This window comes from Mammaliicoccus sp. FSL K6-3158, assembly GCF_038005105.1.
In the GTDB taxonomy this organism is placed as follows: Bacteria; Bacillota; Bacilli; order Staphylococcales; family Staphylococcaceae; genus Mammaliicoccus; species Mammaliicoccus sciuri.
This window is the reverse complement of the sequence record NZ_JBBOSL010000001.1, coordinates 57,672-115,342: the sequence shown is the minus strand read 5'-3', so window position 1 is coordinate 115,342 and position 57,671 is coordinate 57,672. Positions and strand designations below refer to the sequence as shown.

At 31.5% G+C, this 57,671-nt stretch carries 55 protein-coding genes and 1 tRNA gene (2 of these 56 cut by a window edge); 18 read left to right on the top strand and 38 right to left on the bottom strand.

Going from position 1 to position 57,671, the window contains the following annotated elements:
* Both MHH94_RS00565 and MHH94_RS00560 read left to right on the top strand, forming a co-directional pair.
* Nucleotides 1–526, top strand: the 3' portion of a protein-coding gene (locus MHH94_RS00565; RefSeq protein ID WP_119649964.1) for an ABC transporter permease subunit. It extends 329 nt beyond the left edge of the window; only the last 526 of its 855 coding nucleotides appear in the window; the start codon falls outside the window, past its left edge; the stop codon is at nt 524–526.
* Nucleotides 523–1,419, top strand: coding sequence for an ABC transporter permease subunit (locus MHH94_RS00560; RefSeq protein WP_340839295.1), 897 nt, complete (start codon nt 523–525; stop codon nt 1,417–1,419). The genes MHH94_RS00565 and MHH94_RS00560 overlap by 4 nt, the downstream gene beginning before the upstream one ends.
* A gap of 97 nt (nt 1,420–1,516) precedes the next feature.
* On the opposite strand, the gene MHH94_RS00555 is transcribed toward MHH94_RS00560, so the two are convergent.
* Genes MHH94_RS00555 through MHH94_RS00530 form a run of 6 tightly spaced genes read right to left on the bottom strand, consistent with a single transcriptional unit; the run spans nt 1,517 to nt 5,474 of the window.
* Nucleotides 1,517–1,870: a hypothetical protein gene (locus MHH94_RS00555; protein WP_325889000.1), complete on the bottom strand. Its 354-nt coding sequence runs from the start codon at nt 1,868–1,870 to the stop codon at nt 1,517–1,519.
* A 38-nt stretch (nt 1,871–1,908) separates the two neighbouring features.
* Nucleotides 1,909–2,691, bottom strand: a complete 783-nt coding sequence (locus MHH94_RS00550; RefSeq protein ID WP_340839294.1) for an amino acid ABC transporter ATP-binding protein — start codon at nt 2,689–2,691, stop codon at nt 1,909–1,911.
* Nucleotides 2,692–3,396 carry an amino acid ABC transporter permease gene (locus MHH94_RS00545; protein ID WP_340839293.1) on the bottom strand — a complete coding sequence of 235 codons (705 nt, stop codon included), beginning with the start codon at nt 3,394–3,396 and terminating at the stop codon, nt 2,692–2,694. It lies immediately after the preceding gene.
* An 11-nt stretch (nt 3,397–3,407) separates the two neighbouring features.
* Nucleotides 3,408–4,121 carry an amino acid ABC transporter permease gene (locus tag MHH94_RS00540; protein WP_340839292.1) on the bottom strand — a complete coding sequence of 238 codons (714 nt, stop codon included), beginning with the start codon at nt 4,119–4,121 and terminating at the stop codon, nt 3,408–3,410.
* Between the two features lie 18 nt (nt 4,122–4,139).
* Complete coding sequence (locus tag MHH94_RS00535; protein ID WP_058590948.1) at nt 4,140–4,931, bottom strand: amino acid ABC transporter substrate-binding protein; 792 nt, start codon at nt 4,929–4,931, stop codon at nt 4,140–4,142.
* A 15-nt stretch (nt 4,932–4,946) separates the two neighbouring features.
* Nucleotides 4,947–5,474 carry a GNAT family N-acetyltransferase gene (locus tag MHH94_RS00530; RefSeq protein ID WP_058590949.1) on the bottom strand — a complete coding sequence of 176 codons (528 nt, stop codon included), beginning with the start codon at nt 5,472–5,474 and terminating at the stop codon, nt 4,947–4,949.
* A 339-nt stretch (nt 5,475–5,813) separates the two neighbouring features.
* Here MHH94_RS00530 and MHH94_RS00525 point away from each other — a divergent pair, with 339 nt between their 5' ends.
* Together MHH94_RS00525 and MHH94_RS00520 are read left to right on the top strand one after the other, a co-directional pair.
* A complete protein-coding gene (locus MHH94_RS00525) occupies nt 5,814–6,830 on the top strand; it encodes an MsnO8 family LLM class oxidoreductase (RefSeq protein WP_325889002.1) in 1,017 nt (338 codons plus the stop codon).
* On the top strand, nt 6,827–8,152 hold the full coding sequence (locus MHH94_RS00520; RefSeq protein ID WP_058590951.1) for an LLM class flavin-dependent oxidoreductase: 1,326 nt from the start codon (nt 6,827–6,829) through the stop codon (nt 8,150–8,152). Before MHH94_RS00525 ends, MHH94_RS00520 begins: the two co-directional genes overlap by 4 nt.
* Nucleotides 8,153–8,161: 9 nt before the next feature.
* Here the strand turns inward: MHH94_RS00520 and MHH94_RS00515 are convergent, their stop codons facing one another.
* The 4 genes from MHH94_RS00515 to MHH94_RS00500 form a co-directional block, all read right to left on the bottom strand.
* Nucleotides 8,162–8,539: a hypothetical protein gene (locus tag MHH94_RS00515; RefSeq protein ID WP_340839291.1), complete on the bottom strand. Its 378-nt coding sequence runs from the start codon at nt 8,537–8,539 to the stop codon at nt 8,162–8,164.
* 38 nt (nt 8,540–8,577) lie between these two features.
* A complete protein-coding gene (locus MHH94_RS00510) occupies nt 8,578–9,273 on the bottom strand; it encodes a type 1 glutamine amidotransferase domain-containing protein (protein ID WP_106417364.1) in 696 nt (231 codons plus the stop codon).
* A 1-nt stretch (nt 9,274) separates the two neighbouring features.
* Nucleotides 9,275–10,198, bottom strand: coding sequence for an NAD-dependent epimerase/dehydratase family protein (locus tag MHH94_RS00505; RefSeq protein ID WP_106417363.1), 924 nt, complete (start codon nt 10,196–10,198; stop codon nt 9,275–9,277).
* A 63-nt stretch (nt 10,199–10,261) separates the two neighbouring features.
* Nucleotides 10,262–10,579, bottom strand: a complete 318-nt coding sequence (locus MHH94_RS00500) for an ArsR/SmtB family transcription factor (RefSeq protein WP_232182786.1) — start codon at nt 10,577–10,579, stop codon at nt 10,262–10,264.
* A 137-nt stretch (nt 10,580–10,716) separates the two neighbouring features.
* Here MHH94_RS00500 and bla point away from each other — a divergent pair, with 137 nt between their 5' ends.
* Entirely contained in the window at nt 10,717–11,571 is an 855-nt protein-coding gene (bla, locus tag MHH94_RS00495) for a BlaZ-like penicillin-hydrolyzing class A beta-lactamase (protein WP_252572290.1), read from the top strand.
* An 88-nt stretch (nt 11,572–11,659) separates the two neighbouring features.
* Here bla and MHH94_RS00490 read toward each other — a convergent pair whose 3' ends face one another.
* The 8 genes from MHH94_RS00490 to MHH94_RS00455 form a co-directional block, all read right to left on the bottom strand.
* Nucleotides 11,660–13,066, bottom strand: coding sequence for a sugar porter family MFS transporter (locus MHH94_RS00490; RefSeq protein WP_048540362.1), 1,407 nt, complete (start codon nt 13,064–13,066; stop codon nt 11,660–11,662).
* A gap of 55 nt (nt 13,067–13,121) precedes the next feature.
* Nucleotides 13,122–14,543 carry an L-arabinose isomerase gene (araA, locus tag MHH94_RS00485; protein WP_107609258.1) on the bottom strand — a complete coding sequence of 474 codons (1,422 nt, stop codon included), beginning with the start codon at nt 14,541–14,543 and terminating at the stop codon, nt 13,122–13,124.
* Between the two features lie 13 nt (nt 14,544–14,556).
* Complete coding sequence (locus tag MHH94_RS00480) at nt 14,557–15,252, bottom strand: L-ribulose-5-phosphate 4-epimerase (protein WP_078355394.1); 696 nt, start codon at nt 15,250–15,252, stop codon at nt 14,557–14,559.
* Nucleotides 15,221–16,852: a xylulokinase gene (locus MHH94_RS00475; RefSeq protein ID WP_107609259.1), complete on the bottom strand. Its 1,632-nt coding sequence runs from the start codon at nt 16,850–16,852 to the stop codon at nt 15,221–15,223. Before MHH94_RS00475 ends, MHH94_RS00480 begins: the two co-directional genes overlap by 32 nt.
* Nucleotides 16,853–17,055: 203 nt before the next feature.
* Nucleotides 17,056–18,129 (bottom strand): GntR family transcriptional regulator, encoded by a 1,074-nt coding sequence (locus MHH94_RS00470; RefSeq protein WP_048540358.1) that lies wholly within the window; start codon nt 18,127–18,129, stop codon nt 17,056–17,058.
* A 138-nt stretch (nt 18,130–18,267) separates the two neighbouring features.
* Nucleotides 18,268–18,744 carry a hypothetical protein gene (locus MHH94_RS00465; RefSeq protein ID WP_232157002.1) on the bottom strand — a complete coding sequence of 159 codons (477 nt, stop codon included), beginning with the start codon at nt 18,742–18,744 and terminating at the stop codon, nt 18,268–18,270.
* 243 nt (nt 18,745–18,987) lie between these two features.
* On the bottom strand, nt 18,988–19,326 hold the full coding sequence (locus tag MHH94_RS00460; RefSeq protein ID WP_058590960.1) for a nucleotide pyrophosphohydrolase: 339 nt from the start codon (nt 19,324–19,326) through the stop codon (nt 18,988–18,990).
* A complete protein-coding gene (locus MHH94_RS00455; protein WP_058590961.1) occupies nt 19,319–21,049 on the bottom strand; it encodes a DUF2075 domain-containing protein in 1,731 nt (576 codons plus the stop codon). Before MHH94_RS00455 ends, MHH94_RS00460 begins: the two co-directional genes overlap by 8 nt.
* Nucleotides 21,050–21,391: 342 nt before the next feature.
* On the opposite strand from MHH94_RS00455, the gene MHH94_RS00450 reads away from it, so the two are divergent.
* Nucleotides 21,392–21,886: a hypothetical protein gene (locus MHH94_RS00450; protein ID WP_232157003.1), complete on the top strand. Its 495-nt coding sequence runs from the start codon at nt 21,392–21,394 to the stop codon at nt 21,884–21,886.
* Nucleotides 21,887–22,111: 225 nt separating this feature from the next.
* Here MHH94_RS00450 and MHH94_RS00445 read toward each other — a convergent pair whose 3' ends face one another.
* The gene (locus MHH94_RS00445) at nt 22,112–22,975 is read right to left on the bottom strand and encodes an alpha/beta hydrolase (protein WP_058590962.1); all 864 of its coding nucleotides are present in this window, start codon (nt 22,973–22,975) and stop codon (nt 22,112–22,114) included.
* A gap of 188 nt (nt 22,976–23,163) precedes the next feature.
* Nucleotides 23,164–24,561, bottom strand: coding sequence for an MDR family MFS transporter (locus MHH94_RS00440; RefSeq protein ID WP_081047133.1), 1,398 nt, complete (start codon nt 24,559–24,561; stop codon nt 23,164–23,166).
* 220 nt (nt 24,562–24,781) lie between these two features.
* On the opposite strand from MHH94_RS00440, the gene MHH94_RS00435 reads away from it, so the two are divergent.
* Nucleotides 24,782–25,762 (top strand): tRNA dihydrouridine synthase, encoded by a 981-nt coding sequence (locus MHH94_RS00435; RefSeq protein WP_025904672.1) that lies wholly within the window; start codon nt 24,782–24,784, stop codon nt 25,760–25,762.
* Between the two features lie 205 nt (nt 25,763–25,967).
* Here the strand turns inward: MHH94_RS00435 and MHH94_RS00430 are convergent, their stop codons facing one another.
* From MHH94_RS00430 to MHH94_RS00390, 9 genes are all read right to left on the bottom strand, one after another.
* Nucleotides 25,968–27,008, bottom strand: coding sequence for an NAD(P)-dependent alcohol dehydrogenase (locus MHH94_RS00430; protein WP_058590963.1), 1,041 nt, complete (start codon nt 27,006–27,008; stop codon nt 25,968–25,970).
* Between the two features lie 159 nt (nt 27,009–27,167).
* Nucleotides 27,168–27,602 (bottom strand): antibiotic biosynthesis monooxygenase family protein, encoded by a 435-nt coding sequence (locus MHH94_RS00425; RefSeq protein ID WP_058590964.1) that lies wholly within the window; start codon nt 27,600–27,602, stop codon nt 27,168–27,170.
* 30 nt (nt 27,603–27,632) lie between these two features.
* Nucleotides 27,633–29,006, bottom strand: coding sequence for a cryptochrome/photolyase family protein (locus tag MHH94_RS00420; RefSeq protein WP_058590965.1), 1,374 nt, complete (start codon nt 29,004–29,006; stop codon nt 27,633–27,635).
* Nucleotides 29,007–29,391: 385 nt separating this feature from the next.
* Nucleotides 29,392–29,462, bottom strand: a tRNA-Gly gene (locus tag MHH94_RS00415).
* 207 nt (nt 29,463–29,669) lie between these two features.
* Nucleotides 29,670–31,145 carry a Mur ligase family protein gene (locus tag MHH94_RS00410; RefSeq protein ID WP_084756315.1) on the bottom strand — a complete coding sequence of 492 codons (1,476 nt, stop codon included), beginning with the start codon at nt 31,143–31,145 and terminating at the stop codon, nt 29,670–29,672.
* A gap of 95 nt (nt 31,146–31,240) precedes the next feature.
* The gene (locus MHH94_RS00405; RefSeq protein WP_058590967.1) at nt 31,241–32,497 is read right to left on the bottom strand and encodes a hypothetical protein; all 1,257 of its coding nucleotides are present in this window, start codon (nt 32,495–32,497) and stop codon (nt 31,241–31,243) included.
* 88 nt (nt 32,498–32,585) lie between these two features.
* On the bottom strand, nt 32,586–33,332 hold the full coding sequence (locus MHH94_RS00400; RefSeq protein ID WP_107609463.1) for an anti-sigma factor: 747 nt from the start codon (nt 33,330–33,332) through the stop codon (nt 32,586–32,588).
* Between the two features lies 1 nt (nt 33,333).
* Nucleotides 33,334–33,891 carry an RNA polymerase sigma factor gene (locus MHH94_RS00395; RefSeq protein ID WP_025905379.1) on the bottom strand — a complete coding sequence of 186 codons (558 nt, stop codon included), beginning with the start codon at nt 33,889–33,891 and terminating at the stop codon, nt 33,334–33,336.
* Nucleotides 33,892–33,946: 55 nt separating this feature from the next.
* Nucleotides 33,947–34,534, bottom strand: a complete 588-nt coding sequence (locus MHH94_RS00390; RefSeq protein ID WP_058590969.1) for a class F sortase — start codon at nt 34,532–34,534, stop codon at nt 33,947–33,949.
* A 165-nt stretch (nt 34,535–34,699) separates the two neighbouring features.
* On the opposite strand from MHH94_RS00390, the gene MHH94_RS00385 reads away from it, so the two are divergent.
* On the top strand, nt 34,700–35,011 hold the full coding sequence (locus MHH94_RS00385; protein ID WP_078355405.1) for a hypothetical protein: 312 nt from the start codon (nt 34,700–34,702) through the stop codon (nt 35,009–35,011).
* Nucleotides 35,012–35,189: 178 nt separating this feature from the next.
* Here the strand turns inward: MHH94_RS00385 and MHH94_RS00380 are convergent, their stop codons facing one another.
* Entirely contained in the window at nt 35,190–35,876 is a 687-nt protein-coding gene (locus tag MHH94_RS00380) for a hypothetical protein (protein ID WP_078355406.1), read from the bottom strand.
* Nucleotides 35,877–36,199: 323 nt separating this feature from the next.
* Between MHH94_RS00380 and MHH94_RS00375 the strand changes: the two genes are divergently transcribed.
* The 3 genes from MHH94_RS00375 (at nt 36,200) to MHH94_RS00365 (ending at nt 40,377) form a co-directional block, all read left to right on the top strand.
* Nucleotides 36,200–37,237 (top strand): 2,3-butanediol dehydrogenase, encoded by a 1,038-nt coding sequence (locus MHH94_RS00375; protein ID WP_048540342.1) that lies wholly within the window; start codon nt 36,200–36,202, stop codon nt 37,235–37,237.
* A gap of 293 nt (nt 37,238–37,530) precedes the next feature.
* Entirely contained in the window at nt 37,531–37,845 is a 315-nt protein-coding gene (locus MHH94_RS00370; protein ID WP_058590973.1) for an ArsR/SmtB family transcription factor, read from the top strand.
* Between the two features lie 18 nt (nt 37,846–37,863).
* Entirely contained in the window at nt 37,864–40,377 is a 2,514-nt protein-coding gene (locus MHH94_RS00365; RefSeq protein WP_058590974.1) for a heavy metal translocating P-type ATPase, read from the top strand.
* 125 nt (nt 40,378–40,502) lie between these two features.
* Here MHH94_RS00365 and MHH94_RS00360 read toward each other — a convergent pair whose 3' ends face one another.
* Both MHH94_RS00360 and MHH94_RS00355 read right to left on the bottom strand, forming a co-directional pair.
* Complete coding sequence (locus tag MHH94_RS00360) at nt 40,503–41,753, bottom strand: FAD-dependent monooxygenase (RefSeq protein WP_058590975.1); 1,251 nt, start codon at nt 41,751–41,753, stop codon at nt 40,503–40,505.
* Between the two features lie 122 nt (nt 41,754–41,875).
* Nucleotides 41,876–42,481, bottom strand: coding sequence for a TetR/AcrR family transcriptional regulator (locus MHH94_RS00355; RefSeq protein WP_340839290.1), 606 nt, complete (start codon nt 42,479–42,481; stop codon nt 41,876–41,878).
* Nucleotides 42,482–42,643: 162 nt separating this feature from the next.
* Between MHH94_RS00355 and MHH94_RS00350 the strand changes: the two genes are divergently transcribed.
* The 3 genes from MHH94_RS00350 (at nt 42,644) to MHH94_RS00340 (ending at nt 48,741) form a co-directional block, all read left to right on the top strand.
* Nucleotides 42,644–43,903, top strand: coding sequence for a YhgE/Pip domain-containing protein (locus tag MHH94_RS00350; RefSeq protein WP_340839289.1), 1,260 nt, complete (start codon nt 42,644–42,646; stop codon nt 43,901–43,903).
* Between the two features lie 250 nt (nt 43,904–44,153).
* A complete protein-coding gene (locus MHH94_RS00345) occupies nt 44,154–47,174 on the top strand; it encodes a YhgE/Pip domain-containing protein (protein WP_107609445.1) in 3,021 nt (1,006 codons plus the stop codon).
* Nucleotides 47,175–47,436: 262 nt separating this feature from the next.
* A complete protein-coding gene (locus tag MHH94_RS00340; RefSeq protein ID WP_058590979.1) occupies nt 47,437–48,741 on the top strand; it encodes a TrkH family potassium uptake protein in 1,305 nt (434 codons plus the stop codon).
* A gap of 67 nt (nt 48,742–48,808) precedes the next feature.
* On the opposite strand, the gene MHH94_RS00335 is transcribed toward MHH94_RS00340, so the two are convergent.
* Together MHH94_RS00335 and MHH94_RS00330 are read right to left on the bottom strand one after the other, a co-directional pair.
* Nucleotides 48,809–49,225 (bottom strand): carboxymuconolactone decarboxylase family protein, encoded by a 417-nt coding sequence (locus MHH94_RS00335; protein ID WP_058590980.1) that lies wholly within the window; start codon nt 49,223–49,225, stop codon nt 48,809–48,811.
* 131 nt (nt 49,226–49,356) lie between these two features.
* Nucleotides 49,357–50,238: a LysR family transcriptional regulator gene (locus MHH94_RS00330; RefSeq protein ID WP_088592642.1), complete on the bottom strand. Its 882-nt coding sequence runs from the start codon at nt 50,236–50,238 to the stop codon at nt 49,357–49,359.
* Between the two features lie 115 nt (nt 50,239–50,353).
* Here MHH94_RS00330 and MHH94_RS00325 point away from each other — a divergent pair, with 115 nt between their 5' ends.
* Entirely contained in the window at nt 50,354–51,130 is a 777-nt protein-coding gene (locus MHH94_RS00325) for a 3-hydroxybutyrate dehydrogenase (RefSeq protein WP_058590982.1), read from the top strand.
* Between the two features lie 296 nt (nt 51,131–51,426).
* Here MHH94_RS00325 and MHH94_RS00320 read toward each other — a convergent pair whose 3' ends face one another.
* The 4 genes from MHH94_RS00320 to MHH94_RS00305 form a co-directional block, all read right to left on the bottom strand.
* Nucleotides 51,427–53,016 carry a hypothetical protein gene (locus MHH94_RS00320; RefSeq protein ID WP_142390947.1) on the bottom strand — a complete coding sequence of 530 codons (1,590 nt, stop codon included), beginning with the start codon at nt 53,014–53,016 and terminating at the stop codon, nt 51,427–51,429.
* 140 nt (nt 53,017–53,156) lie between these two features.
* Nucleotides 53,157–53,960: a hypothetical protein gene (locus tag MHH94_RS00315; RefSeq protein ID WP_058590984.1), complete on the bottom strand. Its 804-nt coding sequence runs from the start codon at nt 53,958–53,960 to the stop codon at nt 53,157–53,159.
* 246 nt (nt 53,961–54,206) lie between these two features.
* Nucleotides 54,207–54,830, bottom strand: coding sequence for a hypothetical protein (locus MHH94_RS00310; RefSeq protein WP_058590985.1), 624 nt, complete (start codon nt 54,828–54,830; stop codon nt 54,207–54,209).
* A 171-nt stretch (nt 54,831–55,001) separates the two neighbouring features.
* Entirely contained in the window at nt 55,002–55,880 is an 879-nt protein-coding gene (locus tag MHH94_RS00305; protein WP_081047135.1) for a LysR family transcriptional regulator, read from the bottom strand.
* A 123-nt stretch (nt 55,881–56,003) separates the two neighbouring features.
* Between MHH94_RS00305 and MHH94_RS00300 the strand changes: the two genes are divergently transcribed.
* The 3 genes in view from MHH94_RS00300 to MHH94_RS00290 are tightly spaced (at most 33 nt apart) and all read left to right on the top strand, a layout consistent with a single transcriptional unit that may run on beyond the window.
* Nucleotides 56,004–56,573: a sugar O-acetyltransferase gene (locus MHH94_RS00300; RefSeq protein WP_199189700.1), complete on the top strand. Its 570-nt coding sequence runs from the start codon at nt 56,004–56,006 to the stop codon at nt 56,571–56,573.
* 33 nt (nt 56,574–56,606) lie between these two features.
* Nucleotides 56,607–57,350 carry an SDR family oxidoreductase gene (locus tag MHH94_RS00295; protein WP_107609484.1) on the top strand — a complete coding sequence of 248 codons (744 nt, stop codon included), beginning with the start codon at nt 56,607–56,609 and terminating at the stop codon, nt 57,348–57,350.
* Between the two features lie 28 nt (nt 57,351–57,378).
* A protein-coding gene (locus tag MHH94_RS00290) for an SDR family oxidoreductase (protein ID WP_058590987.1) crosses the window boundary here: on the top strand, nt 57,379–57,671 show its 5' portion. It continues 454 nt past the right edge of the window; 293 of the gene's 747 nt are visible here — the first part of the coding sequence; it begins with the start codon at nt 57,379–57,381; the stop codon falls past the right edge of the window.

Here is a 57,671-nt window from a genome sequence, read left to right as displayed (position 1 = left end):
TAATACAGTTCTATCTATTATTCCCGATATTTTTTATATACCTTTTTCTATTTCATTGATGATATTATTTTATCGATATACAGATATTCTATTGTTTAATGTAGCGAATAGTTCCGAGGATAAAGCTTTAATATTCCCTATTTTGGTGCTATCCATTATACCTTTAGTGAGTAGTGTGACATTTTTAAGTAGTATTCTAGATGATGTATCTCGTGCAGATTTTGTTGAATTTTCTAGAGCGAAGGGTTTATCAAATATAGAGCTATACTTTAAACACATATTAAGGAATTTGTTTGCATCATATTTAATCAACTTTAAACATATTATTTGGATCACGCTTTCAAGTTTATTACTTTTGGAAAGAATCTTTAACATGCACGGTTTGTCATCATTTATATTTGATTATGGATCTCCAGAAGTATTATTTGTCACGTTTATATTGATTTATGTACCTATATCTCTCGCCATATTTATGAGTCATAAAGTATTATTTACCATCACTGGCGTACGGGGAGGGTTATCATGAAGAAATTTTATATACTATTAACGTTACTTATCTTACCCGCCCTAGTTGGTGTGATTTATTTTGATTTACTAAACATCACGCCTAAATCTATGAATTTTCTATACAATTCTAATGGGGATATTATGAAAAGCTCGCCATTTGCACCTAGCTTCAAAGCATTGTTTGGTGTGGATACCGCTTCTAAAAACATGTTATTTGAAGTGTTATCAGGATATCGTATCACTATACTGATTATCATCGTCATATCAAGTTTATCTGTTCTTTGTTCAGTAGTAATTGGAACTTATTTAGCATTTAATCGCAAGACAACAAGTATTTACAGTATCTTCTCTAATGCTTTATTTTATATTCCTCAATCTATATTGGCGTATATCTTATTACAACCTTTACTATATGAAACAATAGATGGATTTACGACTAATATGCAATTTAGAATGACTTACAATATCATCATTCTTACAATCTTAATGATCCCTACGACTACTATGCTGATAAAAGAATCAACCCAGCACATATTAAATCAAGACTATATCGAAGCTGCTTATACCATTAGTCCTCATGATAAACATATTTTTATCAAACATGTATTACCTAACATACAAACTCAATATTTAATCATATTTTTGAGAATATGTTTTCAAACTTTGCTCGTCATGACACACCTAGCCTTCTTCAAAATATTCTTAGGAGGTACAAAGGTTTGCTATGGACCCGCATGTGAAATTATAGAACGACCAAGTATCAATGACTTAAGCAGTTTATTAGGCTTTCACTCTAACGAGCTAACAACAAACTGGTGGACATTCTACGCACCATTAGTTGGCATATTATATATATTTATCATTATTAATTTGATGTCTCAGGAATTGAAGAGATCAATACTTAAATATTAAAAAGCCGAGACGAAGGATGTCTCGGCTTTTTTTGTATTGAGGGTTGAGGGGCGCACGATATCTTTGGAGTCTTCGTGCGATACGACCTGATTTCACACTATAACGCACGATATCTCTCAGTCTTCGTGCGATACGGCCCTATTTTAGCCCCAACTGCACGATATCTCGTAGTCTTCGTGCGATACGGCCCTATTTTAGCCCCAACTGCACGATATCTCGTAGTCTTCGTGCGATACGGCCTGATTTGACCCCTAACTGCACGATATCTCTCAGTCTTCGTGCGATACGGCCCTATTTTAGCCCCAACTGCACGATATCTCTCAGTCTTCGTGCGATACGGCCTGATTTGACCCCTAACTGCACAATATCCCTCAGTCTTCGTGCGATACGGCCCTATTTTAGCCCCAACTGCACGATATCTCGTAGTCTTCGGGCGCTCAAGTCCGAACAAAAAAAGACTCGACACATAGCATGCCAAGTCTATTTTCATTAAAGTGTATGTTGTAATTGCCGTTGTTCTTTTAATTTGAATATATAATCTGGCGAAACTTTTTGTAAGAATTTTTTTGTGCGTTCTTGTTTAGGATAATTGAAAATTTCATGAGGTGTGCCCTCTTCAATGACATTGCCTTGGTCCATAAAGACAACTTTATCAGCGACATGTTTTGCAAATTCCATTTCGTGTGTGACAATAACCATAGTGACACCTTGATTTGCAATTTTAAGCATGACTTCTAATACTTCTCCTACGAGTTCGGGATCTAATGAGGCAGTTGGTTCGTCGAATAGAATAATTTCAGGATTAATCGCGAGTGCTCTAGCTATACCTGCTCTTTGCTGTTGACCGCCTGATAATTGACTTGGATATTGGTCGAGTTTATCACCTAATCCTACTTTTTCTAGTTCTGAAATTGCAATTTCTACTGCTTCTTTTTTTGTTTTTTTCTGTACGACAATAAGCGCTTCTGTTACATTTTGAAGAATTGTTTTATGTTTAAATAAGTTGTAATGCTGGAAGACCATTGAAGTTCTTTTTCTCAGTTCTAGAATATCTTGTTGATTGGTTTTATTTACATTAATAAGCTTGTTACCAACAATAATTTCACCTTGTTCTGGTTTTTCAAGTAGATTTAAGGATCGTAATAATGTTGTCTTTCCAGAACCACTTGGCCCTAGAATAGCAATAACTTCTCCTGTTTTTACCGATAAATCAACGCCTTTAAGTACTTCTATACCATTGAAACTTTTAACTATATTTTTAGCTTGAAACATTTAGAATTCCTCCTTATATACGGATCGTCTTTTTTCAGCGATACTTTGAATGTATTCAATGATTAAACTTAATATCCAGTAAATAATACCTGCAGCGATAAATGCTTCTAAAAATGAATAATTGTCTGCTGCCACAATATTAGCTGTGCCTGTAATTTCAGGTACGGCTATGATTGATGCTATTGAAGTTGTATGTAAGAATCCAATTAGCAAATTAGTGAAGTTAGGGAAAGCAATATCAATAGCTTGAGGCAACAATATTCTTTGAAACACTTCTTTATGTGTCATTCCGGTTGAATAAGCTGCTTCTATTTGACCGTGGTCAACAGATATGATGCCTGACCTTATAATTTCAGTTAAATATGCACCGGCAGTTAATGATAATGCCATAATGACAAATACTACGACAGGTATTTTGTTAGGATCAACTGAAATATACATTAAATCGGCAACTAATTTTATAAGAGCTGGTAAACCTAAATATATAAGCATAATGTGCAATATAACAGGTGTACTTCTGAAAAATGATGTGTAAAAATGCGATAGTGGTTCCATAAATTTAATGTGTCTTATTTGAATAAAGGATATTACAATTGCAATTAATAAACCGAATATTATTGGTAAGATGGTCATTAAAATAGTTAAAGGAATGACTTTAACCATCGCTTGTAACGCTACACCTATAAAGGGAATATCAAGATTCATCTCATCACTCCTTAAATTTTCAAATCATATACAGTAGTAAGTGAATCTCCTTTTCGAGTCAACTGACTTACTTTAGAGAATAATTTTTCTAATAATATTGCAGTTAAATAATAAATGATAGCCAGAGAAACATAGACTTCTAAAGAGTGATTACTTGAAGAAATTAATGTTTCCCCACGGCCAGACATATCCATGACACCAATCGTAAATGCCAATGATGTATCTTTTAAAAATCCAATAATCGTATTACCGAAATTGGGTAATGCTTGGTACATCGCTTGTGGAAAAATGACTCTCACAAAAGTTTGACGTTTTGTCAGTGCAATACTATAAGCAGCATCAGATTGATCTTTTCCAACGCTATTGACTGCACCTCTAATAATTTCAGCTATACTTGCGCCACTACCTAGCGCATAAGTGACGATAGCTGCATATAATGGTGGAATATTAGATGTATCAATACCCATTAACATGGTGATGACTGGTATACCATAGAACACAATAAACAATTGAATGATTATTGGTGTACCTCTGAAAAAGGATATATAAATAGTGCTTAACTGATTTAATATAGGTACTTTATATATTTTAGTGAGTGCGATTAAGAGTCCGATAACAAATCCAATAATGAGGGATAATGTCAAAATATATAAAGTAGTAGGTAAGTATTTTATAAGTTTTGGTAAAAAATCTAATATAAGTGTGACATCAAAGTATTTGTCCAATGCAAATCACTTCCTTAATCAATAAGAAGATTTAGCATAGTTTTCACCAAGCCATTTCTTACTTAATTTTTCTAGCGTACCATCTTCTTTAATTTCTTTTAGTGCTTTATCTACATCTTTACTGAGAGGCTTATTTTGCTTGTTGAACATAAAGTAAACTTTAGAGTTAGATAATACTGGTCCTACTGATTTTTGTTTAATTGGGCTCGTTTTATTCTGGAAATCAACTGCAAAAGGTGTTGTGACTGTTGCATCAGCTCTTCCTGTTTTTAATTGATTAGCTGTGTCATTAGAACCTTGTCCAGCATATCCAATATCAAAGTTATCATTTTGTTTCTTAGAAACTTTTTTAATAACAGGTACGGCGTTACTAGATGCAGAAACGACGACTTTTTTCCCTTTTAAGTCTTTAGGATCTTTGATTTCATTGTTATCCTTTAAGACCGAAAGTTTTAAAGGAAACACACTATAAGGCGTTTCATTAAATAAGAATTTTTTTGAGCGTTCATCACTTTTTTCCATTTGATGTGCAACCATATCGACTTTATTTTGCCCTAAACTTACTAATAAATTTGAGAAATTCATTGTTTTGAATTTAAATTTATAATTAGGTAATCGTTTATCAATTTCTTTAACAAGTTCGACGTCATAACCTGTTAATTCACCGTCTTTATCTATAAAGCAAATGTTAGGGAATTGTGTTCCAGTCCCTACATTAATGGTTTCGACTTTGGATTTACTTTTAGCAGAGCATCCTGAAAGTGCTATAAGTAATGCAAATGTTATAACTAAGCTTAATAATTTTTTCATAGAGACCTCCAATAATTATTGTTGTAGTAAGGTTTTATCAAATGAATGAGGTATTAATTCTTTATACATTCGTACAACTAAATCATCGTAATCAGTTTCAATTTCTTCATAAACTTTGTAACCTCTTCCTATGTACATATCCAATAACCATGGATGTTTTTTTGCAGAAGTTCCTAAAGTTAGTGCCGGTGACTTTAGTGTATTTTTTAAAATGTCATTTTCAACATAATCTAATAAGGTTCTACCTATGCCTTGTCCTTTAAATTTGGGTTTAGTAGCAAACCACCAAATGAATGGATATCGTGAATCAAATTCTGCAGACTCCCATGGAAATCTAATCGTAACTGTTGATGCAATTTCTCCATCTTTTTCTAATACATATGTAGAATTACTTTCAAGATTCTTTTTTGCTGCATCCAGATCTACTCGAACTGATGGCCAATCAATGCCAAGTTCTTTCAAAGGTAAGTATGCTTCTTTAATAAGAGAAAGATATTCATCCCAGTCTCCATATGTTGCTAACCTAATATTATAATGACTCATTTTATTCACTCCTATTTGTTCGAAATATAGTTTAAAACATTTATTTATACTATTCCGATAGATTTAGTATGTTTTAAACATTACAACTTGCGCAACTTTGTGTCAATAGTTATTTTTTGAATTTTTAAAATTTTAAAAAACAATCTTACTTAAACAACTAGCTAGTCTTGACGTTGCTAGTGTTACGGATAAATAACAATGAGCCTAATACATAATCGTCTTAAATTTAATGTTTTATTAATTCCGAGTAATTAGATATGTATACTTGACATAAAAGCATATTGTATTTAGTATTGCTATCATATTCAATTTTCAGAAAATTAAAAGGGGGTTTATAAGATGGATTTTAGTATCCTTAATCAAGTGCCAATCTCACATAATGGAACTGCACAGCAGGCGCTTAAGCAGGCTATAGAATTAGCAGTAGTTGCAGAAGAAACTGGTTATGCACGTTATTTCGTAGCTGAACATCATAATATAAATAATCTTGTAAGTACTGCACCAGAAATAGTTGTTGCCCATTTATTAGCAAAAACAGAAAAAATCAATATTGGTACTGGTGGTATTATGTTACAGCATTACAATCCTTTTAAAGTTGTAGAGGAATTTCACTTACTTAATCAATTGGCACCAAATCGTGTTGATTTAGGTGTGGGTAAAGCACCCGGTGGATTACCATTGTCTACTGAAATACTTCAATATGAATTAGAAAAAGGGAAACAAAATTTTGATGAGAAGTTTAAATTATTGAATCAATTTAATCTTGGAGATTTTGATTCATCACATAAATGGTCAAATATTAAAACAACTCAAAAAGAAAATAATTGGAACCCACCAAATGTATATTTACTTGGAGGCAGTGAACATACGGCATCATTTGCTGCTAGTGAAAAAGTCAATTTCATATTTGCACATTTTATTAATGCTAATCAAGAAAATTTAGATCAAGCTCTTAAAATATATAAGAATCAATACCCTGATGGGAAGATTATTGTAGCCATAGCAACTGTTATTATTGATAATGATGCAGACGAACGCTTTGTAAAAGACTCTATGAAGAATTATAGAATTCATTTTCATAATGGGAAATCCTTAAATTTAGGTTCACTTGAACAGGTAGAAGAGTTTAAAGCACAGACACTTGATTCTTTTGAAGTTGAAGAAGTCGAAACAGAAATTATAAAAGGAAGTACATACGAAGTAAATAAACAAATTGAAGAATTGAACCACTTAGGTTTAATTGATGAAGTTATGTTACATATACCTGTAAATGATCATAAATTAAGAAAACAAACCATTCTTCACTTATCCCCTAAAAACCAATTAAATATTAAAGAGAAAGAGGAGATTATATGAGTAAAAAAATAAAATTTGGTGTAATGCTCCATGGTCCAGGTGGTCACATGCATGCATGGAAATCAGATGAAGTACCAAGTGATGCAAGTGTTAACTTTGACCACTATATTGATATTACTAAACGTGCTGAAAATGCTGGATTCAGTTTCGTTTTTGTCGCAGACGGCTTATTTATTAATGAGAAATCTATTCCACATTTTTTAAATCGATTTGAACCGATTACTTTACTAGCTTCTCTTGCTTCTGTTACGACACGAATTGGTTTGGTTGGAACAATATCTACTACATATAGCGAACCATTTACTATTGCAAGACAGTTGATGACAATAGATAAATTATCTAATGGACGTGCTGGTTGGAATATTGTAACGTCACCTTTAGAAGGTAGTGCCGATAATTATAATAAAGGTGAGCACCCAGAACACGACAAACGATATGATATCGCAAAAGAACATTTAGAAGTTGTGCAAGGACTTTGGGATTCATACGAAGATGATGCATTTACACGTGATGTGAATAAAGGTGAATATGTCGATACAAATAAAATGCACGAACTCAATTACGACGGTGAATATTATAAAGTTAAAGGTCCATTAAATATAAGTAGATCAGAACAAGGTCAACCTCTTATATTCCAAGCGGGATCATCTTCCAAAGGAGTGGAATTTGCTGCTAAATATGCAGATGCAATTTTCACAAATGCTATAGATATTGAAAGTTCTAAAGAAAAGTATAAAAATATTAAATCAAAAGTACAAGCGCTTGGTAGGAACCCAAAAGAAGTAGGTGTATATCCTACACTTTCTCCAATAATAGCACCAACTGAAGCTGAAGCTGAAGAAAGATATAAATATATTCAAAATCTTGTAACTGTAGATGAAGCTTTAGATTATTTAGGTCGATATTATGACCATCATGATTTTAAACAATATCCATTAGATGAACCATTTCCTGAATTAGGTGATGTTGGTAAAAATAGTTTTCGTTCTACGACTGAATCTATCAAAAAAAGAGCACGTGAAAATAATTTAACTTTAAGAGAAGTGGCATTAGAAGAAACAACAAGACGTTCATCATTTTTTGGTACATATGAACAAGTAGCACATCAGATTATAGAATGGATTGATGAAGAAGCGGCAGATGGTTTTATTTTAACACCTCATATACTTGGTACTGTATATAAAGAGTTTGTAGAAAATGTTATACCTATCTTAGTAAAAGAAGGATACTATCAAACAAACTATGATGCTACAACATTAAGAAGCCAATTAGGCGTTCCATTTAAAGACAATAGATATGAACAACAACGTATTAATATATAGTTCAATTTCCTATTCATGTTGAATTTTTCTAAAGCTCATTATATTCATTATATTGAAGTTGTAATGCCCTGTATTATTAAAAAGCCGAGACGGCGAACGTCTCGGCTTTTGTCTATATTGATGGTTGAGGGGCGCACGATATCTCTCAGTCTTCGTGCGATACGGCCCTATTTTAGCCCCAACTGCACGATATCTCGTAGTCTTCGTGCGATACGACCCTATTTTAGTCCCAACTGCACGATATCTTTCAGTCTTCGTGCGTTTGCCCCCGATTTTAACCCCTAACGCACGATATCTCACAGTCTTCGTGCGATACTGCCCGATTTTACCCCCAACTGCACGATATCTCTCAGTCTTCGTGCGCTTTTGCCACAGCACCATGGCCAACAACTACACCCTCTTACACTAACCTCAGTCTTCCTGCGCTACTTCTTTTCTCCACTCAATATGCGTGCAACGGCTTGTGCGACTTGCTTTGGTGATTGTGGGTTTTGCCCTGTAACGAGTCTGTTGTCTACTTGAACATATGATGTGAATGGTACTTTTGCTTTGTTATATTTCGCATCTCGGATTTTAAGTTCACTTTCTAACATAAATGGTACAAGGCGCTTACGGTTAGCTAATATTTCTTCTGCATTTGAAAATCCTGTGATTTGTTTACGTTCGATAAAGTATCTGCCATTTTCATCTTTCACATTCAATAATGCTGCGATGCCATGACACACTGCTGCGACAACGCCACCGTGACGATATACTTCATTAACAGCATCTTGAATATACATATTATCTGGAAAATCAAACATCACACCATGTCCGCCGGTAAAGTAAATGGCATCGTATGTTTCAGGATTCGCTTCACGAATAGATGGACTGTTTTTAAGCTTCTCCATAAAAGTATGATCATTATAATAAGCCTTTGTTAGTTTATCTAGCATTAGTGGATTAAGACTTACCGGATCAATAGGTGTTTCACCACCGTTTATGTTAAACAAATCGATTTGATAATCTTCTGAATTAAAATAATCATAAAAATGAACGAGTTCACCTAGCCACAGTCCTGTTGGTTTACGTGTTCTTTCATAATATTCTGCACTTGTATTAACAATCATGATTTTCTTCATATTACGACTCTCCTTTTAAAATATTTTTAATGCCTTCTTTATAAGTTGTCACTTTAAAATCAGGAAATCTTTCTTTAAATTTATCGGACTTAAAGACGTTATCATATTTATATCTTGGTAATAATTCAGTAAGTTCTTTAACTTGTTGGTTAAATAGACTACCTAATTTAAATACCCACATTGGTACAGTCATATACTTAATTTTCCTATTTAAGATTTTCTCTGCTTTTTTCAAAATATCTTTATAAGACACACTATTGTCTGTTGGTAAATGCCAAGTTTCGCCGTATGCATCTGGTGTATTACCGAGCAATGCTAAGGCACGACTTGCATCAGGTGTCCATATAAGTGTACGTAATAAAGATGCATTAACCGGTACTAATGCACGTTTACCTGCTTTCACACGATTAAATACTAATGAATTGGTAAAACTTTGTGTCAATCCTGGTCCGTAGAATTCAGGAGCGCGACCAATAACAGCATGAATAGATTGATCTTTCATAGCTGATAACAGCATTTCAGCTATATCAGCACGTACTTGTGATTTACGACCTTCTGGTACAAATGGACTGTCTTCAACTTGTACGTTATCGTTTTTCTCATACATATACGTATTATCAAAGAATGCGAGTTTCGTATTTGTTTCTTGGCATGCTTTAATGACATTCTCCATAATCACTGGGAAGCGTTCTTCCCACATTTCTGAATTTGCAGGTAAACCAACAGCAAAATAGACTATTTCACTACCTTCCACTGCTTTAAGTGTATCTTCGTATTTCATTAAATCAGCAGCTACTAACTCGTCTGTATCATGAATTTTCTTTGGCTTTCTACCTACTAAACGTATATCTCTCGTATACTTTCTGTAAATTTCTTTAGCAATTTCTTGCCCAATTTGTCCGTTACTTCCTAAGATTGTTTGCATATCCAATGCTCCTTTTTTATTATTTTGATAGGTTTAAACACATAAACATAAAGGCTAAAAATTTTACGCTTTTTGTTTATTTTTAATATTTTCTTCTAAAGAAGCTGTCAGTTCTTTCAACCAAAGTAACGCATCGTCTAAATCAGAACGGTAATATCTTTCCAATCCAACTTGCTCAACAGTCAACAAGCCCACTTCATACATTAATTTCAAATGATGCGATACAGCAGGACGTGATATCGTAAGTCGTTGAGTAATTTGATTAACCGTTAGTTGTTCTTCTCTACATAATAGAACAAGAATTTGTTGGCGCTTCTCATCTTGAAGAATATTTAATAACTTCGAACCCCTCTTAAATACCTCCATCGTCTTGTCTTCCATGTCGTCTCTCCTTAACAAATCGTTTCAATGATTATTATATACCACGTATAGCATGTGTAAGTCAAAAGGGAAGATTGTTCACACTATCATATTATTAATATGATAGTATATATACCAAGTCTAAGGAGGTATGCTTAATGAAGAAATTGATATTAATGATTGCATCTATTTTATTACTCAGCGCCTGCAGTACTGCTGATGCGACAACGCAAGATTTGAAGAAAGTAGAAGATAAATATGATGCTAATGTAGGTGTTTATGCTTTAAATACTGCAACTGATGAAGAAATTACTTTTAATGAAGATAAGAGATTTGCTTATGCTTCAACTTTCAAAGCCGTAAGTAGTGCCATGTTACTTGAAAAGACACCTCACAATAAATTAAATAAAAAAGTTCATGTTAGTAAAGAAGACATTGTGCCATACTCGCCTGTATTAGAAAAATTTATCAATAAAGATATCACGATCAAAAAATTAATCGAAGCAACGATGTTATACAGTGATAATACTGCTAATAATATGATTATTGAAGAATTAGGTGGCTATAAAGAAGTTAATAAAAGGCTAAAGTCATTAGATGATAAGACTACTAAGCCTTCTAGAATGGAACCTGAATTAAACAATTATAATCCAAAGAATAATAGAGATACATCTACACCACAAGCTTTCGGAAAAACACTCAATAAACTTATCAACGATGGTCGTTTATCAAAAGAAAATAAAACATTCTTAATCGACTTAATGATTAATAATAAAAGTGGAGATACTTTAATTAAAAAAGGTGCACCAAAGAATTTTAAAGTAGCAGATAAGAGTGGACAAGCCATCACTTACGCATCAAGAAATGATGTTGCTTTTGTATACCCTAAAGGTGAATCAAAACCAATTGTACTCGTTATATTCACAAACAAAGAAGGCAAGACAGATAAACCAAACGACAAAGTAGTCAGTGAAACAGCTAAAGTCGTATTAGAAAAATTTAATGATAAGTAGGAATAAAACCTAGTGAAATAAGTCATAAAATATAAAAAGCAGAAGAACATCAGGTTTTACTGAAATTCTTCTGCTTTGTTCTATTAATCTAACTACGTTCGACGTTAACATTTTTCAGGTTAACTTTACTTTCAGGACCAGATAACTTCTCGATTTCTTCTAATGTTTTTCCTCGTGATTCTGGAACACATTTTTTAACGAATACTACACCTAATATACAGATTATGCCGAATATCGCAAATACGATTTCTTGTGGAAAAAATGCAGTCATAATCGGGAATAATAAGCCAACTAAAAATGAGCCTATCCAATTTAGTGAAGAAGCAGCTCCTGAAGCTAAACCTCTAATTGATAATGGGAATATCTCACCAACAATTACCCAAGTTAAGGGTGCCCATGTGAATGAATAGAATGCTACATAAATACTTAGGAATATTACAATGATGATTGGATTAGCATTTGGCATGATAACATTAATAATAGTCGGTAATATGAATGACAATCCCATCACTGTTCCACCTAACATTAATAATGTTCGACGATTAAATTTATCTGCTATCCAAATAAATAATAATGATCCTAGTACTAATATCACACCTTGAATGATTGGCCATAATAATGCAGAACTTGCTGAATTACCTGTCGCTTGCTCTACGATTAATGGAATGTAATAGAAAATAGCATTTGCACCTTGAAATTGTTGAAATGCTGCGACACCTAGACCAGCGACAACCAAATATTTATATTTACTATTGAATAAAGTGCTTAATGTATTATTTGTCGTTACTTTACTTTCTGTTATAATCGTACTTCTAATTTCTTCAAGTTCAACATCAACTTGCTTTGTTTTACGTAAATTCATCAATACATACTTGGCTTCTTCAAACTTGCCATTTTTAATTAGAAATCTTGGTGATTCTGGCAATTTTAATACACCTAAAAATAGAATGATTGCTGGAACTGCAGCTATACTTAACATCAATCTCCAACCTAACTCAATAGGTAAATCTCTTAATAAAAAATCGACAATATAAGATAAGAGCATACCTGAAACGATCATCGTTTGATTCAAACCAGATAACTGACCTCTTAATTTTGCTGGTGCCATCTCAGACATATATGCAGGTACTAAAGCAGAAGCTGCCCCTACAGCTAAACCTAAGATAACCCTAGAAATAATTAAGAAATAGTTACCATTATGTGGTGCAATACCAGATAATATTGATCCAACAACGAATATTATTGCCGAAATTAAGATCATTTTTCTACGACCTAATTTATCAGATAGTCTCCCTGCTAAGATACCACCAAATATGGCACCTAGCATAACTGAAGATGTTATTAGTCCTATAATAAAGCCACTATTTATACCCCAATCTTCTCTAAGAAAAGGCAACGCACCCGTCATAACACCAATATCATAACCAAATAGAATACCACCAAATGCTCCAAAGAAATAAATAAAGCTATTAGACACCTTACTTTTCGTTTTCATAATCCCATCCACCCCTTTTTACTTTCAAATTCATCTATGTTATTTCAGTTAGTCTTTATTTAATCACAACATACTCTGCATCAAACATCTTAATTAACGTCTCAACTTCTTCTGAATTTAAAGTTAGTGATAGTACTGTATGATGCCCGCCTCCTTCTTCAATCCAACGTCTAACGCCCGTTTCTAAAGAAGGTTTCGTCTTCCATAATACTCTCGCAACTGGTAAGTGAGGTGCTGGTTCTGTTAATGATTCAGCTACTATTTCATTAACGATAAATTTATAATGCGTACCTAAATCTAACATTGTCACAACAATACCCTCTCCAGCTTTACCGTCAAATACTAAACGTGCCGGATCATTTTTATCTCCAATACCTAAGAAATCTACAACAATTTTTGGTTTAGTAGCAGCCAATGTAGGATCAACTTCTAACATATGTGAACCAAGTATATTTTGTTTATCGCTTCTCATGTCATACGTATAATCTTCCATAAATCCAGTCGCTTGATTTTGAGTAGCAATCTTCAATAATCTATCAAGTGCAGCAGTCTTCCAATCGCCTTCTCCAGCGAATCCGTATCCTTGTTCATTTAAGCGTTGAACTGCTAAACCTGGTAATTGTTTCATACCATGTAAGTCTTCAAAATTAGTAGTAAAGGCAGTGTAACCTCCATCATCTAAGAAACGTTTAATTGCAATTTCATATTTGATTTGTTCTTCTACTGATTGATTAAAATCCACCTCATTATAATCTCTGTAATCAAAGTCATATTTCTTCTGATATTCTGCAAATAAATCTTGAACTTCTTCTTCTTTCACATCTTCAATATAAGCAACTAAATCACCAATACCAAAGTAATCTACAGTCCATCCAAATTGAATTTGTGCTTCTATTTTATCGCCTTCAGTAACGGCAACGTTTCTCATATTATCACCAAAGCGCGCTACTTTAAGTTTGAAACTTTCATTATAGGCATTTGCTATAAGCATCCAAGATTTAATATCATCTTGTGTCGCTTTATCTTTCCAATGACCGAAAATAATCTTATTCTGTTTATCTAGTCTTTTATTAATAAAACCATACTCTCTATCTCCATGTGCTGATTGATGTAAATTCATATAGTCCATATCAATTTTTTCCCAGGAAATATTGTCATAAAATTGAGTCGCTAAATGTAGTAATGGCTTTTGAAGTAACTTCGTACCTCTAATCCACATTTTTGCTGGAGAAAATGTATGCATCCATGTAATAACACCCGCAATATCATCTCTGTAATTTGCTTCTTTCATAATATCCGTTATCACATCAGCAGTCGTTGCCAACTGTTTTTGTAACTCAATGTCAAAAGGTAAATCGGCATGTTCATTTAAATATGTTGTCATTTCTTGCGCGTCTGATTTTACCTTCTCTAAAGCTTCATCACCATATAGTGCTTGTGATCCAACTACAAACCAAAATTTCTTTTCTGTACTCATCTAGAATTCCTCCTTATTTCTGTCCATAATATGCATTCACGCCATGTTTTCTTTCATAGTGCTTATTCAAAATTTCTTGAGGTAGCACTGAAGCATTTTCATTTAATTGTTGTGTAAATAAGTTCATCTTACATACTTCTTCTAAGACAACTGCATTCATAACAGCATGTTCACAGTCTTTAGCCCAAACAAATGGTGCATGTCCTTGTAGTAATACTGCAGGCACCTCATTTGGATCAATGCCTCTATTCTTAAATGTTTCAACGATAACGTTACCTGTTTCATATTCATAATTCTCATTGATTTCATTAGCCGTTAAAAATCTTGCACACGGTACAGAACCATAAAATGTATCTGCATGTGTTGTTCCCATGGCTGGTACATCCATACCTGCTTGCGCCCAAATCGTTGCCCAAGGAGAATGTGTATGGACTACGCTACCTATATTCGGAAATGATTTATATAATACTGCGTGAGTTGGCATATCTGATGATGGATTTAAATCACCTTCAACAATTTCGCAATCTAAATTACAAACAACCATATCTTCCGGACGCATTTCGTCATAATCAACGCCACTAGGTTTGATAACAAACAAACCTGTTTCTTCATCAAATCCACTAACATTTCCCCATGTGTATTTGATTAATCCTCTTTGAGGTAACTCTAAATTAGCTTTATATACTTCTTGTTTTAATTTTTCTAGCATCTTCTCCACCCTCCATGTAATCTGATATTTGTCGTTCAATCGGTAAACCTTTTGTAGTCTTTTCGATATATGCATCAAAGTTCTCAACTGCTTGTAATGTAGGTTCAAGTGTTGTTTCATCTACATTCGCAAAGACAAATTCGTCGAGATATTGCGATAACGTTATATCATCATGAGCTGTTACATATTTCGCTAATACACTAATGCCCCATGCACCACCTTCACTCGCATGATTCATCACTGTTATTGGCGCATTCATAGCTGCACTCAAAACTTCTTGTGCAATTTTTTCTGTTTTAAAAATGCCACCGTGTGCGATTAATTTATTAATTGCTATATCTTCATTATCTTTTAATAAATCCATTCCTATTTTCAAAGTACTAAATGCACTAAATAACTGTGTTTTCATAAAGTTTGCAAGTGTAAACTGGTTATTCGGTTCTCTAATAAACATTGGATAACCCACTTCGACTTTTGTAATATTCTCACCAGAAACATATCCGTATGAAAGTAGACCACCTAAATCATCATCACTATTCTCTGAAGTTTTTAATATTTGTCCGTACAACTCATCTGATGAAAAAGTAACGCCCATAGAGTTTAATACCTCTTCGAATAAATTCATCCAAGCGTTTATTTCTGAAGTACAATTATTTGTATGAATCATCGCTACTTCATTACTAGAAGGTGTTGCAACGATATCTACTTCTGGGTATACATGATTTAAAGATTTTTCTAATACAATCATGGCAAATGCACTCGTACCGGCTGAAATATTACCAGACCGAGGCGTTATCGCATTGGTCGAAACCATGCCTGTCCCTGCATCCCCTTCAGGTGGACATAATACGCATCCACTTTCCAAGTTACCATCAGGATCCAACAAACGAGCGCCTTCATCTGTTAAATAACCAGCATTCTCACCAGCAACTTTAATTTGTGGTAGTACATCAATAACTGATTTATGGAATCCTTCCTTATTCAGTAACAGATCTGCTTCTTCCAATAAATCTGTTCTATACATTTTTCGATCAACATCAACTGGAAACATACCTGAAGCATCACCAATTCCTAATACTTTCTCACCTGTTAAATACCAATGAATATATCCTGCTAATGTTGTAATATAATTCACTTCATTTATATGAGATTCTTTGTCTATTAGTGCTTGATATAAATGTGCAATACTCCATCTTTCAGGAATATTATAATTAAACTGAGTCCTTAATCTTTTTGCCGCTTCAACTGTATGATTATTACGCCAAGTTCTAAACGGAACTAACAAGTCTTCATGTTTATCAAAAGCCAAATATCCATGCATCATTGCACTTATCCCGAGACTATTGATTTTACGGACAGTCACATTAAAATCTTGTTTTAAATTATTCGCCATATCTTGATAGCTTTTTTGTAAACCTACCCATATATCATTAACTGAATAGGTCCAATAACCGTCTATATTCTGGTTCTCCCATTCAAAACTACCTGTTGCCAACGTGTTAAACTGTGCATCGATAGCTACCGTCTTAATGCGAGTAGATCCTAACTCTATTCCTATAGATAACTCTGAACTATCTGTTAATGTATTAGGATTTTGCATTGTAAACACCTCTTCTGTAATCGTTTTCAAATACATCTTAATTTATTTGTCCGTACATGTCAAATAAATATAATTTTTGTCCGTATATATTAAACTGCATTAATCCATTAATATCAGTTGTTCAGAAGTAAAATAATGATATAAAAAATAGAACTAATCCTTTTACAGATTAGCTCTACTTGCTTGTTAGTTATATAATTTTATTATTTTACGGAACTTCTTTCTATAATATAAGTATCCAGTAATTCTGAAGGTTGTTCCTTACCTGTTTCTATCGTACTCAATACCCAATTCGCAGCTTTCTCTCCTAATAACTCTTGTGGATGAGATGTTGTCGTTAAATCAACGTCTTCCAATTTACTCAATACGGAGTTATCTTCTCCTACAATCGAAATATCTCCAGGAACAGACACACCCATTTTAGTTAATTTCTTCATTATGTAATAAGCTATTTGGTCGTTATAACACACCACGGCAGAAACTTGAATTTGCTTCGATACGACATGCTCAACAAATTGATCTAACACAGTTACTTTACTTTCTGTATCATACGTATAAATATATTCACTCTTAAAGACTTTATTATTATTTTCAAAAGCATTAAAGTAACCTTTCATTCTCAACTTACCTTGGTTATCATCTATCTTTGTGATTAAAGCAATATCTTCATGTCCTTTATCTATAAGATATTTCGTCGCAAGATGACCTGATTTAACATCATCAATCGCAATATAAGGTAAGTTCAATTCTTCATATTGAGCATTAATCGTTAAAATCGGTATATCGCGCTGCTTAAATAAAGAGTAATAAGATAAATTCGGATTATATACATTACTTTTCGTTGGTTCAACAATTAATCCTTTAATACCTTGATCTAACATCATTTCTAAACACTGACGTTCGTCAGCATGATTGTTATTCGTACTTGCTAAGATGAGCGAATATCCATTTTCTCTTAACACAGTCTCAAGACCACGAATAATACTCGGGAATATATAATCTGATAAGTACGTTACAATTACACCAATTTTTTTAGAGTTATTACTCTTTTTAGAATTTAAAAATTCGTAACTTACATACGACCCCGAACCTTTTCTCTTCTTTATATATCCATCCACAACAAGCAATTCCATAGCTTGTCGTATCGTATATCTGCTCACACCATATCGAGTTTGAAAGTCTTTTTCAGTAGGTAATAAAGAACCCACCTGTAATTCCTTGTTAATAATTTTATTTTTAATCTCATCTGCGATTACTTGATATTTAGGCTTATTCATAAAATACAATCTCCTAGTTCTAACGATATATGCTTAATTACTGCTAGTATATCATATAAACATAACATTCAATTTAACTAAAAAACAATATGGGCATGTGAGGTCTATTCATTTAAAAAGACTGAGGATGTTCTATTTTTATAATGCATTTACCAGTCTTTCAAATTCATCTTTATTAATGTTAATACCTTCAAGATCAACATCTGCTAAATTAGGGTGTTGCCCACTTGTTAGGACATATACTTCAATATGTGGACATGTTTCTTTAATAATAGGCATGATTTCTTCATCAAACCGCTTTGGTCCATTGTTTTCACTGTAAATCACGACATGAAATTTAATATCATCAGCTATATTCATAGGAATTCTGTCTTCTCTCTTTCTAGACAATACACACTGTTTTCCTACGATATTTGAAATCCACTCTTCTTTCTTTTGGCAATAATTTATAAAATCTTTCCTTTGATATCCTAAGTCCATTTTAACTTCAAGTATATCCTTAATTACATTATCTTCACAAATTAATAAATCCGGATATCTTGTACTTAAAGATTTATCAATCATAGATAAAGGTTGATCAATAAAGATTTGAACACCTTCCAATCTACTAATCAAATAAGCACCCAGCAAGTCTTCTCCAATACCTGATATACTATGATTACGTCCTCGATATAAATTTTCATGAGGGTAAGTAGGCTTTCATGCTTCTTTATATAACTTTACAAGCTGTTCGATAACTTCTACTTCTGTGAAATACTTATTCATCATTGTAACCACCTTATATCATTCATTTCCCAGGCAATATTTATTAATCAATCTTTTAATTTATATTTACTACAAATTGTCTACCACACCTATTTACAAATCATTATATTTATTATTTCTATTTTTACTTTTCTCTACAGGATATTTTTCAGCGTTCTTTTTTAGTTTTTTTCGAATGATATCATTAATATCAAAGTCTAAGTTGTCTGCTAACATATAGCTGTATATTAATACATCTGCCAATTCTTCTGCTAATCTCTCCTGCTTATTACTTACTACTTCTTCTGACGATTTCCATTGGAATAGCTCAAGTAGTTCTGCCGCTTCTAAACTTATCGACAAGGATAAATCTTTTTCATTATGAAATTGTCTCCAATTACGCTCATCTCTAAACTGATTAATCTCTTTTAATATTTCTTTATTTTCATCCATTATTATCACCTTTAGATGCTTTTTTTAGTGCTTCTCTTAATTGCTCATCTACTGCATAAATATATAAACCATTTACACCACGAGTAAGTAAAACATTCAATTCATTTTTCAGAAGCATTTGTGAGAAATGCTGTTTTGAACCGTCTTCTAACGTTCTACGACGTGTTGCTTTTTTATTGGCACTGCTTTTCTCATCAAAAACAATTTCACCATTTCTGTATTTTACAGAAGGTCCAATTATGACACCTGCATAGTTTAAATCTAAGCCTTGTATTGTATATGTTGATCCTATTTCATCTATTGTTTGATCTTGTTCGACCCATGGTAAATTCTTCTGTTTTCTACTAACCTTTATTTGATAATTCCATGGCATTGACCAGTTACCAACTTTGACTCGCCAAAAGTCTTCATTTTCAGGAGGCTTATTATTATATTGCCAATCAAATGTAGCAAGCATTCTTGAAATACCACTGTCTGTATTTTGAGCTTTTTCTCTTATACAACTTTCTAATTCTTCGGGTGAATCGAAAATTTTAATATCATATCCTTTTTTATCTCTAGGAATGTCATTAATTTTTTTATTATCAATTAAATTTCTAATCCATTTCACTGTCTTTTCATCACTATTAATGCGCATTTGATTTTTCAATGTAACATGATTATTTTTATTCTTTGCACATTCAAAGTAATCATTTAATTTTTCAACATCCCATATTTGTTCAGTTGTAAGTATTTGCTTAATATCAAAAACTATAACGACGACTTTAGCTCTTTCTAGCAAATCTTGTAGATGATTTTTTCCACGGTAACTTTGTTTACCTTGTGTTAACAGAAGGTGTGCTTCGTCTACAATAACAACATCTACTTTTTCATCTGGTGAATGACTATTGATAAAACTGGTAGGTTTATTAATAATACTTTTCTTGTTATTAGATATGCCTAATTTAGTCGCAATTTGATTGTAAATAGTTACATGTTCATTATGATTTACTAATAAATGAATATCTAAATCTTTGTCTAAATTTAAATTATATTTCTTCAACTCATAAAGTAATGTACTCATTAGAACTGTTTTCCCAGATCCAGCTTCACCCTCAACGATTAGCAATTGTCCTTCTTCATCTAAAATAATCGATTCTTTAATTTTATTTAGAATCTCTTCTTTAGCATTAATTTGTTCTTGTGTTAATTTATGAAAAGGCGACGCTTTAAATATTGCCGAATCTTTAATAATACTTTCAATTGGAAACAGGACTTTATTTTTCTTATTTAATGTTCCCCATATATCAGAAAAAATCTCATCAAGTTTTTCTGATGTATAATATTCATTCTGTTGATTCGTTCTACTATTATGAACCCTACTAATATTATCCACACTTAATAAATACTGCATCAGTCTATTTTCAATGTCGAGTGTTAATGATTTATTAAACATTTCATGACCAATAACATACATAGAAGAATTACTAGAAGTAGAGAAATCTTCCCAAAATGGTTTTAACTTTGTATCTACATTAAGATGTTGACGAGTTCTATTTCTAATATCAGCTGTTTCTCCAACATAAACTTCAAAGTTATTTTCATGTTTCTTATCATTTATTATGTATACAGTTGGATAGCGTAATAAATATTTTCCATCTATTGAAGTTTGCCATTTTTGAACTGAATTATTAAGATTTTCTAATGAATATTGTATATTTTCTATCTTTAACGAGTTTCGCATAATTATCACCTATTGAAGTATCATCTATTAGCTTCTATTTTATCAATTTTGTGATAATTTTATCCACTTTTTTAAAATTTTCATAAGGAAGAGTAAATTTTTATAATTTATGCTTATTAAAATGACATAAAAAAGGATAAATGAGTAATGTTTTACTTATTTATCCTTACATAAACGCCTAAATTTTTAGGTATGTTTCTTAATTCAATTATGATTAAACCCTACCTCTCCCACACAAATACTACAATAATTAGCCTAATCTAAATTGCCTGCCTATAAAATAAATAATATTATATAATATTTTTAATGACATGTAATAAATCATTAGGAGTGACGAGTTTTATGAAAAAAATTAGAGGTTTAAAAAGGAAATTTAAAGGTGCTTTAAGAGACTATAATTATACAATTAATAATTTTGATGGTTATGCTGAATTGTACGTTCCACAAATTACTTATAAAGATGAAGTAGTTACAAGTTATACGATTTCAAATTTTCTTATAGAAAATACAATCAACAATATTCCAAATGATGCTTACTATCTTTATGTATTTGATGAGACTTTCCCTTTAAACAATCATTTGATTATAGCAGACGATGAAGAAGATTTAGAATTCGGATTACTTAAATCTACTGACGAAAATAAACCTATGTTTATTAAACAATTAGAAATTAGGTATAACCTTCAATTTGAACGTTATTTGGCAACTTGGGAAATGGATGAGACAACGTACTTTAATCTAGATTATGAAGAAAAAAAGAGCATACTTTATATTGAACATGATGATGATAATGTAATAGCAGTCACAAATACTTTATTGTTATGCAAAGGGGATTAAACTATGCTTTAACAACTTAATAGATATAAAAAACTGTGCAAGTAGAATTCAAACATTTCTACTTACTCTCTAATCAATAACTCTATTGTTATTCGCTTTATCATTATTCTGCTGTAAATATCCTAACAACTCCAGTAACATCTCAATTTTAATTTTTAGTCTATTAAAAAATAGCAAAGCATCCTACTTTCATAGATTGCTCCACTATTTCATTATTATTGAACCCTACCTCCCCCACAAGAACTCTACTATCTCATTCGCGACTTGTTTGTTTTCATGTAGTTCGCTGTGTTGGGCTGTTTTGCCTTCGTATTTGGATTCTTTATAGCTTTTTGGACTATTTCCTAGTAAATATTTCAACGATTTTGATGAGCTGTTGGATACGCGCCCGTCTGAGTTGGTACCGTCTTGTAAGTCACCATATATGTTTAATACTTCTATTTCTTGTCCTTTATAGATATTTTTCAATTGTTGTAGATCTGGATATGGTGGGTTCATGCGACTTGGTTTACCGCTTCTATCCACACTAATTTCATTTACTTGTTCATTCATATTTAATACACCGTTAAACGTACCGGCAATGTTCACTTCTTTATTCAACTGAGGTAATGTTTCATCATCCCCGTATTTCAACATATATTTAGCAAATGATAAATTCCCCATTGAATGTCCGACAAAGTTAAATTTCTTAATGCCGTATTCAGTTTGTAATTTCGTTAATACGTTTTTAAACCACTCTGCATTAAGATCCAAATCACCTTGTTTATTATTTTCAAGTTCTATTTGTACAATAGGATTCGTCGCATCTTTTTTAAGTTTGCCTTTTAATTCAACTTTTCCATCTTCAGATACATATGCTGTGATGACTTCTTTTGTGACACCTTTTTTCTTCGCTTGTTGAACCATATATTTCTCAGAGTTCGCACTTCCTGCATAACCGTGTAGAAATAATGTCGGTATTTGGCTTTTTATATAAGTTGAGTCTGTTGATTTAACTGTTGCTGAATGATGTTCGTTAGATGGTTTCGTCATTATCACAATGATCATCAGCATAATAATACCCATCCCCAAAATCCATAACTTCTTCACTACGATAACCTCAATTCTGTTATTTTGATTTAAGTATAAAATATGTTTACATAAATTTCCTTATGTATTACTTATAAACCCCACAAGAGTCAGTCTGAGGGTTGTCTGATGTCATACTGCTCGCCCTATAAAAACAAGCATATCACTTTCAAACTGAGGTTGTCAGTTTAGTGATATGCTTCATTTCGCTACGCTTCTTTATAGCCTTTTTTAGATGTTGGGTTGATAATTGCTAATATTAAGCCGAGTATTGCTACGATACATATAACAACGTATGCGACGCGTACGCCGTGCACTAATCCTTCTATTCCATATTCATGTGGATTTAAAATTGCTGTGTTCATAACTGTTACTAATATTGCTGAACCCATTGCTGCGCCGACTTGTCTCATTGTATTATTCATCGATGTTCCATGTGGTACTAATTCACGTGATAAATTATTTAATGCTGCTGTTGTTAATGGATTGAAGACCATCGCATTTGCTGCGAGTGAAATGGCAAAGAATATTGTGACATAAGCGAATGATGTGTGTGTATCAAGTTGTGTGAAAGCAAATGATGTAATTACAACGATTGAAACGCCTATGATGGATAATAACTTACCGCCGTATTTATCGAATATTTTACCTGTGAATGGTGAAAGTAAACCTGTTATAATTCCACCTGGCATGAGTGCTAACCCTGACATCAATGGTGAATATCCGTGTAGATTTTGTAAGTAGAATGACAGTACTGTTTGACTACCTATAAATGAAACAAAGACGATACAGACAATAATCATATTGATCGTAAAGGATTTATAGGTGAAGACACGTACGTTAAGAAACGGCTCAGTCATACTTAATTGTTTCACGATAAACATTGTTAAGATGACAATACCTGTAATAATCATTGAATACACTAAAGGATGATGCCAACCTAAATTACCCGCTTCGCTAAAGCCAAATAACAATGCCGCAAAGCCTAATGTAGACAGTGTGACAGATAGTTTATTAAGCTTCGGTTTCGTAACATCTGTTACATTCTTCACGAATTTCAACGCAAATAATAAGTCTATAATGACTACGATTAATAAAATATAAAATATCACTTTCCAACTGTAGTGAGAAACAACCCAACCTGACAATGTTGGACCAATTGCTGGTGCGAAGCTGACAACTAATCCAAACATCCCCATAGCTTGCCCTCTTTTATCAGCTGGATAAACAAGAAATAGGACTGTCTGCATTAAAGGCATCATAATCCCAGCACCCATTGCTTGAACTGCACGTCCTACGAGTATGACACTGAATTGATCCGTTATAACACAAATAATAGAACCTACTATAAAGAATGTTAAAGCTGCAAAGTATAACGTTCTTGTCGTAAATCGCTGTGTTAAATAGGCGGTAATGGGAATCATGATTCCATTCACTAACATAAATATAGACGTCAGCCATTGTACTGTACTGCTCGTTAAATGCATTTCTTTCATAATACTTGGTAAGGCTGTAGTCATGAGTGTCTGGTTCAAAATGGCCACAAATGACCCTACCATCAAAATCGTAATAAGCAAAGTCTTATCCCGGTGTTTCAACTCTTCCACGACGACATCTCCTCGAAATCTTTCTCTAATATCATCATGTTATACAAAGGCACATGATAAAGTCAAAATGCATGCTTTACGTATCAAAACGTTTAGATGTTACGATAGATAATTTGCATTAAAATGAGTAAATATCCTTTTGTATAAGTTGCACTTTTATGGTAATATCATCATGGATAAATATTTAATAAATTAATAAATAAGAAGGTTAAAATATATTATGAAAGAAAATTTTTGGAGTGAATTGCCACGTCCATTTTTTATTTTGGCACCTATGGAAGATGTTACGGATATCGTCTTTCGTCACGTAGTCAGTGAAGCAGCGAGACCGGATGTCTTTTTCACTGAGTTTACAAATACGGAAAGTTTTTGTCACCCTGAAGGTATACACAGTGTTCGCGGACGCTTAACGTTCAGTGAAGATGAACAACCTATCGTCGCACATATATGGGGCGACAAGCCAGATCATTTCCGAGAAATGAGTATCGGAATGGCAGAAATGGGCTTTAAAGGTATTGATTTGAATATGGGCTGTCCTGTGGCAAATGTTGCAGGCAAAGGTAAAGGTTCTGGCTTAATTCTAAGACCTGAACGTGCCGCTGAAATTATTCAAGCAGCTAAAGCTGGTGGTCTACCGGTAAGTGTTAAGACACGACTCGGTTATTATGATATAGAAGAATGGAGGGATTGGTTAAAGCACGTCTTCGAACAAGACATCGCAAACTTATCTATTCACCTTCGTACGCGTAAAGAAATGAGTAAAGTAGATGCACATTGGGAATTAATCGAAGCGATCAAGAATTTGCGTGACGAAATCGCACCAAATACATTGTTAACAATTAACGGTGATATACCTGATAGAAAGACAGGTCTTGAACTTGCTGAAAAATACGGCATCGATGGTGTTATGATCGGTAGAGGTATCTTCAATAATCCATTTGCATTTGAGAAAGAGCCTCGTGAGCATACAAGTAAAGAACTACTAGACCTACTTAGATTACATCTCACATTATTCGATAAATACGCAACAAGTGAAACAAGACAATTCAAAAGCTTACGTAGATTCTTCAAAATATACGTACGTAGCATGAGAGGCGCTAGCGAATTAAGGCATCAATTAATGAGTACAGAAACAACAGATGAAGTACGCGCATTACTAGATGAATTCGAAGCCCAAATGGAAGACGTCGTTGAATCTTAAAGTTAATAAATAAATCATCCCCTGTTAACGTTGGAGTTAGCAGGGGATTTTTTGTTGGGTATTATGGGATTGTTGGGAGAGTTAATTACAAAAGTTAGGGAATCTGTAATTAACGGGCGCCTTAATTACAAAACTCGGCACAAGTGTTACTAACAACTCTCTTAAATCAAAAAAAGTGCCCATCATATGGACACTTTTTTCGTTATTACATTGTGCTTGTATCTATTACGAAACGATATTTAACGTCTGATGATAAGACTCTTTCATATGCTTCGTCTATTTGATCTGCTGAAATCAGTTCGATTTGTGGTCTAATGTTATGTTCTGAACAGAAGTCTAACATTTCTTGTGTTTCTCTTATACCACCAATTGCTGAACCTGCAAATGATCTACGGTGACCTATTAAGTTTGCTACACGTAATGATACGGGTTCTGCTGGTGCACCTACGTTAACAATCGTACCGTCTAATCTTAATAGTTTAAGATAATCATCTATTGGTAAATTAGCACTTACGGTATTAATAATTAAATCAAATGAGTTAGCAAGTTCTTCAAATGTTGACTCATCAGCTGTTGCATAATAATGAGAAGCACCTAATTTTAAGCCATCTTCTTTTTTATTTAATGTACGTGATAATACTGTTACGTCAGCGCCCATTGCATGTGCAATTTGAACGGCCATATGACCAAGTCCACCCATACCGATAACAGCTACATTTTTACCTTCGTATGCTTTCCAGTGATTTAAAGGTGAATACGTTGTAATACCTGCACAAAGTAAAGGTGCCGCTTCATCTAAAGGAATATTATCCGGAATACGTAGTACGAAATCTTCATGTACGACGATATGTGTTGAATAACCACCTTGAGTAGGTTCACCATATCTGTCAGTACCTGCATATGTACCAACCATTCCTTTTAAGCAATATTGTTCTTCGCCATTTTGACAATGTTCACATTCACCGCATGAGTCAACCATACAACCAACACCAACACGGTCATCTACTTGATATTTACTCACATCAGAACCAACTTCTTTAACAATACCCGCAATCTCATGACCCGGTACTAAAGGATAGTTCACTGGTCCCCATTCTCCATGTGCAGTGTGAATATCCGAATGGCATATTCCTGCATATTTAATTTCTATCAAAATATCATGTTTATCAAGATCTCTTCTTGTAATTTCTGTTGCAAAAAAATTAGAATCCGGACTACTTACAGCTCTCGCTTTAGCATTTAGCATCATAAATTCCTCCGTTACTTACTTAATAGAATACAGTAATACGTATTCTTCTTTGCTAATATTAGACCCGTGTGTATGCAAGGTCAATTCAAAAGTCTTGAAGGCTACTTTATAATATTTATACTCTATTTTCCGAATTAGTGACCATCTTTATAATCGTTACTCTTTTAATTCTAAGCTAATATTAAAGGATAGCTTTCTGTTTACGATAGCTTGATCGGCTCCTTTTTTAGTACCTCTTTTTTGATGTGTGTTTTTATATTCTTGAGAATCTTGCCATTGTTTATATGATTCTTCGTTTTTCCAAATAGTTATGATTACATAATGTTCATTCGTACTGCATGGTTTTAAAAACAATAAACTTTCAAATCCTTGAGTATTTGTTAGGTTTATATCTCGATTTAGAAAAACACGCTCAAAATCTTCTTCAAAACCAGGATTTGCATATAAATGGTTAAACACGACATATCCATTTTGAGGTAAATTATTAATCTGTTCTAAAATAACATACTGATAACTTGCATTAAATTTATTGATTGTAACCTCATTGTTATTTTGAGTTAGATAAATACCATGCATTTCATTTTTCAACAAATAAATCACTCCTTTTTAATGAATAACATATCAAAATTGTTTGAACTTATCCATCACATAATCTCTGCTTTTTTTATGATTCACGATAGCCTCTGGATATTCTTTTCCAATTTCGATATGATAAATTTCTTGCAAATTGTCTTTATATTTAGTTGGATCATGAATATATTTACTTGCCACATCATTAAATATTTCTAGCTCTGTTTTAATAAAATACCCTTGGGCATCGAAGCGCTCACTTTGACGTATAGGATTAAACATTCTAAAATAAGGCACTGCATCTGTCCCAGTTGATGCCGACCATTGCCAACCATGTACATTAGATGCATTATCATAATCTATCAAATACTGTCTAAAATAGTCCTCCCCCCAAGTCCAATCGATAAATAAATTTTTAGTCAAAAATTGTGATACGACCATTCTTAAACGATTGTGCATATATCCTGTACGATTTAATTTTATCATTGCAGCATCAACAATTGGATAGCCAGTTTGTCCTTTTTTCCATGCTTCAAAATGTGCTTTATTATAAGACCATTTCATGTTGCGATATTTCTCAGAAAAAGATTTAGTGGAAGCTTCTGGATATTGTGTCATTAATACATAATAAAATTCCCGGAATATAACCTCTCTAATAAAAGATTCATAACTAATTTCATTGCTGTCGTATCCTTCAATTAAGTCATTTATAATTTCATTAATATCAAGCAACCCATATGCTAAATATTTACCTAAACCACTTACAAAATCCAGTGATACATCATCAGTCAATTTATCATAATGAGCTATATCACCATTTAAAAATTCACCCCATGCTTTGCGCGCTAACTGTTCTATATCTTTATTATTCTTAAAATTTAAGTCACTTTGATTTGAACCCTTTTCAGCAATTTGGGCCAAATGCTTAAATTGATAATTTTTTTTAGGTGTATGTACTAAATCTTGACGATTTGCTTTATAGAAACTCGTAAATATTTTATAAGGCTGATTTTGTTTATTAAATGTCTTTGTTGGCTCAAAATAATGATTCACGCGCTGCCCAATTACTGTAATTTGATGATTTTCAAAAGCTTGTTTAACATGAGGATAATCGTATATGTCTTTGTGATAACTCATAATATCTTTTGCTACTAATACGTGAGATAACCCCAATGTATCAGCTAAGTCACCTAGCTTGTCATACGTAACAATATGGGGATGTATATCATACTTTTCTAAAGCATTTAGAAACCCTTTTACTACTTTATAATAATACTCACGCTTTACTGCTGATGCATCATTTAAATCTTCTAATGGTAAGATAAAATATAATTTATTTAGCTCGTTTTGATGCTTCTCTATATAATGAAAAAGTGGATTATCTTGTGTTCTAAAAACTCTGTTGAGTATGACTCCTAAATGCATTTGAACGCCTCCTGGATTATTTTTACATAGTCACTTTATAATTTCGCTAAAAAGAGCGCTAAAATCACTTTCTTATGAGCAGTTTTAAGCGCGGTTTATATCCGTTTATTAATATTTTTCATTTGTGTGACTAATAACTTTATCAGATTGATCCTTATCGCCTGCCTCCTAAAAGATAACCTGTTAAAAATATTTAAATACCTGTATATAATCTTTTTACCAGATTTTAAAAAGCTTGATACAAGTATTTTGGGTTCAGTTATCTACTAACAATATAAAAAATGAGTCTGGGAAATCATATTATGTCCCAGACTCTCGAAAAATTGTATCGCTATGAAATTAATTATTAAATATGAGTCACATTTCATAGTTTTTATAAATTCAAAGCGGGTGACCAGAATCGAACTGGCAACATCAGCTTGGAAGGCTGAGGTTATACCATTTAACTACACCCGCACAAATATTTCATTCGATTTATTACCTTTAAAACAAATGAAATATTTACTATTTAGAATTATATAGTACCAAACCATAAATTTAAAATCAATATATCTAACAGCTAACCCTATATAAAAGCGAGTAAAATCCATTTCACTATCTTTTTATATTAGTTATATTTAAACAACTCATACCAACAAGAATCTTTAAAATAAAAAATACTATTTACACCAATTTATTATTTATACACATCTTAATATATGATTTATCGTCGTGATTGATTAAATCCCCTCTATAATGCTGCGGTTCATTGATACCGGTTAATAAAATAATACTTTCATCACTTTTAGTTTTCTCAACAATTTTTTTGATTGCTTCTTTTCTCGAACTCGCAATTATAATATTATTTAAATCATAATATTCCGGTAAATATTTAATCATCGTTGCAATAATATGGTTTTCATTTTCAAAACCTACTTGCTCAGAAGCTAAAATAATTTGATCAATATTATTAGGAATTAAATTCATTGTATCTCTTATTTTATCTAAACCGCGTAAGCCTATACCTGTAATCATTACTGTAAGATTTTTTCTCTTTTTTGAAGAATATTTTATAGCTTCGCTAATTGATTCATTAATTGCTAATGGTGTATGTGCAAAATCTAATATAAATTCAAATTCTCTTATTTTAAATATTTCAAATCTATTATCAGGTGGTTTGATATACTTAACAACCTCTAAAATATTTTTTATATCAAAATTCAATTTATGTATTGCAAATATACTAATAGCAAGATTTATATAATTATGAATTCCATTCAATGCTATATTGATTTGATAAACATTTCCATCTATCCAAATAGATAACTTATTCTCCTCTATAGAATATTTATAATACATATCATTTTTTTGGTTATTAGAAAAATGATACCTATCATAACCTATTTTTCTGTATTCTTCACTATCATAATTGACAATACTTTTTTTACTTAGCGCATTCAGTTTTAATTTAGCTTCTAAATAATTTTCAAGTGTATGATGATACTCAAGATGTTCAGAGCTAAAATTGGTAAATATTGCTAGTTCGTTATATATAAAATTAACCCTTTTTTGGTCTAACGCAATAGATGTAGCTTCATATACAATGTAGTCATAATTTTTTTCTGCAAAATACTTTATAATTTCAGCAAATTCAATATGCATTGGTGTAGTTGGTGTAGAATGGTTAAAATTCATTTTGTTAAATTTAGAATCATAAACGCCTAATGTACCAACAACAGCTACTCGTTTATCTAGTTTTGATAATATTTTTCCTACCATATGACTTGTAGTTGTTTTACCATTAGTACCCGTTACTGCAATAAATTTTAAGCTTTCGATATATTTATCATAAAATAAATGTACTAATTTATTTATCGCTGATGCATAGTTAGATAAATATATAACTGGAATATCACACTTCATATCATCCAAACTATTTGCTTCCATATTCGTCAATATTAATATTGGATTTTTACTTATAGCTTTTTCTGCATAAATTTTAGAGCGATTAGACGCCTTTAATATAAAAACAGAAGAAGTTTTAATATTTTGGTACATGGTTGTAATATCAGTACACTCTTTATCTATATTGATTTTATAATTATTATTACTAACTAATATTTCTTGTTCAATTTGTGATATTACATCGAGTATTTTCATATTTTCTCCCTTTTAATAAATATAATACCCTTAAAAATTTAAAAGAAAACTAAATTCAAATTTGAATTTAGTTTTCTTTATTCTATATAAAGAGCCTATTTTTGTGCACCTGTGTCTGGCATTTCTTTTGGCATATTCATTTCAAATTTTGATTTATTTTGCATTACGATTGCTTGACTTAAACCTTTAGCTGGCATAAACATATGCGCATATGCTTCTCTTACTTTCATTGTTGATGTTTTATAATCTCCTTTAGTGTAAGCATCAAATGAAGCTAACAACTGATTCACATGCATACCTAATCCTTCAGCTAACTCATCACTCTTTAATTGATTATCTGTAGCTTTAGATAGAAATGCGCCAAACTCTTTACTATAATTATCTAAGTTGCTTTTTGCTTCTTTTTTAGCGTCTTCGTCTTTATTTTTTGAAGCTTCTACGTAATCAACGAAATACCCAATATGCTCTGTCCACATTTTATCGAATTCCATACCCGCTTCTTTACCATACGCACCTTCTATTGCTTTTGATAAATCTTTTGTATTCATTTCTAACGCTTTTACTGAGGCTTTGTAATTTTTAGATCCATCATACCCATTTTGCATCGCATCGGCTGCTAAGATGGCATGTTCACTCATTAAATAATTTAAATCTGATCTTAAGTCGGCTGCTTTTGTTGTTGCACTTGTATGATGATAATCTTCAGGAAATTGTTGTGTTATAGCATTTGATAATCCTTTACTAACCATATACATGTGATGAATGGATTCTCTTTCGTATTTGTAAGCTTTGTCATAGTCCCCATTTACTGAGGCATCAAATGCGCTTACTAATTGATTCACGTGCATTTGTAAACCTTCTGATAAACCTTTCGCTTCTAATTTTTCATCTGTTGCTGATGCTAAAAATTGAGAGAAGTGCTCTCTATAATTATCTAAGTTCTTTAATGCTTCTTGTCGTGCATTTTCATCATTATCATTTGTAGCATTCACATAATCTACAAAGTACCCAATATGTTCTGCCCACATTTTCTCAAACTCTTTACCTGCTTCTTGGCCATATACATCACCGATAGCTTTAGATAAATCTTTAGTATTCATATTTAGTGATTTTACTGATGCATCAAAATCTTTAGACCCTTCTGCACCTTTTCTCATTGTATCAGTAGCTAAATACGCATGTTCACTTAGCAACATATCTAAATTACTTCTTAATTCAACTGCTTTACTATCTGTTTTTGTAACAGATTCATGTGACGCATCATGTGCTTGTGCAATTTGCGATACACTTGTTCCAGCTCCTAACAATGAAACCGATAATGACATGGCTAATACTTTCTGTGAAATATTCATCCAATCACTCCTTTGTTTTTTTGTTCATATGGTATACGCAATAAATAAAAAAAGAGATCACATTAATTAATGTAATCTCTAAAAATATCTAACCTTTTTCACCAGCCATAATAATATCACCTTCAGGAGCCTGATTATTTGGTGATGGTTCTAAAGTAATTGCTATTTTATCTTGCTTATCTAATTCGATATCACTTAAATCAAAGATAACTATTCCAGAATTTTTACTGGAAACAAAAGTACCTGCTCGATATGGCTTTTCTCTTTTAAGAATCCAAACTTGATATGCTTCATTGCCTTTCGTTTCTTGTAAATTTTGTGCTTGTACTACTAATTGTCTTTCTTTTTTATTTTTAGCTATAAACGCTTCGCCTTGAACTTGATCTTTTTCAGTAGATTTTAATTTTATTATTTGTGCACTGCTTTTATTTATTAAATGATGGTCTTTATTCTTACTTCCATGATCTTTTGTATTAAACTGATATAAATTGCCTACTATAGATATTAATAATAATGCGGCCATACTAATGAGAGATACGTTTTTAATGATATTTCGCTTTGTATTTAAAGGTCTATGCTGACTGTTATCATTATATTCTTGAGCTGAAGTATCTTCATTATTTTCATCATTTAGAATATTATTCATTATTCTACTTTTCATATCTTTAGGAGGAACAATATTTTCAACATGGTAAGGAAGAGATTCATTTAATATATTCAGTTCATCTAGTTCTTCTTGACAATTTTTACAAGTTTTTAAATGTTCTTCAAATTTTTGTTTTTCATCTTTACTTAATTGATCATTGAAATAATCATATAATTTTTCACATTCCATATTATTTCCTCTCTCCCTTCTTGTTTATTTTTAATTTGTGCTTTAAATGTTGAATAGATAATCTTAGCCTACTCTTTACAGTTCCTAAAGGTATTTCAAGCGTCTTCGATATTTCTTTATGATTGAAACCTTTAAAATAAAATAAATACACAATAGCTTGTTGCTTTGCGTCTAACTCATCTATACATCCTTTAATCTGTTCAGCTTCTTCTTTAGTTATGAGTTCTGATTCAGGTACATTATCCGTCTTTATATTATCCCTTTCTTCATCATATTCATAAGACGTTGTTTTCCTCTTACGTATATAATCAATTGCTAAGTTTCGTGAAATCGTAATAAGCCATGTCGACATCTTACCTTTACTACTATCAAATTTAGCTTTTTGATTCCAAATTTTCATAAATACATCTTGAAGTACTTCTTCACTCGATTGCTTATCTTGAGTGATTTTATAAATAAAACTGTATAGCAGCGATTCGTAACGGTCATATAATGTTTCTAAGCTATCTGTATCTTTAGATACTATTTTATCGTATAATTCTATATCCGACTCTCGCATTGTTTTACCCCCCGACATTTACTATTATATGTTAGTAAATGTCATATGCATACTTTCAACCATTTATTAATTTTGTATAAACTACTAATCTATTTGGTGTACTTCCTAGTGAAGTATTATATTCTCCTTCACAAGTAATCAAATTTAAATGTCTATTACTAGAATATCCAAATATTTTATCTACTGGCGCTTCTCTTAATTTATATAATTTTTTATCATATACTTTAAATACTAATTTCTTATTATTTCTATCACTAACCTCAACTTTATCACCTTTTTGAAGTTTATGAAGATTTGTAAATACACCTGGATTCACACCATCATCAACATGTCCCGCAATCACAGCATTACCAAGTTCACCAACTTTAAAACCATCTTTAAACCAACTAGGCGTATCAATATCTTTTGGTACTGCCATTTCATTCTTTTGATTAGTTCCAGTGTGATCTAATTCGTGATTTACATTTATTCTTTTAATATTTATTTTCAAAGGTACGATACCTTTTTGATATGTTTCGAATGCCTTTGATTCTACAGTTTGAACATTTTTCTCTTCGCTTGTTTTTTTATCTACATGATTCATTTGATTATGACATCCACTGAGTATTAAAACTGTCATTAATACCGTTATCATTTTACGCATAGCCATCACATCCTTTTATATATATACGTATATTTTTATGAATAAGATCACTCTATGTATCGATATCTAGACATATTTGGATATTCTATTTATTTTTATAAGTTTATATTTTTCTAAAAAAAGGTATATATACTTCATACAGTTAACATAAATAGGAGTGATATGATGGGTAAAGTAGAAAAATTAGAAGAATTTGTTGAAGTCGTCAAAAAAGAAAGTGGTGTAGACTTTAAGAATTTCTACTCTTCAGAAAAACAATTAAAAAGTTTATTAGGTTTTAACAAGAATTTAAGACCACAGTTCTTAAAAGACTTAAATGATGAACATATATCATTTATTTATTCTGTCGTATCTAGTGACAGTTCTGAAAAAGAAAAAGTTGATACTATGAATCATAATATTAAATATGAACTAGAAAATATGTCGGCAAATGATATCATTAATCATTATGAAGCGTTTAAAAGAAATAATAAATAGATAGTTGAAAAGCTCTGATGCAAGTGTATTTTGGGTTTAGCTATCCAATGCATTATACAAAAGAAATCTGGGAATAATATTATATCCCAGATTTAATGACTAATTATTTAACTGATAACTACTTTATAAGTAGTTCTACTATTAATATCTTTATAATATACCTTTCTTTTGATTGATACTATTGACTATTTCCATCCATACTGTGAGTATTACTTAAAATATTTTTTGTTTTCGAAGCATTAGCTTTATATGTAAAAACACGTATTTTTTTTAATCTACTAAAATTTTGCTCAAACGATATATTACTATGAGTTTTAAGCACAGTGGAGAAATCCTTCTTGAATAATAACACCCCTTTAAGATTTAATGATATTAAATGTATTTGATTCCATTTCGGAAATTTTGATTTATGATATATGATATTTCTTGTCTCAAGTGCTATAAATTCATTACACCAGCTTCTCTTATGAATGATTTCTGTCATGGCTGGTATATTATTTTGTATCATAATACTTTGAAATTCTTCTAAATATTTATCTGCAACATCCACATGTTCAACAATATTTAAATTACATTTTAAAGACTTCAAGCTTTTCACATGAGCATTAGGGGTTAATTCCATGCATTCACGACGTATAGTTACATTCTTTGTTAAAGGTATTGTATTTATGATATCTCTATTATATTTAGACAAATCAATTACACATAATAAATTCCATTTATCTCCTCTACTATTAAAAAATAAATTAGATGTATAAAAAGTATATGTTTCTATATTTATATCATTTAATTTTTTTGAGAAGATTCTTTGATATTTCTTTTTTTCAGATTTACTATTAAAAATCAAAGTATCTATAAGATACATAAAAATCACTCCTATATTTTTTAATTAATATATTCAATTATGTTATGTCTTATATATTACACTCACACCTATTTTACTAACCACTTTTATTTAGGTATATATTAATATGCCAATGTCACTTTATTAATCTTTTTAACTTCTCCTACTAATCTAATTTTAGAAACCCTTATCACCATTTATCGTTGCAAACTTTTAACACGTTATCATTATTATAAACTTTATATTCAAACATATATATATATTCTATTTTTAAAAGTTATTTATTTGAAATTAACTTTTAAAAGGCATATTATTAAATTAAATACTATAAGGAGGTTTTATAAATGAAAGCAGCAGTTTGGTATGGTCAAAAGGATGTACGTGTTGAAGAACGAACTACGAAAGAATTACAAAGTAATCAGGTTAAAGTTAAAGTTTCTTGGGCTGGTATATGTGGTACAGACTTACACGAATACTTAGAAGGTCCTATATTTATTTCAACCGATAAACCGGACCCGTTCCTTGGACAAAAAGCGCCTGTAACATTAGGTCATGAATTTGCAGGTGTAGTAGAGGATATTGGTTCAAAAGTTACTAAATTCAATAAAGGCGATCGAGTTGTTGTTAATCCTACAGTTTCTAATCATGAAAAAGAAGAAAATATTGACCTTTATGATGGTTATTCATTTATAGGCCTAGGTTCAGATGGTGGATTTGCAGAATTCACAAATGTCCCAGAAGAGAATGTGTATAAACTGCCAAATAATGTTTCTGATAAAGAAGGTGCCCTTGTTGAACCAACAGCTGTAGCAGTTCAAGCAATTAAAGAAGGAAATGTCCTTTTCGGTGATACTGTTGCTATTTTTGGAGCTGGACCAATCGGATTATTGACAACTATAGCTGCTAAAGCTGCAGGTGCTAGTAAAATATTTGTTTTTGATTTATCTGAAGAAAGATTGAAAAAGGCGAAAGAAGTAGGCGCTACTCATACTATAAATTCTGGTGAATCAAACCCAGTTGATGTTATTAATAAACATACTGATAATGGTGTTAATGTGTCATTTGAGGTAGCAGGTGTAGCACCTACATTTAAATCTGCCATTGATGTTACTAAACCAAGAGGCACTGTTGTTATTGTTTCTATATTTGGACATTCAATTGAATGGAATCCAATGCAGTTAACAAACACTGGCGTAAAACTTACATCGACTATTGCTTATACACCTTCTACATTTCAACAAACAATAGACTTAATTAATGAAGGGAATTTAAAAGTTAAAGACGTCATAACTGATGAAATTGAGTTAAATGATATTGTAGAATCAGGTTTTGAACAACTTGTAAACGATAAATCACAAGCAAAAATTCTCGTTAAATTATAGTACAGTTTATAAAAAATAATGGATGGGTAAAATTTCAATTTATTCTTCCATTATTTTTATTACTTTTATTATTCTATAAAATTTATAATTGCTTATTCATGTTAATTTAGTAACCTCTTCTCCCCCCTCTATTTTTCATCATATAAAACCAAATTAAAAAAATAACATATTCATCTTTCCTCCGACCACTTACATACTTATATCTTTTTTAAATATAAGTGATATATTGACATTCATATTAGAAAATACTAATATGAAAACATATTAACTATAGGTAATATGAGGTGGTTTAAATGAACGACATAGAATTAAAAGCACATTTTATACATGGTCTTTCTAATAAAACAAGATTAACGATATTAGAGTTGCTTAAATTAAAAGAAATGACTGTTAATGAAATTGTTGAAAAATCAAAAATCAGTCAATCTAGTATTTCTCAACATCTAGCCTGTCTTAAAGGGTGTGGTTTGGTTATTTCAAGACAAGAGGGTAAATTTGTTTATTATCAAATTAAGAACGATCAGATTTTAGCATTACTTCAATTAATTGATTCTGTAGTAGAAGATACTGAAGAAGATATAGCATGTTGCCAACATCATACTATTTAAAGAAGGAAGGTAACTTATATGGGCAAGCAATGTTGTAGTAATCAAGAAACAAGTCATACTTGTTGTACTAGTAATAAAGCGCAAGAAAATAATTGCTGTAGCAATGAAATTAAAGCAACACCATCAAATAATAGTTGTTGTACAACTCATGAAGTTTCTAGTCATTCAACTGAGAACAATTCGAATATCACAAATCATAAAATAACTGAGGAAGAAGATGAAGTTGCCACCTCGGCTTCTAATTATAATTTTAAAGTGAGTGGAATGGACTGTAGTTCTTGTGCAGTTACAATTGAAAAAGCTTTAAATAATTTAGATAGTGTGGTCAACCCTAAAGTTAGTTTTTCTACGGGAAAACTATCAGTTGATTTGAAAAATACAAATGACATCAGCCAACTAACTCAAACAGTTGAAAAATTAGGATACGGTATTGAAGAAGTAAATCATAATCGAAAGTATACAACTTTCTCAGTAGAAGGCATGGATTGTGGAAGTTGTGCTAAGAGTATTGAAAATCATTTGAATAATTTATCATACGTGAATGATGTACAGGTTAGTTTCTCTACAGGGAAAATGCAAGTCGATTTTGAGGGTAATCAAATAAAAAACATTGAAAATGAAGTTTCCAAAATTGGTTATGTGGCAACTTTAAATTCAACAGATAACAAAAATGATACCAAATGGCATTTATTTAAAAAGCCTATTTTATCAGCCATATTGCTCTGTCTAGGTCTCGTTCTTACGATAACAAATCTGCCAATTTGGGTTCCTAATCTAATTTATATATTAGCTATTATCGTTAGTGGTGTGAAACCATTGAAAAGTGCATATTATGCCATTAAATCGAAAAGTTTAGATATGAATGTGTTAATGTCTGTAGCTGTCATTGGCGCTATATTAATTGGTGAATTTTTTGAAGGTGCAATTGTGGTCTTGCTATTTACGATTGGAACTTTATTACAAACTATTTCAATAGACAAGACACGTCATTCTATACAATCATTAATGAATATTACGCCATCAACAGCAACTGTAATTGCAGAAAATAGTTTAATTTCAAAAGACTTAAAAAATATTCGTGTAGGAGAAATATTGCTTGTTAAACCGGGTGAACGTGTGCCATTAGATGGAACGATTACTGAAGGTTACTCAAGTTTGAATCAAGCTCCAATAACTGGTGAATCCATACCTGTCGATAAAACGGTTGATCATGAAGTATATGCAGGGTCAATCAATGAAAATGGTACGTTAAAGATTCGTGTATCAAAATTAGTAGAAGACACAACTATTTCTAAAATTATTCATATGGTTGAAGAAGCTCAAGAGAATAAAGCACCAACCCAAGCTTTTATTGATCGATTTTCTGAAATTTACACACCTATCGTCTTTGTATTAGCATTATTAGTCATGGTCATACCACCTATCTTCTCTTTAGGTACATGGGGCGCATGGTTCTATAAAGGGCTCGAGTTGCTTGTTATTGCATGTCCTTGTGCACTCGTTATTTCAACACCTGTAGCCATCGTTACCGCAATCGGAAGTGCTGCAAAAATTGGCGTGCTTATTAAGGGTGGTAATCATTTAGAAGCTTTAGGTACTTTATCTGCTTTAGCTTTTGATAAAACAGGTACTTTGACTGAAGGTCGACCAAAAGTAGATACAATTAAAAGCATCGATTCTGACGAAGAAACATTGTTAAATATTGCGATAAGTTTAGAATCATACTCAACCCACCCTATCAGCAATGCAATCGTAGATTATGCTACTCAGTTTAATGCTAAAGCATCTAATATAACGAATTTTAAAAATATAGTTGGCCAAGGTATTAAAGGCAAAATAAATGAAAGTGACGTTTATGCCGGAAACTTAAAATTAATTACTTCTATCAACAAACAAATTGAAAATTATAAAGACGACATAAACACATATGAGCAAGAAGGATATACTGTTATAATTGTTGCGTCTTCTGATATCATTCATGGTTTAATAACAGTAGCAGATCCATTACGTTCAAATATCAACAAAACATTACAACAAATAAATGGTACACATATTAAAAATACTGTAATGCTTACAGGAGATAACAAAGGCACAGCTCATAAAATCGCACAACTTGTAGGTATTAAAGAAGTGTATGCTGAATTAATGCCTGAAGATAAATTATCTGCTATTAAAGGTTTACAAAATAAAGGGTATCGCGTCGGTATGATTGGTGATGGTATCAATGATGCACCAGCTTTAGCACAAAGTGATGTAGGCATTGCAATGGGCGGTATTGGTTCAGATACAGCAATGGAAACAGCTGATGTCGTACTTATGTCAGATGATATCAATCAATTAACACGTACAATTTCTATAAGTAAGAAAACTAAAAATATCATTAAGCAAAATATATATTTCTCAATACTTATAAAATTAATTGCTTTTATATTAGTGTTTCCAGGATTACTAACACTATGGTTAGCAGTGTTAAGTGATACAGGAGCTGCTATATTAGTTATATTAAACTCATTACGCTTATTAAAAAAATAATAAAATCCATTAAATAAGCGTAAGAAATTAGAAATTGATAAATATTTTAATAAAATGAAGAACTAGGGCACATTGTCCTAGTTCTTTTTTAAGATATTAATCTTTCATTTATGCATAAGTTCAAATTAAAGTTCTTTTGTAAGGTCTGTATTTCGTGCTTTTATAAATGGTGTATATTGAATAACATTACCAAACAACTGACTCTTCATGAACTTCATTCTGACTTTAACATTTTTCTCTCTTTTTTGTAATTCTTTTTCGTTATCCGTAACGAAATTTCTACGTCCAGTAGTCGCACCTTGCTTTTGAAATTGTTTTACTTTTGGTCTTAGTATACTTTCCCATTTATTTAAAGCATATTCGATGTTGTCAGGATATTTCTGTAATGCTTTTCCTAATAAATTAGCTCCACCAAGTCCTAATGTTGCACCCATTCCAGAATAAAGTGTTGGGCACCATGCTGAATCACCAACTAAGACAACTCGTCCTCGATACCATGAAGGCATTTTTACTTGGTCAGTTGTACCGAATATAACATCATCAGCTTTATCTAACTGATCTAAAGCAAATTCCATATATTCCCCATAAGGTTCACCAAACACTTCTTTAATTCTCTTACGTGGGTCTTTTTTTCTTTCTGTTTGTGGATCATCTGTTTTGTACGTAAATAAGATTGTTGCTGGGTGATCTTTAAAAGTAAATACCGTAAAAGATTTTTGAACTTCATGCAAGATAACACCTTGATCGAGTTTTAAATCAGGTGGATTTTCAGTGAGTTGATACGCACAAATCATATAACCTAACTCTTTAATATATTGTTCATGTGGACCAAATGCTAGTTCTCTAACTTGAGAGAATACCCCATCAGCCCCAATTACAAGATCATAAGAACTTTCAGTTTTGATATTAGTTTTGAGATTTTTAGTTGTCACACTTACTTCAGATGCATTTTGCCAAATGGCTTCAGGCACCGTATCATAAAGTATTTCTATATCATTGTGTAATGCTTTATAGACAGCATTCTCTATATCGCCTCTTAACATCATCCATGGTGCGAAAGATTCCGGAATATCGGCAAATCCAAGTGTATAACCTGTAATGCCTGTTCTATCTATTGAGAAATTGATTGAAGTAGGACTACGTCTATCATGTAAATATTGAAGTGCGCCTAAATCTTTAGCAGCAGATCTACCGAGTCCAAATAGTCCTAGGAAATAGCCACCTTTTCTACGCTCTGAAGCTTTTTCTATTATGACAGGATCCCATCCTGCTTGTTTTAAAGCTATTGCTGAAGAAATACCACTAATACCTAAACCGACAATTAAAGCTTTTTTACTTTCTTTATTTGTTTTGTTAATTGAAACATTATTAGACATGTTACATTCCTCCTGTGTGTCTAATAATATTTATAAATAATCTACGATACAATCATCAATAAACATCAATCTGTATGATTCGCAACAAAACTTAAACATGTGTTGTTAAACACGAAGTTATCTTAAGATTTTTTTGATAGTTCGATTACTAATTGTTCTAATGGACCCGTACGCATTAATGTATATAAATGCTGCATAATTTCATCTTCTGGAATTCTTTCTGAATCTAATACCCAATATTTCAGTGTAGTAATGATTGCTCCTGAAACATAACTGTGAAAATACCTAAAAGGAATATGGTTAATAGTCGTTTGATTATTTAATACGGTTAATAAATTCTGTGTAATCGTATCTGATAATTTTTCTTCTAATTTACTTTGTCTCTTTAAGTTGAATAACACTTCGTATAATTCAATATTATTCAAAACAATCTTAATGATACTGTTTGGTACACTATTTATCATTTTGTTCAAATCACTTACTTCATTGATTTGTTGGTTTGCTAATTTATCATAATCAATATTTGCTTTCATGCGTTCAATTTCTTTATCTTCTAAATGACTTAATAAATCGTATTTATCCAAATAATACTTATAAAATGTTGCACGGTTAATATCCGCTTCATCTGCAATTTGCTGGATAGTGATTTCTTCTAAACTATACGTTTTTAAAAGTTGAATAAATCCCTTTTCTATACTCGTAATCGTTCTTTTTACTCTGCGATCCATAAACTCACTCCTTATATATTAAATAACGACAACAATTCTGCTGATATTGTTGTTTAACATTCACATTCGATGTGATTGATGATTGAATATCTTTCACTGCCTATTATAATAACAAATAGAATGATAAGCAACATAGTGTTGTTTAATTAGGAGGAAAATGTAATGAATAAAAAATTAGTATGGGTTATCCCAGTTGCAGTAGTATTAATACTTATGATTTTAGCAACAGCTTTTTATCCGGCTTATAATCCAAAGCCGAAAGATATACCAATGGCAATTTTAAATGAAGATAACGGTATTGAAGTTCAAGGTAACACTACCAATATTGGTAAGAATTTATCAGATAATTTGAAGAAAAGTGATAGCGAAGCGGTAAATTGGAAATCTGTAAAGGATAAGAAAGAACTTGAAAAAGGCCTAAAAGACAACAAATATATTGGCGCCATCGTCTTTGAAAAAGATTTTTCTAAAAATGCTATCAGTAACGCACAAAGTAAAATCATGACTGAAAAACAAAATGAAATAAAAGAAAAAGTAAAATCTGGTGAATTATCACCTGAACAAATTAAAGCAATGCAGGAAAAAATGAGTAACAGTTCACAAGAAGTTCCAGAACCAAAACAAGCTCATATAGAAACAATTATTAATCAAAATAGTAATGCACAAGTATCAAACATCGCACAACAAGCATTAAGTAAAATCACTGATCAACTCAATAAACAAATTAGTAAACAAAATGTTGAGTTATTAGCTAAAAACAAAATAGATTTACCAAGTAATCAATTTGATAACTTTGTTAATCCTGTGAAAGTTGAAACAACTACTTTAAATAAAGTTAAAGACCACCAGGGTAATGGTAATGCAGCTTCTGCAATGTTTACACCTGTATGGTTCTCAGCAATGATTACAGCAGTACTAACATTCTTAACATTTAAGAATAGAGATAAATTAGCATCACAAAAAGATAAACTATGGTTTATCAGTAAAATCATTATATCTGTTACAATTGCAGCTTTTGCTGGTGCATTTGTATATGTTTATTACACAGGCGGCGTGTTGGATTTTGATTTTAATCAACCATTTGATACAGCTATATTCATCGCAATTGCGATCTTAGGATTTGCATCGCTCATATTAGGAGTAATGGTTTGGATAGGATTTGGCGCAATTCCAATATTTATCTTATATCTATTCTTCACTATGCAAGCAGTTATGCTGCCTAAAGTAATGGTACCGGAATTCTATCAAGATTATATTATCCCTTGGAGCCCATTCTATTACTATCTCAACACATTAAAAGATCTACTTTATAATGGTTCAAGCTTAGCTATGAACAGCACAATATGGATGTTCATTGGATTTATCATCTTCGGTTTAGCATCTTTAGTATCAGCTACTTATGTAAAAAAACAAGCTCAATAAAATATTAATTTCATTATTAACAGCCTTCATATTTTTTGTATGAAGGTTTTTTTGTCGATATCCAAAAATAGAAATATTTTCTATTTTAATATATTGATATATATACAACATGCTATTTTACTCATATATTAGACTTTATAAATATACTGATATAACAAAATGGGATTGAATTGATTTTGAACATGGGTTATGATAGCGGTATTGATATTTATAGTACATGTCATGTACTAATGGATAAGGAGTTATGATTTTGAAGAAACCATTTGAAATTTTTATTGAAGATATTAAAAATATCAGACGTGTGCCGTTTGTGATTATATTATTATTAGGTCTTTCTATTTTGCCCTCATTCTATGCGTGGTTTAATTTAAGTTCTACGTGGGATCCTTACAACAATACGCAAGGTATTAAAATTGCGGTAGTGAATGAAGATAAGGGTGCTAAGGTTGAAGGTAAAGATATTAATGTTGGTGACCAATTAGTTGAACAATTGAAGAAGAACGATAAGTTTGGATGGGAATTTGTGAATCGTAAGAAGGCTGACGATGGTGTTGAAAAAGGTGATTATTATGCCTCTATATATTTACATAAGACTTTTTCTGATGAAGTCACAAGTATCTATCATAAGAAACCAAAGAAAGCCGTTATTGATTACAAAGTAAATGAGAAATTAAATGCGATTGCACCTAAAATGACAAACGCTGGTGCATCATCCATTGTAGATTCTTTAAATAAAGAATTTGGCGAGAATGCAACGCAAGCATTATTAAAAGAAGCGAATCAAGTTGGTTTAGATCTTGAAAATGAATTACCTACTTTAAGCAAAATTAAAAATGCTGTATATACTGCTGAAGATAATCTTCCTAAAATAGAAGAATTCAAAGAGAAAGTCATTGAAATTGATGAACATCAAGATGACATTACGAAGTATAAAGATGAATTCGAAGCGCTAGGAAATTACAAAGGCGACATTAATGAAGGCGTAACAAAAATTAATGAAGTAAACAGTAAAATGGGTGACATTAATCAAGCTGCTCAATTAATTACGAAGCTTAATGCCAAAATGCCTGAAATCGAAAGTGCTTTAGCAAAAGCGAATAAAGTACAACAACAATTTCCTAAAATCAATAAAGGCGTGCCTCAAGGTATTGAAGCAACTGAAAAAGCATTAGCAGCTATCAATAAAGCAGAGCAATACTTACCTGAATTAAATCGTAAATTAGATCAGTATGAAGCAGATGCTAAAAAAGCTCAGGAAAAAACTGAAAAAGCGAACGAAAAACTGAAAGCTGATCAAGATAAAGAAAAGAAAGACACTAAGGATAACAAAGCAAAACCTGAACAAAGCACAGAAGAACCTCAACAGTCGTCAGAAGAAGAAAACAAAGCAGACAATCAGACTGACCAAAATGCTGAAGAACAAGAAAGTGATAAAGAACAAGCAGACACTTCTAAAGAAGAAACAGAAGAAAAAGCATCAACTGAAGATCAAGAGAAAGATAATGATATCGTAACAACTCAACAAGCTTACGATGAAGAAGATACTCATAAAGAAGAGAATAACCAAGCTTCTAAAAACGTATTAACTGATCAAGAATTAAATGAAATGAAATCTGCACTGAGCGAATCTTTAACAGCCCTCGCAGACTACAGTAACGAACAAGCAAATATGAACAAAAAAGATTTAGAAAGCATGCAAGCCATCAATCAAAGTATCTTAATGAGCCAAGACAGTAAACAACTTGCAGACACTGTGAAAAACAATCAATCACGATTACAACAAGGTGTCGCTTTTAATAATTCAATGATTGATATTTTAAATGAACTTCAGAAATCTGAAGGTATTGATACTTCATCAGCTATTTCACAATTTGAATCAGCTAACAAAGATTTACAAAGTGTTATAAATGGCCAAAGCAATCTGATTAATGCTTTAAATAATGGTAAATCTGGCAAAGAAGAAGTATTAGCCTTAGATAAATTAATTGATTCTAATCTCATATCTTTAGACAATTTATTGAAATATACAAGCAGTGATTTTAAGACGACTTTAATGGAAGGCGTTAATCAAATTGATCAAGCGTTAACTAAAGGTATAGATGATATCTCGAAGATTAGAAGTTCTATGAACATGATTGATAATGTGATTCAAACTGGGAAAAGTTCCTTACAAAATGGTCATGATTTATTAGTCAGCATCAACAATGAATTACCTGAACTTGAAAGAAAGTTTAATAACATTAATGAAGTAGCTCAAACAAACTTCCCTAAATTTAAAGAGCAAGTTGGTAAAGGTGCTTATTACGTTGAAAATGAACTACCAAATGTTCAATCAGAAGTTAAAAAGCTCGCACAGTTCTCAAATAACGATTTACCAACAATGATTGATAAATATGACCGTGCTGTTCAATTAATAGATGACAACTTACCAGAAGCTCAAAAGGAAATTCATGACTTAGCAGAATTTGCACGAAATGATTTACCAGGTATTGAAGAAGATATTAAGAAAGCAGCGAAGAAAGTTAGAGAAATAGATAAAGATGATACAGTTCACGAGCTGATTAAATTATTGAAAAATGATTTAAAGAAACAAGCTGATATTATCGCACACCCAATAGAATTAAAAGAAGAATCATTATTTAGTGTGCCAAACTATGGAACAGCAAGTACACCATTCTATACATCTTTAGCAATTTGGGTAGGTGCTTTACTATTATCTAACTTATTAACAACAGATATTAAAAATCCAGAAATTAAGCAGAAATATTCATTGAGAGAAACATTCGTTGGAAAGAGCTTTATATTCATTATTATAGGTGTCATACAGTCCATTATCGTGTCACTAGGAGATATGTTTATTTTAGGCGCAGCAATCGATAATAGATTATTATTTATACTATTATCCGTACTCGTTTCAATCGTGTTTATATGTATCGTCTATACATTAGTGTCCCTATTCGGTAACGTAGGTAAAGCATTAGCAATAGTCATTATGGTACTACAAATAGCAGGTGGAGGTGGGACGTTCCCAATACAAGTCACACCAAAATTCTTCCAAGCCATACATCCATATTTGCCGTTCACTTATGCCGTAGATGCTTTAAGAGAAGCGGTTGGAGGCGTCGTACCAGAAATACTCATATACAATCTCATGTGTCTCGTATTATTCGGCGTCGTCATATTCACAATAGGATTTATCGTTAAACCAATACTCGACCCATGGAAAAACAAAACAAGCAAACGCGCCGAAGACAGTTACTTAATGGAATAATTAAATTATGTATAAAAATAATCGCCCGATTCGTAGTAGTGAACTACAGAATCGGGTGATTTTTAGTTGAGCTAAATTGCTGTTTGAATACATAACTGTATACTCTCTTCTCATAATAGAAGAAGTTGTCAAATTAAGACTAGACGGTCCATCCTTATACTTAATATTGCAGAGTGCTAAAACATTTTGTTTTATAAATTTATTGCTATTTTTTATTAATAGGACTATTATCTTTATATCTTATAATGCAGGTGATAAAGAAATGAATACTATATTCAAAGTTACTATGATTTATATGACTCTATTTTTAACGACTACAATCATAGGTTCAATATTACTCTACTTGCCAGTTACTGGACGAAAACCTATTGATTTTGTTGATGCTTTTTTTATCGCTACAAGTGCATTTACAGTAACAGGGCTTTCAACTGTTGATATACCTAACCAGTTCAATGAATTAGGGTATTTAGTAATACTTCTACTGATTCAAATTGGTGGGTTAGGAATTGTTACTTTAATGATCTTTATAATGATTTTCACTAGAAAAAACATTACGTACAAAAATAGAGAACTATTAAAGTATACGTGGAGTCTTGATAATGATTCAGGATTACTAAATATAACTATACGTCTTGTATTATTCAGCTTTATTATCGAGATTTTGGGTGCTATTTTTTTATCCCTTGTTTTCATTCCAGATCACGGTATTGTTAGAGGTGGATTCATCAGTATATTTACTTCTGTATCATCATTCAATAACGCTGGTTTTTCTTTATTTTCAGATAGTCTGATGAGTTACAGTGATAACTTAATTGTTAACGTCATTGTTCCATTATTAATTGTAATTGGCGGTATAGGTTATATTGTTTTATTAGATTTGTGGAAAGCTAATCGCTTGAGTAAATTAAGTCTACATTCAAAAATCGTATTAACTACTACAGCTATATTAATCATGATTGGATCACTTTCATTTTGGTTATTAGAAGCAAATAATGTATTAAAAAACGATAATTGGATTGTTCAAATCTTTAAATCCGTTTTCCAATCAATATCAACTAGAACTGCTGGATTCAATACCGTTGACATAGGTCAATTACACGACTCTACTCTATTTATATTTGATTTATTAATGTTTATTGGTGCCGCACCTATGAGTACCGGTGGTGGTATAAAAGTTACGACCTTTGCTATCATTATCGTATATTTATATACTTTATTAAAAGGTCAGACACATCCGCATATATTTAAGAAAAGTATTATGACAGAACAAATAAATAAAGCAATAACTGTATGTTTTTTATCAAGTTCTTTGATTTTCATCTCAACATTGAGTATTTTAATTCAAAATCCAAAACTTGATACAACAAAGGTATTATTTGAAACGATTTCAGCTTTTGCGACGGTTGGACTTTCAACTGGCATAACCGCTGATTTGAATTCTATGTCTAAAGTTATACTCATATTGCTAATGATAGTTGGTAAAATAGGTATACTCATTATCATTTCGATATTTGTACACCCCAAAAAAGAGTTATATTATTACTCAACCGAAAAGATTCATTTATAATTTTTATAAAAAATAATCGCCCAATCCGTAGCAGTGAACTACAGGATCGGGCGGTTTTTGGGTTGAGTTAAAATTTTTGTTCTACTTTAGACAAATCTACATTTATCTCTCTGTCTTCGAATACTTTTTTAGCTACTGTTAACGCATTTAATACACGTGGGAAACCAGTATAAGGTATTAAATGTGTAATTGTTTCTATGATTTCCTCTGGCGTCACGCCTGATGTCAATGCTGTATTGATGTGTAATTCTAATTGAGGTTCTGTTCCTTGTGTTACAAGTGAAGAAACGGTTACTAAAGCACGTTGTTGATTTGTTAAACCTTTTCGTGAATAAATGTCTCCATAAGCAAATTCAATAATGTATTTTGAAACGTCAGGTGCTATGTCTTTAAGATTGTCAGCTATTTTTAAATGTGTTGAACCTGTCGCTGCGGTATATTCCATAAGTTTATCCATACCTTGTTGGTATTTAGTTTGATCCATAATAAATCGCTCCCTATTCGTAATTGCTAGCTTTAAATTTTTTCCTGTGAACAATTACTAATATAGTCCTGATATGATTATTTGTTAAATATATAAATATCATAATTTCTATAACTAAAAGTTATAACAAACTAAATACCATTCACTAATATATAATCAATTAGTGCTCGCGTTGCATGTGAACGATATCTATCTTTTTTAACGATAAGACCCACTTCCCAATAAATATACGGTTCTGTTATAGGTACTGCAGTGATTTTATCATAATCGATTTTGCGTTTTAATGATTCTGGAAAGAACGTAACGCCTAAATTATTTTCTACCATGTCTTTAATAAAATCCCATTGTGCACTTTGATACGCAATATTTGGCTTAAATCCGAATTTATCACATTCTTGTATAATACGATCATGCATCGTAAAATCTTCCGTAAATAAAATAGTCGGTTTATGCTTAATATCCGTTAAAGCAACTTCCGAACGTTGTGCTAATGGATGCGACTTTTGTAGATATAACATCAATTTATCTTTAGTCAATTGATAGACGTCGAATTTTGTTTCATCTACTGGTAACATAACAATGCCACAATCTATCTCACCTTCATCTACTAAACGTATAACTTTATGAGTACCTTCTTCTATTAATTCTGTTGTTAAATGTGGATGCGCCGAAGAGAAGCCTTTTATCATGCTAGGAAAGAACATAATGCCAATTAATGAAGGTAAGCCAATCTTAATATTTCCACTTTTTAATGAACTATTATCGTTCAGATTCGATGTTAAAGAGTTTAATGTATCAAAGATTTTGAGTCCATGATTATAAACAATTTCACCTGAATCTGTCAGTTTAACTTGTCTGTCTGAACGGTCTAACAACTCGACATTCAGTTCAGATTCAAATGCTTTGATTGTCTTACTAAGCGCTGGTTGAGAAACATGTAATTGTTGTGAAGCCTTAGTGAAACTACCCAGTTTGGCTACTGTCATAAAATAATTAAATTGACGGATTTCCAAATTAATCCCCCTCCACTATAACTTTAAGTTATAGATTTCATTATTAATATTCATTTTACTTATCAATATTGTAGAAGTAAACTAAATATATAGAGAAAAATATGGAGGGATTTCGATGTTAAAAGATAAAGTTACGATTATTTCAGGTTCTGCTAGCGGTATTGGTTTAGAAATCGCTAAAGAATTTTTAAACCAAGGTGCAAAAGTAGTATTCACAGACATTAATAAAACTAATTTAGACAACGTTGTGCGTGACTTTAAAGAAAAAGGGTTTGACTGTATCGGTATTCCAGCAGATGTTTCGAATGAAGATGATGTTATAAACCTTGTCGATGAAACTGAAAAACATTACGGTCGTATAGATGTTTTAGTAAATAACGCAGGCTTACAACATGTCTCAAATATTGAGGATTTCCCAACAGCTAAATTCAAACAAATGATTGATATTATGTTAGTGGGTACATTCATCATGACGAAACATGTATTACCTATTATGAAAAAACAACAATTTGGCCGCATCTTAAATATGTCTTCTATTAATGGCGTTATCGGATTCTCAGGAAAATCTGCATATAACAGTGCCAAACACGGCATTATCGGTTTAACAAAAGTCACTGCTTTAGAAACTGCAGAAGACGGTATTACGGTAAATGCCATATGCCCAGGTTACATTGATACACCACTTGTACGTGGCCAAATGGAAGACTTAGCCAAAACAAGAAACGTAAGTGTTGATCAAGTACTTGATGAGGTATTGTTCCCAATGATTCCTCAAAAACGACTCGTCGACATTCAAGACGTAGCAGACTATTCCGTATTCATTGCCAGTGACAAAGCCAAAAGCGTAACTGGTCAATCTATCTTAATAGACGGCGGATATACAGCACAATAATAAAAAAAGACTAACTATAGTAATCAAATTGCGCAAAAAAATAATCGCCCAATCCGTAGGTGTGAACTACAGGATCGGGCGATTTTGGTTGTATATAGAGCGAGTGATGCGTCATAATTCATTTTCTAGGGTGTTAAATGGGTAGAGTCAGCTATAATAGCATTATTTTTATCGAAATATGGCTCGCGTTTTCATTCTGTCCATTTAACAATATATATCTTTATAGTTAAAGATAAAAATTATCTAAATTGATAAAGTTTAACTATATTAGAATCTAATTAATTATAGTAATAGCTCTAACCAAAATTATAAAATTTAGGATTCCAATTAAATTCTATACTTCCTTTGATTACTTTGTGCATATTTCTATTAATAAATTGATTATTAATAGGAAACTGCTTATTTTTATCATACTGAATTTGTACTAAAAAATTTTTATTTGACGGAATTAAAGTCCTACTCTCAGTGCTTCTTTCCTCTTTTTTGTAAATAACGAGGTACAAAATATCCGCTTCCATATCGCCATGTTTAACTTCATGATTTGTAAATCCATAGTTTTTTATCTGACGTAGCTTTTTAACGGCATCAAAAATAACTTTTTCTACATGCATTTTATTTAAGACTTTTTTTACATATATAACAGCACGAAATCGCTTCATTTCTGGAAGACTTATATCTTCTATTTCTTTAATTATAAACTCTTCAGTTTCAATCTCTGGGTAATATCGAAATAGATCTTCATATTTATTTCTAGTTTCATTATTTGCTGGATATAATACATAATCTCCACTTTCTAAAACATATTGCAATACTTCATCTTCGTCTAATTTACCTTCAATAACACTTTCCAACTTATCACCCGGAAATCTGATAAACGAAGTCAAAGTCTGATCAGCATGAAAAGTAACTAGAACATTATCTTTAGAACTCAAGCCCCTTAAAGTATACACTCGAGCGGCAGTATGAACACCTATTATACACATTGAATTAATATCTAAATTGTTATGTTCTAATAAAACATTAACTTGGATTAAATTATCTTGTGGTATATCTATCTTATCGATACTTTTACATTCTATTTTAAGAGTACTCATACATAGTTTTTCAAAAAATAGTATTACTTCATCATTTACATTAGGATTACTATATACATCATCAATAATGATATGACTTTCTATCATATATTTAATAAAAGAAATTATTAGTCCATTAATATTATCAAGTAAGCTAATAGTTTTATGTTTCACATCATAAATAGAATGCTTTTCCGTAATAGTATCTTTTCCATCACGGTAGGTAAAATAGATGTCATTTTGTTCAACTTTTACACCACCATGTGACATAGAATTTCTTATATTAGCATCAGCTATTTTTAATATATCATTGTATTCCCTAGATGATAAACACTCCATTTGTTGTCTTAAAGTCCTTTGATCTAAATTTTTACCTTCAAACTCACTCTGGAATTTAATATATAATTGTAAGATTTTTGAATAAGGACCATTTAATAAATCATCATAAATATCTATTAAGAATAAAGAGGCTTTTAATTGCATACTCCCCTTAAAATTATCCATTAATTCTACTTTTTTAACAATGTTTTGCATTGATTCGTATGATTCAATTAATAAGTTCATGTTATTAAGAAGCGTATTTTTCATCAATGAATCATCTAAAGATTCTTGAAAATTTGTTAACTTTTCACTTCCTACCTTCATGATTTTTTTATCCCAATGTTTTAGATTACTATCTTGATAATATTTATACAAAATAGGATTATATATAGCAGGGATATAGTCAGCCCTTTTAAATGATTTTAGAAATTCACTATGAATTTGCTCCACGCCACCTTCATAGTTCTCTTCCCAGTAAACTATATAGTCCATTAACAATAAACTTCACCTACCTATCAAAACATATTTATCTCAATTGCAATACTTTCACACTCAACACCTTAAATCGTTTTCTAAGACCTATTTCTCCAATCAGTCTGATTGTACCTTCACCAGCATCTAATTTATAAATTTTAATATCTTATATTTTCATATTCTTTTCTTATTAGTTCTTCATTATTTTTAAAAACCTCAGTAATACTAATGAAATTTTTAAAAATTGTAATAAGTGCAATTATAAATAGATTACTAAAAACCCAAATCTTATCGTCTATAAAATCTGGTCCTTTTGTTAAACCAATTAATCCTACAATAATTATTAACACCCATCTTAGAATAACAACAGATAAAAGTGATAACTTATTTTTCATGATTCTAATATTCCTTAGTCTTAAAATAACATCAGAAACAAAATAGTTATGCTCTTTGTAGTCTTCATTAACTGAGAATCCACTTTCTCTATTTATCTTTTTATAAAATTTACTCAACTTATTTTCTTCTAATCTGTCATCTAAAACTTGATATTGTATTATTCTATGAGATTCAGTTACTTTTTGTTTTAAGAGTAAGCCTGAAATATTACCTACTTTAAAGAAGCTAAATGATAATCTTATTTTCATCTCAAAAAATATTTCAACGAGAATTCCTATAAACATAATGAAGTTTGTAATAACTAATAAAACTATAGTTAATGAATCATTATAAAATGTCCATTGCTTATTCACATAAAAATGACTATTTATTATTAATAATACAAAATATAAATGTACAATCAAATTACATATAAATATCAAAAAAATTGATACTAAGTTTTCTAGCTTATTTGTTAATATCCTTCTATTAGCATATGAATAAAAAAACAAAAATATTGGACTTAGTAATGTAATCAAACCACCAAGAACTTTCACAAACTCAAAACCACTATTAATCCATTCCATTTATAACACCTCAATTTATTTCTATAATTCTATATCTATACCGTAATACGGACTAGCCATAAAAGTAGCTTTATAGTTAGCTCGTGAGGCTGGCTTTAACTATTGTTTTTCAGAGCTAATAATTAGTTGCGCTTGTTCAATCATGAACTCATACAATTTAAGTTACTGATTGATTTTTTAAGACTCTACTTATAATTTAAAACTATAAAATATATTTTTTAAATCATAATCAATTAAAATTCTATATTAATCTTCACTTTCTATTTCATTGTTTTGCATAAGTTCTAAACAAGCTAATTGAATAAAACTTCTATATCTATAAACAAGATCATCATCAAAAAGATAGCCGCCATTCCTATCAATATCTCTAACTGTATGGTATATACTTTTAATAATTTTAGTTGGTTCATAGTTCTCATTTTGAAAGTCTTTTGTAAGAAATTCAAAAGCATTATATAAATGTTCAATAGTTTTAATATGACCATTTTTCGCTACTTCTTTAAAAACCTTTTCTGGTAAATTAATCAAAGAAAAGTACTCATTAAATTTATTATTTTCTTCTGTTGTATTTGGTCCTACTCCTAAGTGAATATTATCTCTTGGATCTTCTCCACCTAACTGAAGAATTTGAAAACTTTCAGATGATTCCATTTCATCTTTTAAACGACCAATTTCTGCTAATGAAACACTTACTCTACCTGCATTATTTTCAAAATTAATTTGACGAATCCTATTTAATAAACCTGAAATTTCTTTTCTAAATACTAAAATTACAATCAATAAAAGTAATGGGAAACTGAAGTTTTTATATAAATACGCTGAATATTTTAAAACTTGCTCTAAAATAATACTAAAATTTGATATTTCCAAGAATACACCTCATTTGTATAGAATAATATAATGATAGAGAAGAACTAAGAGGTTTTTCATCAATCATAAATTAATGATGCGAAAATAATTTCTATATTGTCTTTACTTAAATGCTAAATATTCCCCCACCTACTTATGATAACTTTCTGCTTATCAGTTGATAATGCGGTTTTATTTTTCACTATTTAAAATGTCTTTCAGTTGGTTTAAAAATAATTGTGCAGGTACAGATAATGGTTTTTCTTTTTTCCACACTACACTTAACTTTGAAGTGATATCTTGCTGAAATGGTATAAATTTTAGTGATGTATTATAAGTATTTACAATACCTCCCAAGCATAAAGCGTGACCTACACACTCTTCAACCATAATGGAAGCATTATAAAGTAAATTGTACTTCGCTACGATATTTAATTGTGCATCCTCAAGATCTAGTTCATTCAAAATCATTTTCTTTACACCTTGTTGCCTTGATATGATTAATGGTTTATTAATTATTGATTCTGCACTCATTTTATCCATGTCTTTAAATTCTGAATCATGCGTCGTCAGTATACCCCAGACATCTGTTCTATTTAATGAAATTGAATCGTAATTAATTTTATTAATTGGTTCTATAATAACACCAAAATCTATAACACCGTCATTAATTTTCTCTAAAATTTGTTCAGCATTTCCACTAAACGTATCAAAAATAATTTGATTATGCTCTTTTCTCAATACTTTTATGGCCTTCGCAATCGGTTTAATGCTACTAGATTCTGCCATGCCTATATGAACTTCTCCAAATATTTCTTTGTGTGTGATATTAGAAGTTGTTTTATCTACTAAATCAATTATATCTCGTGCTTTACTTGCTAAATAATGGCCTTCGCTTGTTAATTCTAAATATTTACCTTTTCTATTAAATAACTTTACAGATAGCTCTTCTTCTAAATCTTTAATTTGTCTCGAAAGTGTCGGTTGTGTGATATGTAATAATTTTGCTGCAGCGCTAATATTCCCTTCAGCTACAACTGCTAAAAAATATCTCAGTACTCTATTTTCCACATGTGCCCTCCTATGCTTAAAAAGTATAATACAACATTCAATATAGGCATTTGTAATATTTATAGTAGCATTATAACATTATATGTGTAATCATTCTCAAGTAATTTATTGGAGGGAATTTTATTGTTTAGTCATGTACTTAACGAAAATATTTGGAATAAAGTTGTCGAAGAAGACGAACATGTATTCAAACAAATTCATGAAATTGTTGATGTAAATGCTAAATTAGTTTCAAAGCTCAATGCTTCCTATCACACTCACACTGAAACACTCGCATTATTATCTCAAATTATCGGACAAGAAATTGATTCGAGTGTAGGGATCAACTTACCTTTATATACGGATTTCGGAAAGCATATTTCTATTGGAAAGCATGTTTTTATTAATAGTAATGTTATGTTTACTGATTTAGGAGGTATCACTTTAGAAGATCATGTGTTAATTGGACCACGCGCTAATTTGCTTACTGTAAACCATCCTCAAGATCCTAGACAAAGAAGAAACCTTATCGTCAAACCCATCACAATTAAAAGGAATGCTTGGATAGGTGCCGCTGCTACAATCCTCCCTGGGGTTACAGTCGGTGAAAATGCCATTGTTGGCGCAAATGCTTTAGTTACTAAAGATGTTCCTGCTAATACAGTAGTTGGCGGTACCCCAGCCAAAATGATAAAAGAAATCAAGTCATTATAAATACATTTACTTAATGAAGCGAGGGATAAATATATGGCAATTAAAGATAAAGTAGTCGTTATTACTGGTGCAGCAAGTGGCATGGGGAGAGCAAATGCATTACGCTTAGCACACGAAAATGCCAAAGTCGTTTTAGCTGATATTAGAAAGGAAAAGTTAAATCAAGTAAGTGAAAAAATTGAAGGTCAAAACGCCACTTTCTTAACTAAAGTCACTGATGTCACTAATAGACTTGAAGTAGAAGAACTTGTTAATGATACTATAGAAAAGTTTGGAAAAATTGATGTGCTCATTAATTGCGCTGGTGTTATGCCTCAATCTTACTTATATCATAATAATTATGAAGAATGGGAACTAGGTATCGATGTAAATATTAAAGGTGTCTTATATAGTATTGGCGCCGTTTTGCCTATCATGCATAGACAAGCATCTGGTCACATTATAAATATTTCATCTATCGGTGCTCATACTATTATTCCAGGAGGAGCAGTATATAGTGGCACAAAATATGCAGTAAAGGCAATAACTGAGGGATTACGCCAAGAAGAAGCAGAATTAGGAAAAAATGTACGAGTAACAAGTATTTCTCCTGGTTCTATTGATACTGAATTCACTCACTCTATTAGAGATCCGAAAATTAGACAACAATTTGATCAATTGAGTGAAAATGCTATTGATTCAGATTCCGTAGCACGCATCATAGCTTTTTGTATAAACGAAGAAGAAAAAGTTGGTCTTAATGAAATTATCATTCGCCCAACAAATCAAATATTATAAATAATTTTTAATAAGGAGAGGTTGAATTATGACAATTAAAGATAAAGTAGTCGTTATTACTGGAGCTTCAAGTGGTATTGGTGAAGCTACCGCTAAACTTTTGGCACAAAAGGGTGCAAAACTTGTACTTGGTGCTAGAAGAGAGGACAAATTGAAAACAATCGTTAATGAAATTAACAAATCTGGTGGAGAAGCCGTTTATGTCGTTACTGATGTAACAAGCATTGAAGATAACAAAACGCTAGTCAATAAAGCTAAAGCACAATATGGAAGAATTGATGTTATATTTTTAAACGCTGGTTTAATGCCTAATTCACCACT

Excerpts from the sequence above, each read along its gene's own strand:
- MHH94_RS00550 (WP_340839294.1), bottom strand. The coding sequence starts at position 2,691 with ATGTTTCAAGCTAAAAATATAGTTAAAAGTTTCAATGGTATAGAAGTA.
- bla (WP_252572290.1), top strand. The coding sequence starts at position 10,717 with ATGAAGAAATTGATATTAATGATTGCATCTATTTTATTACTCAGCGCC.
- MHH94_RS00500 (WP_232182786.1), bottom strand. The coding sequence starts at position 10,579 with ATGGAAGACAAGACGATGGAGGTATTTAAGAGGGGTTCGAAGTTATTA.
- MHH94_RS00360 (WP_058590975.1), bottom strand. The coding sequence starts at position 41,753 with ATGTCTAATAATGTTTCAATTAACAAAACAAATAAAGAAAGTAAAAAA.
- MHH94_RS00295 (WP_107609484.1), top strand. The coding sequence starts at position 56,607 with ATGGCAATTAAAGATAAAGTAGTCGTTATTACTGGTGCAGCAAGTGGC.
- MHH94_RS00505 (WP_106417363.1), bottom strand. The coding sequence starts at position 10,198 with ATGCAAACAATCTTAGGAAGTAACGGACAAATTGGGCAAGAAATTGCT.
- MHH94_RS00460 (WP_058590960.1), bottom strand. The coding sequence starts at position 19,326 with ATGGATGAAAATAAAGAAATATTAAAAGAGATTAATCAGTTTAGAGAT.
- MHH94_RS00400 (WP_107609463.1), bottom strand. The coding sequence starts at position 33,332 with ATGGAATGTGAAAAATTATATGATTATTTCAATGATCAATTAAGTAAA.
- MHH94_RS00405 (WP_058590967.1), bottom strand. The coding sequence starts at position 32,497 with ATGAATATTTCACAGAAAGTATTAGCCATGTCATTATCGGTTTCATTG.
- MHH94_RS00365 (WP_058590974.1), top strand. The coding sequence starts at position 37,864 with ATGGGCAAGCAATGTTGTAGTAATCAAGAAACAAGTCATACTTGTTGT.
- MHH94_RS00525 (WP_325889002.1), top strand. The coding sequence starts at position 5,814 with ATGGATTTTAGTATCCTTAATCAAGTGCCAATCTCACATAATGGAACT.
- MHH94_RS00390 (WP_058590969.1), bottom strand. The coding sequence starts at position 34,534 with ATGCGTAAAATGATAACGGTATTAATGACAGTTTTAATACTCAGTGGA.
- MHH94_RS00315 (WP_058590984.1), bottom strand. The coding sequence starts at position 53,960 with ATGGAATGGATTAATAGTGGTTTTGAGTTTGTGAAAGTTCTTGGTGGT.
- MHH94_RS00325 (WP_058590982.1), top strand. The coding sequence starts at position 50,354 with ATGTTAAAAGATAAAGTTACGATTATTTCAGGTTCTGCTAGCGGTATT.
- MHH94_RS00350 (WP_340839289.1), top strand. The coding sequence starts at position 42,644 with ATGAATAAAAAATTAGTATGGGTTATCCCAGTTGCAGTAGTATTAATA.
- araA (WP_107609258.1), bottom strand. The coding sequence starts at position 14,543 with ATGAGTACAGAAAAGAAATTTTGGTTTGTAGTTGGATCACAAGCACTA.
- MHH94_RS00385 (WP_078355405.1), top strand. The coding sequence starts at position 34,700 with ATGGGTAAAGTAGAAAAATTAGAAGAATTTGTTGAAGTCGTCAAAAAA.
- MHH94_RS00435 (WP_025904672.1), top strand. The coding sequence starts at position 24,782 with ATGAAAGAAAATTTTTGGAGTGAATTGCCACGTCCATTTTTTATTTTG.
- MHH94_RS00510 (WP_106417364.1), bottom strand. The coding sequence starts at position 9,273 with ATGAAGAAAATCATGATTGTTAATACAAGTGCAGAATATTATGAAAGA.
- MHH94_RS00355 (WP_340839290.1), bottom strand. The coding sequence starts at position 42,481 with ATGGATCGCAGAGTAAAAAGAACGATTACGAGTATAGAAAAGGGATTT.
- MHH94_RS00530 (WP_058590949.1), bottom strand. The coding sequence starts at position 5,474 with ATGAGTCATTATAATATTAGGTTAGCAACATATGGAGACTGGGATGAA.
- MHH94_RS00380 (WP_078355406.1), bottom strand. The coding sequence starts at position 35,876 with ATGTATCTTATAGATACTTTGATTTTTAATAGTAAATCTGAAAAAAAG.
- MHH94_RS00520 (WP_058590951.1), top strand. The coding sequence starts at position 6,827 with ATGAGTAAAAAAATAAAATTTGGTGTAATGCTCCATGGTCCAGGTGGT.
- MHH94_RS00410 (WP_084756315.1), bottom strand. The coding sequence starts at position 31,145 with ATGAAAATACTCGATGTAATATCACAAATTGAACAAGAAATATTAGTT.
- MHH94_RS00455 (WP_058590961.1), bottom strand. The coding sequence starts at position 21,049 with ATGCGAAACTCGTTAAAGATAGAAAATATACAATATTCATTAGAAAAT.
- MHH94_RS00545 (WP_340839293.1), bottom strand. The coding sequence starts at position 3,396 with ATGAATCTTGATATTCCCTTTATAGGTGTAGCGTTACAAGCGATGGTT.
- MHH94_RS00535 (WP_058590948.1), bottom strand. The coding sequence starts at position 4,931 with ATGAAAAAATTATTAAGCTTAGTTATAACATTTGCATTACTTATAGCA.
- MHH94_RS00560 (WP_340839295.1), top strand. The coding sequence starts at position 523 with ATGAAGAAATTTTATATACTATTAACGTTACTTATCTTACCCGCCCTA.
- MHH94_RS00370 (WP_058590973.1), top strand. The coding sequence starts at position 37,531 with ATGAACGACATAGAATTAAAAGCACATTTTATACATGGTCTTTCTAAT.
- MHH94_RS00320 (WP_142390947.1), bottom strand. The coding sequence starts at position 53,016 with ATGGACTATATAGTTTACTGGGAAGAGAACTATGAAGGTGGCGTGGAG.
- MHH94_RS00430 (WP_058590963.1), bottom strand. The coding sequence starts at position 27,008 with ATGCTAAATGCTAAAGCGAGAGCTGTAAGTAGTCCGGATTCTAATTTT.
- MHH94_RS00470 (WP_048540358.1), bottom strand. The coding sequence starts at position 18,129 with ATGAATAAGCCTAAATATCAAGTAATCGCAGATGAGATTAAAAATAAA.
- MHH94_RS00395 (WP_025905379.1), bottom strand. The coding sequence starts at position 33,891 with ATGCGAGAGTCGGATATAGAATTATACGATAAAATAGTATCTAAAGAT.
- MHH94_RS00375 (WP_048540342.1), top strand. The coding sequence starts at position 36,200 with ATGAAAGCAGCAGTTTGGTATGGTCAAAAGGATGTACGTGTTGAAGAA.
- MHH94_RS00335 (WP_058590980.1), bottom strand. The coding sequence starts at position 49,225 with ATGGATCAAACTAAATACCAACAAGGTATGGATAAACTTATGGAATAT.
- MHH94_RS00475 (WP_107609259.1), bottom strand. The coding sequence starts at position 16,852 with ATGCAAAATCCTAATACATTAACAGATAGTTCAGAGTTATCTATAGGA.
- MHH94_RS00480 (WP_078355394.1), bottom strand. The coding sequence starts at position 15,252 with ATGCTAGAAAAATTAAAACAAGAAGTATATAAAGCTAATTTAGAGTTA.
- MHH94_RS00340 (WP_058590979.1), top strand. The coding sequence starts at position 47,437 with ATGAATACTATATTCAAAGTTACTATGATTTATATGACTCTATTTTTA.
- MHH94_RS00420 (WP_058590965.1), bottom strand. The coding sequence starts at position 29,006 with ATGCATTTAGGAGTCATACTCAACAGAGTTTTTAGAACACAAGATAAT.
- MHH94_RS00490 (WP_048540362.1), bottom strand. The coding sequence starts at position 13,066 with ATGAAAACGAAAAGTAAGGTGTCTAATAGCTTTATTTATTTCTTTGGA.
- MHH94_RS00450 (WP_232157003.1), top strand. The coding sequence starts at position 21,392 with ATGAAAAAAATTAGAGGTTTAAAAAGGAAATTTAAAGGTGCTTTAAGA.